Origin of the sequence: Streptomyces sp. BoleA5 (assembly GCF_000373665.1) — a bacterium.
Taxonomy (GTDB): Bacteria; Actinomycetota; Actinomycetes; order Streptomycetales; family Streptomycetaceae; genus Actinacidiphila.
In genome coordinates this window covers 56,461-102,310 of record NZ_KB892111.1, presented here as the reverse complement: position 1 = coordinate 102,310, position 45,850 = coordinate 56,461, and the positions used below count along the sequence as shown (strand labels likewise).

Annotated in this window: 33 protein-coding genes, 1 tRNA gene and 3 pseudogenes; 14 read left to right on the top strand and 23 right to left on the bottom strand. The window is 74.0% G+C overall.

The annotated features are described in order from the left end of the window. Positions 1 to 274 (top strand): annotated as a pseudogene (locus tag B085_RS0123795) (ABC transporter ATP-binding protein); the annotation flags it as partial. A gap of 13 nt (positions 275 to 287) precedes the next feature. On the opposite strand, the gene B085_RS49485 reads toward B085_RS0123795, so the two are convergent. Further along, positions 288 to 464: a hypothetical protein gene (locus tag B085_RS49485; RefSeq protein WP_018561104.1), complete on the bottom strand. Its 177-nt coding sequence runs from the start codon at positions 462 to 464 to the stop codon at positions 288 to 290. Between the two features lie 47 nt (positions 465 to 511). Here B085_RS49485 and B085_RS0123785 point away from each other — a divergent pair, with 47 nt between their 5' ends. After that, positions 512 to 1,498 (top strand): NAD-dependent epimerase/dehydratase family protein, encoded by a 987-nt coding sequence (locus B085_RS0123785; protein WP_018561103.1) that lies wholly within the window; start codon positions 512 to 514, stop codon positions 1,496 to 1,498. A gap of 145 nt (positions 1,499 to 1,643) precedes the next feature. Here B085_RS0123785 and B085_RS0123780 read toward each other — a convergent pair whose 3' ends face one another. Then, on the bottom strand, positions 1,644 to 2,429 hold the full coding sequence (locus B085_RS0123780) for a tyrosine-protein phosphatase (protein WP_018561102.1): 786 nt from the start codon (positions 2,427 to 2,429) through the stop codon (positions 1,644 to 1,646). 136 nt (positions 2,430 to 2,565) lie between these two features. Here B085_RS0123780 and B085_RS0123775 point away from each other — a divergent pair, with 136 nt between their 5' ends. From B085_RS0123775 to B085_RS47340, 3 genes are all read left to right on the top strand, one after another. Next, complete coding sequence (locus tag B085_RS0123775) at positions 2,566 to 3,342, top strand: enoyl-CoA hydratase-related protein (RefSeq protein ID WP_018561101.1); 777 nt, start codon at positions 2,566 to 2,568, stop codon at positions 3,340 to 3,342. 144 nt (positions 3,343 to 3,486) lie between these two features. Further along, positions 3,487 to 4,938: an MDR family MFS transporter gene (locus tag B085_RS0123770; protein WP_018561100.1), complete on the top strand. Its 1,452-nt coding sequence runs from the start codon at positions 3,487 to 3,489 to the stop codon at positions 4,936 to 4,938. An 87-nt stretch (positions 4,939 to 5,025) separates the two neighbouring features. Further along, the gene (locus B085_RS47340) at positions 5,026 to 5,535 is read left to right on the top strand and encodes a GNAT family N-acetyltransferase (RefSeq protein WP_078620031.1); all 510 of its coding nucleotides are present in this window, start codon (positions 5,026 to 5,028) and stop codon (positions 5,533 to 5,535) included. Positions 5,536 to 5,642: 107 nt separating this feature from the next. Here the strand turns inward: B085_RS47340 and B085_RS43600 are convergent. The 5 genes and pseudogenes from B085_RS43600 to B085_RS0123745 form a co-directional block, all read right to left on the bottom strand. Then, positions 5,643 to 6,410 (bottom strand): annotated as a pseudogene (locus B085_RS43600) (lysylphosphatidylglycerol synthase transmembrane domain-containing protein); the annotation flags it as partial. Positions 6,411 to 6,469: 59 nt separating this feature from the next. Continuing rightward, positions 6,470 to 7,318: a hypothetical protein gene (locus tag B085_RS0123760; RefSeq protein ID WP_018561098.1), complete on the bottom strand. Its 849-nt coding sequence runs from the start codon at positions 7,316 to 7,318 to the stop codon at positions 6,470 to 6,472. Beyond that, entirely contained in the window at positions 7,315 to 8,439 is a 1,125-nt protein-coding gene (locus B085_RS0123755; protein WP_018561097.1) for a glycosyltransferase family 4 protein, read from the bottom strand. The genes B085_RS0123760 and B085_RS0123755 overlap by 4 nt, the downstream gene beginning before the upstream one ends. Then, on the bottom strand, positions 8,436 to 8,834 hold the full coding sequence (locus B085_RS0123750; protein WP_018561096.1) for a 6-pyruvoyl trahydropterin synthase family protein: 399 nt from the start codon (positions 8,832 to 8,834) through the stop codon (positions 8,436 to 8,438). The genes B085_RS0123755 and B085_RS0123750 overlap by 4 nt, the downstream gene beginning before the upstream one ends. A 24-nt stretch (positions 8,835 to 8,858) precedes the next feature. Beyond that, on the bottom strand, positions 8,859 to 9,839 hold the full coding sequence (locus tag B085_RS0123745) for a zinc-dependent alcohol dehydrogenase (protein ID WP_018561095.1): 981 nt from the start codon (positions 9,837 to 9,839) through the stop codon (positions 8,859 to 8,861). Positions 9,840 to 9,954: 115 nt separating this feature from the next. Here B085_RS0123745 and B085_RS0123740 point away from each other — a divergent pair, with 115 nt between their 5' ends. Then, on the top strand, positions 9,955 to 10,755 hold the full coding sequence (locus B085_RS0123740; protein ID WP_037732353.1) for a CDP-alcohol phosphatidyltransferase family protein: 801 nt from the start codon (positions 9,955 to 9,957) through the stop codon (positions 10,753 to 10,755). A gap of 535 nt (positions 10,756 to 11,290) precedes the next feature. Here B085_RS0123740 and B085_RS0123735 read toward each other — a convergent pair. The 3 genes from B085_RS0123735 to B085_RS43595 form a co-directional block, all read right to left on the bottom strand. Then, positions 11,291 to 11,974, bottom strand: a complete 684-nt coding sequence (locus B085_RS0123735) for a RibD family protein (protein ID WP_026251360.1) — start codon at positions 11,972 to 11,974, stop codon at positions 11,291 to 11,293. Positions 11,975 to 12,099: 125 nt separating this feature from the next. Then, a complete protein-coding gene (locus B085_RS0123730; RefSeq protein ID WP_018561092.1) occupies positions 12,100 to 13,128 on the bottom strand; it encodes a TIGR03617 family F420-dependent LLM class oxidoreductase in 1,029 nt (342 codons plus the stop codon). After that, positions 13,125 to 13,481: an MmcQ/YjbR family DNA-binding protein gene (locus tag B085_RS43595; RefSeq protein WP_018561091.1), complete on the bottom strand. Its 357-nt coding sequence runs from the start codon at positions 13,479 to 13,481 to the stop codon at positions 13,125 to 13,127. Before B085_RS43595 ends, B085_RS0123730 begins: the two co-directional genes overlap by 4 nt. Positions 13,482 to 13,679: 198 nt before the next feature. Between B085_RS43595 and B085_RS0123720 the strand changes: the two genes are divergently transcribed. After that, positions 13,680 to 14,159, top strand: coding sequence for a winged helix-turn-helix transcriptional regulator (locus tag B085_RS0123720; protein ID WP_018561090.1), 480 nt, complete (start codon positions 13,680 to 13,682; stop codon positions 14,157 to 14,159). A 36-nt stretch (positions 14,160 to 14,195) separates the two neighbouring features. On the opposite strand, the gene B085_RS0123715 is transcribed toward B085_RS0123720, so the two are convergent. From B085_RS0123715 to B085_RS0123695, 5 genes are all read right to left on the bottom strand, one after another. Then, positions 14,196 to 16,010 (bottom strand): ABC transporter ATP-binding protein, encoded by a 1,815-nt coding sequence (locus tag B085_RS0123715; protein ID WP_078620033.1) that lies wholly within the window; start codon positions 16,008 to 16,010, stop codon positions 14,196 to 14,198. Positions 16,011 to 16,700: 690 nt separating this feature from the next. Further along, positions 16,701 to 18,404 carry an ABC transporter family substrate-binding protein gene (locus B085_RS0123710; RefSeq protein ID WP_234018644.1) on the bottom strand — a complete coding sequence of 568 codons (1,704 nt, stop codon included), beginning with the start codon at positions 18,402 to 18,404 and terminating at the stop codon, positions 16,701 to 16,703. Between the two features lie 14 nt (positions 18,405 to 18,418). Beyond that, positions 18,419 to 20,548 carry an ABC transporter ATP-binding protein gene (locus B085_RS0123705; protein WP_018561087.1) on the bottom strand — a complete coding sequence of 710 codons (2,130 nt, stop codon included), beginning with the start codon at positions 20,546 to 20,548 and terminating at the stop codon, positions 18,419 to 18,421. Continuing rightward, complete coding sequence (locus B085_RS0123700; RefSeq protein WP_018561086.1) at positions 20,545 to 21,489, bottom strand: ABC transporter permease; 945 nt, start codon at positions 21,487 to 21,489, stop codon at positions 20,545 to 20,547. The genes B085_RS0123705 and B085_RS0123700 overlap by 4 nt, the downstream gene beginning before the upstream one ends. A gap of 1 nt (position 21,490) precedes the next feature. After that, on the bottom strand, positions 21,491 to 22,474 hold the full coding sequence (locus B085_RS0123695) for an ABC transporter permease (RefSeq protein WP_018561085.1): 984 nt from the start codon (positions 22,472 to 22,474) through the stop codon (positions 21,491 to 21,493). 1,531 nt (positions 22,475 to 24,005) lie between these two features. Between B085_RS0123695 and B085_RS47335 the strand changes: the two are divergent. Next, positions 24,006 to 24,197, top strand: a pseudogene (locus tag B085_RS47335) (IS110 family transposase); the annotation flags it as partial. A 326-nt stretch (positions 24,198 to 24,523) separates the two neighbouring features. Here B085_RS47335 and B085_RS0123680 read toward each other — a convergent pair. Next, positions 24,524 to 24,597: transfer RNA gene (locus tag B085_RS0123680), tRNA-Pro, on the bottom strand. Positions 24,598 to 24,776: 179 nt separating this feature from the next. Between B085_RS0123680 and B085_RS0123675 the strand changes: the two genes are divergently transcribed. Next, positions 24,777 to 25,067: a YiaA/YiaB family inner membrane protein gene (locus B085_RS0123675; RefSeq protein ID WP_026251357.1), complete on the top strand. Its 291-nt coding sequence runs from the start codon at positions 24,777 to 24,779 to the stop codon at positions 25,065 to 25,067. Here the strand turns inward: B085_RS0123675 and soxR are convergent. Next, positions 25,048 to 25,527, bottom strand: coding sequence for a redox-sensitive transcriptional activator SoxR (gene soxR, locus B085_RS0123670; RefSeq protein WP_018561081.1), 480 nt, complete (start codon positions 25,525 to 25,527; stop codon positions 25,048 to 25,050). The two genes, B085_RS0123675 and soxR, sit on opposite strands and share 20 nt — an antisense overlap. A 54-nt stretch (positions 25,528 to 25,581) precedes the next feature. On the opposite strand from soxR, the gene B085_RS0123665 reads away from it, so the two are divergent. Beyond that, positions 25,582 to 26,283, top strand: coding sequence for a transketolase (locus B085_RS0123665; protein WP_018561080.1), 702 nt, complete (start codon positions 25,582 to 25,584; stop codon positions 26,281 to 26,283). Positions 26,284 to 26,312: 29 nt separating this feature from the next. Next, entirely contained in the window at positions 26,313 to 27,254 is a 942-nt protein-coding gene (locus B085_RS0123660) for a transketolase family protein (protein ID WP_018561079.1), read from the top strand. Here B085_RS0123660 and B085_RS0123655 read toward each other — a convergent pair. Further along, positions 27,251 to 28,216, bottom strand: coding sequence for an aldo/keto reductase (locus B085_RS0123655; protein WP_026251356.1), 966 nt, complete (start codon positions 28,214 to 28,216; stop codon positions 27,251 to 27,253). The two genes, B085_RS0123660 and B085_RS0123655, sit on opposite strands and share 4 nt — an antisense overlap. 119 nt (positions 28,217 to 28,335) lie before the next feature. Here B085_RS0123655 and B085_RS0123650 point away from each other — a divergent pair, with 119 nt between their 5' ends. Beyond that, complete coding sequence (locus B085_RS0123650) at positions 28,336 to 31,011, top strand: alpha/beta fold hydrolase (protein WP_018561077.1); 2,676 nt, start codon at positions 28,336 to 28,338, stop codon at positions 31,009 to 31,011. Next, positions 31,008 to 31,862, top strand: a complete 855-nt coding sequence (locus B085_RS0123645) for an ABC transporter permease (protein WP_018561076.1) — start codon at positions 31,008 to 31,010, stop codon at positions 31,860 to 31,862. Before B085_RS0123650 ends, B085_RS0123645 begins: the two co-directional genes overlap by 4 nt. Positions 31,863 to 32,240: 378 nt before the next feature. Here the strand turns inward: B085_RS0123645 and B085_RS0123640 are convergent, their stop codons facing one another. From B085_RS0123640 to B085_RS0123620, 5 genes are read right to left on the bottom strand one after another with little or no spacing between them, the layout of a single operon-like run. Continuing rightward, entirely contained in the window at positions 32,241 to 34,013 is a 1,773-nt protein-coding gene (locus B085_RS0123640) for a hypothetical protein (RefSeq protein ID WP_018561075.1), read from the bottom strand. Beyond that, entirely contained in the window at positions 34,010 to 37,672 is a 3,663-nt protein-coding gene (locus tag B085_RS0123635) for a vWA domain-containing protein (protein ID WP_018561074.1), read from the bottom strand. The genes B085_RS0123640 and B085_RS0123635 overlap by 4 nt, the downstream gene beginning before the upstream one ends. Before the next feature lie 4 nt (positions 37,673 to 37,676). Continuing rightward, on the bottom strand, positions 37,677 to 38,852 hold the full coding sequence (locus tag B085_RS0123630) for an ATP-binding protein (protein WP_018561073.1): 1,176 nt from the start codon (positions 38,850 to 38,852) through the stop codon (positions 37,677 to 37,679). Next, positions 38,849 to 43,834 (bottom strand): hypothetical protein, encoded by a 4,986-nt coding sequence (locus B085_RS0123625; protein ID WP_018561072.1) that lies wholly within the window; start codon positions 43,832 to 43,834, stop codon positions 38,849 to 38,851. Before B085_RS0123625 ends, B085_RS0123630 begins: the two co-directional genes overlap by 4 nt. Next, the gene (locus tag B085_RS0123620) at positions 43,831 to 44,685 is read right to left on the bottom strand and encodes a DUF4132 domain-containing protein (RefSeq protein WP_018561071.1); all 855 of its coding nucleotides are present in this window, start codon (positions 44,683 to 44,685) and stop codon (positions 43,831 to 43,833) included. The genes B085_RS0123625 and B085_RS0123620 overlap by 4 nt, the downstream gene beginning before the upstream one ends. A 183-nt stretch (positions 44,686 to 44,868) precedes the next feature. On the opposite strand from B085_RS0123620, the gene B085_RS0123615 reads away from it, so the two are divergent. Then, positions 44,869 to 45,591, top strand: coding sequence for a transporter substrate-binding domain-containing protein (locus B085_RS0123615; RefSeq protein WP_051102149.1), 723 nt, complete (start codon positions 44,869 to 44,871; stop codon positions 45,589 to 45,591). Positions 45,592 to 45,850 lie beyond the last annotated feature (259 nt).

Below are 45,850 nucleotides of genomic sequence, written 5' to 3'. Positions count from 1 at the left end.
CGTCGTCACCCACGACCAGGCCGTCGCCACCGCGGTCGACCGCACCGTCGCCATCCGCGACGGCCGCACCGCCTCCGAAGTCGTCCGCCGCACCAGCGTCGACGACGAGGGCCGCACCACCGTCCACGCCAGCGAATACGCCACCGTCGACCGCTCCGGCCGCCTCCAACTCCCCCGCGACTACACCCACGCCCTCGACATCCGCAACCGCGTCATGCTCGAACTCGAACCCGACCACATCACCATCCGCCCCGACCAACCCGAACAGGACTGACCGTCCACGGGCGTTACGCGTCCGGGGCGGCGTAGACCCGCACGCCGCCCACGAAGGTCTGCAGCACCCGGGTGGCCGCGATCCGCTCGGGCGGCCCCGCGAAGGGATCGCGGTCGGCGCGGGAGCCGGCGCGGCACGAACCGGACGGCGCCGTCCGCCGCCACCCGCCGTTCCCCGCGATTGCGCCCACAGCGTGACCGCTGCCGTCAGGCCGCGCCGCGAGGCACAGTGGCCGGTATGAAGCTGCTGACACTGGGTGGTACGGAGTTCGTGGGACGCGCCGTCGTCGAGGACGCGCTCGAGCGGGGCTGGGAGGTCACGGTGTTCCACCGCGGCCGGCACCAGGCGCCTCCCGGCGCCGGGGAACTGCTCGGGGAACGCGGAACCGAGGGCGGCCTCGCCGCCCTGGAGCACGGCGAGTGGGACGCCGTCGTGGACACCTGGTCCGGCGCACCCGCCGCCGTCAGGGAGACGGCCCGCCTCCTGGCCGGCCGCGCCCGGACCTACGCCTACGTGTCCAGCCGCTCCGTCTACACCTACCCCGCCAGGGCCGGCCTCGACGAGGACGGACCCGTGGTGGACGCCGCCCCGGACGACGGACCCGACGTCGACTACGCCCGCGCCAAGCGCGGCGGCGAACTGGCCGCGGCCGAGTCCTTCGGCGACCACGCCCTTCTGGTGCGCGCGGGCCTGATCCTCGGCCCCTACGAGAACATCGGCCGCCTCCCCTGGTGGCTCAACCGCATCGCCCGCGGCGGCCCCGTGCTCGCCCCCGGACCCCGCGACCTGCCCCTGCAGTACATCGACGTCCGCGACCTCGCCGCATGGATGCTGGACGCCGCCCACTCAGGCCTCGGCGGCGCCTACAACCTCGTCAGCCCGCCGGGACACACCACCACCGGCGAACTCCTCGGCGCCTGCGCCGCGGTGACGGGCTCCGGCGCCGAACTGCGCTGGACGGAACCCGAGAAGGTGCTGGCCGCGGGCATCGAGCCCTGGAGCGAACTGCCGGTCTGGCTCCCCCCGGGCGAGCTCTACGACACGCTCCACACCGGCGACGTCTCCCGCGCCCTGGCCACCGGCCTGCGCTGCCGCCCCGTCACCGAGACGGTCGCCGACACCTGGAAGTGGCTGCGCTCCCTGGGCGGCACGGCCCCCCAGCGCCCCGACCGCCCCACGGTCGGCCTCGACCCGGCGAAGGAGGCCGCGGCGCTCGGCGCCTGAGACCGACGCGCCCCGGCCACCGGGTCCGGGGCGGGTCCGGCCGGGGCATCTCGACCCTCGCATTACTCGTTCCCTGCTCGATGCGGGGCGGGCCCTGGCGCGCCTGTGCGCCAGGGCCTCCGTACGGGACGGGCAGTTCGGCCGGTCAGTCCGGGGCCGAAACGACCAGGACTTCTCTCAGGCGGGTGAGTTCCGCCGCCGTCAGTCCGCGGTCGCGCAGCCATGGACCCGCGCCTCCGTGGGCGGTGTGGAGGGTGGCCAGGAAACGGCGCATCACCCGCGGTTCGGAGGCCATGAAGGCGTGCTCCACGGCGGGAAGGTCGCGGTAGGAGGGGAAGCGGGTCAGCCGGGCGCGGATCCGGACGACGCGCTGGGCGGTGAGCGCGTAGTCGGCGGCGATGGCGGAGGCGGGCACGCCCACCGCGTCGAGCAGGAGCGCCGCGAGGACGCCGGTGCGGTCCTTGCCGACGGCGCAGTGGAAGACCACGGCGTGCTGGTCGGTGTCGGCCACGACGCGGGCGGCGGCGACCAGCGACTCGCCGCTGCCGTCGAGCAGCCCGAGGTAGAAGCCGGTGGCGTTCCCGTCGTCCGCGGTCGTCACCGGTACGGCGTCGGCGACCAGCGCCTCCACCCGGCTGACCGGCAGGTTCACCCTGCGTACGGCCGCGTCCGCCAGCAGGCCGTGCCCCTCGCGGGCGGCCTCGTCGGGGCCGCGCAGGTCGAGGACGGTGCGCAGCCCGTAGCGGCCGAGCAGGAGTCCGACGTCGTCCGCCGTGGCCTCCTGGAGGGTGCTGGCCCGGAACACGACGCCGCGCCGGGTCGTGCCGCCGCCGTGCACGGGCAGTCCGCCCAGGTCGCGGATGTTGTCGACCTCCGCCAGTTCGACCCAGCGCGGCGTCTCACCGGTGGATCCGTCCTGCGTCGTCTCCAAGGCGCCCTCCTCGTACGGCCCCTGGCCATCGTGCCGTGCGGCGCCGCCCCGGTCCACCGGCGACCGCGGCCCTGGGGATATCGTCGGCTGACCCCGGGACACGTCCCCGGACGACCACCGACCGGAGGTGCCCGCCATGGCCCAGCCCGAGCCGGCCGGCGAGCCGCTGGTGCGCACGGAGCGGCACGGCCGCGTGCTGGTGGTCCGGATGTGCCGTGCGCACAGGCGCAACGCCGTGGACCGGCGGCTGGCCGAGGCGCTCGACGCGGCGTTCAACACCCTGGAGGACGACCCGGAGCTGTGGGCCGGGGTGCTCACCGGCTCCGGAGGGGTGTTCAGCGCGGGCAGCGACCTGAACGCCATCGGCGACTACGTCACCGAGCGCGGCGGCGAGTACGGACTGATCCGCCGTCACCGGCGCAAGCCGCTGGTGGCCGCCGTCGAGGGCGCCGCGCTGGGGGGCGGGATGGAGCTGGTGCTCGCCTGCGACCTGGTGGTGGCCGCCTCGAACGCCCGCTTCGGGCTGCCGGAGGTCCGGCTGGGCCTGGTGCCCACCTGCGCGGGGCTGTTCCGCGGCCCGCGCGCCCTGCCGGTGAACCTGGCCAGGGAGATGGTGCTGACCGGCGATCCCGTCGACGCCGCGCGGGCGCACGCCGCGGGCCTGGTCAACCGGGTCACCGAGGAGGGCGAGGCGCTGGCGGGCGCGCTCGAACTCGCCGCGCGCGTCTGCGAGAACGCCCCGGTCGCGGTCCAGGCGAGCCTGGTGGCCATGGACGCCTGGCTCTCCGGCGCCGACGCGCTCGGCTGGCGGGCCACCGAGGAGGCGACCCGTACGGTGATGGCCTCCGAGGACCGGCACGAGGGCGTCGCGGCGTTCCTGGACAAGCGCCCGCCCCGCTGGACCGGCCGCTGACGAGGCCGGTGACCGGCGGGTACACGCACCCGGGTGACTCCGGCGTGCGCCACGCCGGAGTCCGGGCTTATCTGGAACCCGTGACCGGTGTCGTCCGGACCGCGGTCCGCCGCGCAGGAGGCGCCCCGAGCGAGGAGCTTCCATTTGGCACGCAGGATTCCGCCGACCACCGCGGTCGCCGTGGTGTTCGTCGCCGCGCTGTTCATGGCGATCATGGACACCACCATCGTCAACGTCGCCGTACCGGCCATCGGCGAGGACTTCGGCGTGCCGGCCTCCGGGCTGGGGGGCGTCAACATCGGATACCTCGTCAGCCTGGCGGTCTTCATCCCCGTCGCCGGCTGGCTCGCCGACCGGTTCGGCACCCGCCGGGTGTTCCTCGCCGCGCTGGTCGCCTTCACCCTGGCGTCGGCGCTGTGCGCCATGTCCACCAGCCTCGAACAACTCACCCTGTACCGGATCCTGCAGGGCGCGGGCGGCGGTCTGCTCGTGCCGGTCGGCCAGACCATGCTCTTCCGCGCTTACCCGCCGGCGGAACGGATCAAGGCGCAGCGCGCGCTGATGGTGCCGACCGCCATCGCGCCGGCCGTGGGCCCGGTGCTGGGCGGCTGGCTGTGCGACGCCGTGTCCTGGCACTGGGTCTTCCTGGTCAACCTGCCGGTCGGTGCCGCCGCCGTCGTCTTCGGCCTGCTGTTCCTCCCGGACTTCCGCCTGGAGCGCCCCGGGCGCTTCGACCTCGTCGGCTTCCTCCTGGCCGGCGGCGGGCTGGCGCTGGCGCTGTACGCGCTGACCAACGGGGCCAAGAACGGCTGGGGCACCGCGGGCATCCTCGTGCCGCTGCTCGTGGGGATCGCGGCGCTCGGCGCGATGGTGCTGGTGGAGCGGCGGATCTCGATGCCGATGCTGGACCTGGAGCTCTTCCGGGACCGGCTGTTCCGCGCCAACACCGTCGTGATGTTCCCGCTCAGCGCGGTCTTCCTCGGCACGGTGTGGCTCTACCCGATGTTCCTGCAGGAGGCACTCGGCTTCAACGCCTTCGAGAGCGGCCTGGCCACCTGGCCGGAGGCCGTGGGCGTGATGGCCGCCGCGCAGATCGCCCCGCGCCTGTACCGGCGGATCGGGCCGCGGTGGCTGATGGTGGGCGGTTCGGCGGGCATGGGCGTCTGCGTGGCGGTGATGACCGGGTTCACGACGGCCACCTCGCCGTGGGTGCTGCGCGGGGTGCTCTTCGTCCTCGGCTACTGCATCGGGCACGTGATGATGTCGGCGCAGAACGCCGCCTTCGCCACGATCCCCGCGCCCTCGACGGGGCGGGCCGCGACCGTGTTCAACATGCAGCGGCAACTCGGCGGCGCCTTCGGTACCGCGCTCATCGCCACACTCCTCACCGCCGTCGGCACGACGACCGTGACGGCGAGCGGCACCACCACGGCCAACCTGGGCGCGTACCACGCGGGCTTCGTGCTCTGCACGGGCCTGGCCCTGATCTCCGCGGTCGCGGCGCTCTTCGTCTCCGACAAGGACGCCCTGGGCGTCGAGACGTCCCGCCCCGGCCGCCACGCCCGCCCCGACGCGGCCGCGTCGCCCGCCTCCTGACCCGGCCGCGTTCCGGCTGACCGACCGCTCGGCCGGTCCGGCCGGGCGCCCCGGCCGGGCGCGGGCGGGCCCCACTACCATCGGGGCATGCCTCGCCTGGAACGTCTCCGTACCGACCACGCCGCCGCGCTCCTGGAGTTCGAGCGAACGAACCGCTCGTACTTCGCCGCGTCGATACCGGACCGCGGCGACGACTACTTCGCCCACTTCGACGCACGGCACCAGGCGCTGCTCGCCGAGCAGGACACCGGGTTCTGCCACTTCCATGTGCTGGTCGGCGCGGACGACGAGGTGCTGGGCCGGGTCAACCTGGTGGACGTGACCGACGGGTCGGCGGAGCTGGGGTACCGGATCGCCGAGAGCGCGGCCGGGCGAGGGCTCGCCACGGCCGCGGTTCACGAGGTGTGCGCCCGGGCGGCCGGTGAGTACGGGCTGGCGACGCTGCGGGCGGTCACCACGCTGGACAACGCGGGCTCGCGCACGGTGCTGTCCCGTACGGGGTTCGTGCCCGTCGGCACGGTCGAGCTGAGCGGCCGTCCCGGGCTCCGGTTCGTCCGCGACCTGGTGGACGGGACGGCGCCGTCCTCCGCGGGCTGAAAGCGGGCGGCGAGCGCGCGCAGGCCGGGGAGGGCGAGCACGGCGATCCCCGGGAGGCTCGAGACGAGGGTGAGCACCCCGTACACGACGGCGGTCGCCAGGCCCTGGGCGGCGCCCAGCCCGGCGGCGCCGAAGGCGAGCGTCGCGGCGGCCTCACGCGGGCCCCAGCCGCCGATGTTGACGGGCAGTCCCATCACGAGCAGGGCCAGGACGAGCGGCGGCACGAGCGTGGCGACCGGCGCCGACGAACCGGCGGCGCGGGCCGCGACCACGAACAGGGCGATGTGGCCGGCGAGTCCCGCCGCGGACAGCGCGACCACGCCCGGCCAGGTGCCGCGGGCGAGCAGTCCGCCGCGGAGGTCGGCCAGCCCGGTGGCCAGGGCCTTCCGCCCCTTGGCGCCGCGCCGCCACAGCAGCCATCCGCCGAGCGCCACGACGGCCAGGAGCACGCCGGCCGCGGCCTCCGCGGCGTCCCGGCCCGGCAGGAGGTCGCCGGCGATGGCCGTCACCAGGCCGGGCCGGGTCAGCAGGACGGCCGCGCCGAGCACGAGGACGACGACCTGGCCGCCGACCCGTTCCAGGACGACGGCGCGCACGCCGCGGCCGACGTCGCCGGAGTGCCTGCCGTGGCGCACGGCCCGGTCGACGTCGCCGAGGACCCCGGCCGGGAGCACCGCGTTGAGCAGCAGCGCCCGGTAGTAGTCGGACACGGCCCGGGTCAGCGGGAGCCGCAGGCCGAGCCGGCGGGCGACCAGGCACCAGCGCCAGGCGCTCGTCACGGTGGTGAACAGGCCGATCGCGAGGGCGGCGAGGACGGCGGGGCCGTCGACGACCCGCAGGCCGTCGACGAACGCCCCGGTGCCCAGCCGCCACACGAGGGCGGCCAGGATGCCCGCGCCGATCAGCAACCGCGCCCAGGCCCACAGTCGTTGCCTCACCGGGCCCCCCCTCCGGGCAGGGCGAGCAGGTCGCCGTGCCCGACGACGGCGGTGAGCCGCCCGGCGGCGCAGTCCGCCAGCCGGCGGCGCAGATAGGCCTGCGCGGGGGCGGCCAGGCCGGGATCCTGTTCGACGGCGGCGCCGACCCAGCCGCGCAGCCACTCGGCGGTGAGCGCGGAGTCGTCCGCGCCGAGCCGCCAGGGGCTGGGCCGGGTCGTGACGGTGGCACCGTGCCGGGTGAACGCCCGGGCGGCGACGTCGAGGGCGTCCGGCCCGAGCAGTGCGCGGCCGCCGGCGCTCCGGCGCTGGTGGGCGTTGAAGGCCGCGGTGATGTCCGCGTCGAGCGGGTCGGCGGGTCCGAGTTCGACCTCGCCGACCACCGAGAGGCCGAAGAGCACGGGGACCCCGGCGGCGGTGCAGGTGGCGGCGAGGGCGTCGGTCTCGTCGGCGGTGAGCAGGTCCAGCAGTGCGGACGCGGTGACGAGCGAGGTCCCGGCGAGGTCGGCGGCGGTGAGCCGGGTGAGGTCGCCCTCGCGGGTCTCGGCGGTGACGGGGCCGCCGCCCGCGGTGAGGGCGGTCAGGCTCGCCGCGGCGAGGGCGAGGAGGGCGGGGTCGTGGTCGTGGAGGATCCAGTGCTGCGGTCCGGGGAGGCTTCCGCTGAGCCAGCGGCCCATGGAACCGGTGCCGCAGCCGAGGTCGCGGACGACGAGCGGGCCGCCGCCGGAGGCACCCGCGAGGTGCTCGCGGAGCGGGCCGAGCAGGTCCGCGGCGCGGGCCGCGGCGTCGGCGTCCTCGCGCAGCGCGAGCCAGTGCGGTGTGAAGGGGGCGGTGTCGGACGTGGTCATCGGGTTCCCTCCCGCAGCAGTTCGAGCACCGCGTCCATGTCCCGCGCGGCGTGTTCCCAGCCGTGCAGCGTCCCGCGCCGCAGGCGGGCCGCCGCCCGCAACCGGTCGCGCAGGCCGGCGTCGTCGAGCCAGCGGCGGAGCGCCGCGGCGAGTTCGTCCGGGTCGTCCGGGGGGACGAGCAGGCCGGGCCGGGTGCCGTCCGGTGCCAGGCCGAGGGCGTCGGGCACTCCCCCGGCGGCGGTGGCCAGTACGGGGGTGCCGCGCATCAGGGCCTCGGTGACGACCATGCCGAAGGTCTCGGCGCGGGACGGCAGGACGAGCAGGTCGGCGGCGGCGTACTCCGCCGCGAGGGGTTCGCCGGTGAGCGGGCCGGTGAGTTCCACGCGGTCGCCGAGCCCGTGCCGGGCGATCAGTTCGCGTACCCGTGCGAGGTGTTCGCGGTCGCGGCCGAGGGGGCCCACACAGCGGCAGGTCCAGGGCAGGTCGGCGACGGCGGCCAGCGCCCCGGCCAGCAGGTCGTGGCCCTTGCGCGGGGTGAGCGAGGCCACGCAGAGCAGCCGTGCGCCGTCCTGCGTGCCGGGTGCGAGCGGCGCGGGATCGGTGCCGGGGACGACGACGTGGACCCGGCCCGCGGGCAGCGCGTGCCGCTCGGCGATGCGCCGGGCCGCCCAGGGGCTGGTGGCGACGACCGCGGAGACGGCTTGCAGGGTCTCGCGCTCCAGGGCGTCGTGTTCCCGGGCGGCCGCGGGGCCGAGGCCGGTCTCGTCGGCCAGCGGCAGGTGCACCAGGACCGCGGTGCGCAGCCGCCCCGTGTGCGGGACGACGATCTCGGGGACCGCGCAGGCCACGAGCCCGTCGAGCAGGACCACCGCGCCGTCCGGCACCGCAGCGAGCGCCCTGGCCAGAGCCTCGCGGGCTGCGCCGTCCGGGCGCGGCCACGCGCCCCGCACGGGGAGCTCCCGCAGCGGCCGGCCCGCGGCCGCCAGGGTCTGGCTCAGCCGTCGGTCGTAGACGTTGCCGCCGCTGGGCGCGGTGGCGTCGTCGACGTCGCCCGGGAGGACGACGTACGCGGGGGCCGCCCCCGCCGGAGCGGGGGCGGTCGAGCGCGCGGGCGTCCTCACAGAGAACGCTCGTAGCTCGCCCAGGCGACGTGCGACTCGTGCAGGGTGACGGAGATCCCGGTCAGGCCGTGCGCGCCCTCGCCGAGCTTGCCCGCGGCCACGCGGTCGGCGAGCCGGTCGGCGATGGTCTTCGCCAGGAACTCGGTGGAGGTGTTGATCCCGGAGAAGTCCGGATCGTCGTCGAGGTTGCGGTAGTTGAGCGCGGCGAGGACCGCGCCCAGCTCCTGGGTGGCCAGGCCGATGTCGACGACGATGTTGTCGGCGTCGAGCTCCGGGCGGCGGAACGTCGCATCCACCAGGAACGTGGCGCCGTGCAACCGCTGGGCGGGTCCGAAGACCTCGCCGCGGAAGCTGTGGGCGACCATGACGTGGTCGCGGACGGTGATACTGAACACGCGAGGACAACCTTCCCCAAAGGCCTAACCGGGACGGTAGGCAATACGGTGGCAGAGCACGGAACGTTCACCGCCTGCGATCTCTTTCATCAGCAGGGGCAATTCCTCGAAGTCGCTCTCGCCGGTGACGAGGGCGTCGTAGACCGGGTCGGCGAGCAGGCGCAGGGCCAGGGCCATCCGGTCCGCATAGGTGCGCCGGGTGCGGCGCGAGGGTGAGACGGTGCCGACCTGGCTGCTGCGCACGACCAGCCGGCGGGAGTGGAAGGCCTCGCCCAGCGGCAGGCTGACCCGCCGGTCGCCGTACCAGCTCAGCTCGACGACGGTGCCCTCCGGCTCCAGCAGTTCCAGGGAGCGGGCGAGCCCCGCCTCGGTGGCGCTGGCGTGGACGACCAGGTCACAGCCGCCCTCGGCCGCGTCGGGGTGGGCGAAGCCGACGCCGAGCGCCTCGGCGACGGCGGCGCGGGCGGGGTCGACGTCGACGAGCTGCACCCGTGCCCCAGGGACTCCCGCGAGGACGGCGGCCACACTGCAGCCGATCATGCCGGCGCCGACCACGGCGATCCGGTCGCCGATCTGCGGGCCCGCGTCCCAGACCGCGTTGACCGCGGTCTCGACGGTGCCCGCCAGCACCGCGCGCCCCGCGGGGACGTCGTCGGGCACCGGCGTCACGGCGGTGGCCGGGACGACGTACCGGGTCTGGTGCGGGTAGAGGCAGAAGACGGTGCGGCCGAGCAGCTCGGGCGGCCCCTGCTCGACGAGGCCCACGTTGAGGTAGCCGTACTTCACCGGCCCCGGGAACTGGCCCTCCTGGAACGGTGCCCGCATCGCCTGGTGCTGGCTCACCGGCACCCCGCCCCGGAAGACCAGGGTCTCGGTGCCGCGGCTCACCCCGGAGTACAGGGAGCGCACCAGCACCTCCCCCGGGCCGGGCTCCGCGAGGGCCGTCTGTCTGACCTCGCCCTCGCCGGGTTCGCGAAGCCAGAACGCACGCGCCGAACGCTCCACCGTTTTCCTCCGTACTCCATGGCGGGCAACAGACACCGGCCATCCAGGTGGTGCCGGGCCCGACCGTACGCGGCTGTGCCGCACAGGCGACAAGCGGGGACGTCTCATGACCGTGATGACCGTTGGATCCGAGTTCCGTGGGGGTACCGCGGGCCGCGAGCAGGCCGGGGCGGCAGCCGCCCAGTTGGCGCTGTTCGCCGCGCTGTGGGCCACCGTGGGCCTGGACACCGTGGGCTGGCTGGCCGGGACCGTCTACGCGGCGGGCACCTGGGCGCTGCTGGCGGCGGGCCTGCGGCGGGCGGGACGCCGCTCGCTGGGCCCGGCCGACCACGTCACCCTGGCCCGCGCGGTGCTCGTCGGCGGCGTGGCGGCCATGGTGGCGGGAGGTGTCGCTCACGGCGCACCGCTGCTCACCGGAGTGACCGCGGTGGCGCTGGCCCTCGACGCGGTGGACGGCAAGGTCGCGCGGCGCACGGGCACCTCGTCCGCCCTGGGCGCGCGCTTCGACATGGAGGTCGACGCCTTCCTGATCCTGCTGCTCAGCGCGCGGCTCGCGCTGACGCTGGGCCCGTGGGTGCTGGTGATCGGCGCCATGCGGTACGCCTTCGTGGCGGCGGCGTGGGTGCTGCCGTGGCTCAACGCCCCGCTCCCGCCGAGCTTCGCCCGCAAGACCGTGGCGGCACTGCAGGGCGTCGTCCTGCTCGCCGCGTGCTCGGGGCTCCTGCCCGCGGGGGCCTCGGCCGCGTTGACGGTGCTCGCGCTGGCCTCGCTGGTGTGGTCGTTCGGCCGCGACGTGCTCTGGCTGCGGCGCCACCGCCCGGCCCCGCGGTCCGCCACGGGCTTCCCTCCGCCGGCCGCGGCCGCGGAGGACTCCCGCGCGCTGGTCTCCGCGTCGTCGGGCGGCCCCACCTCCTGACCCGGCAGGCCCGAGGCCCCGGCGGCGCCTTCCGCTGCCGGGCCGGCCGTTCCGCTCCGGGGTAGCCGCCGGCGTCATGTCGGCCTGGGACCCGGGCCGCCCGAGCGCGGGCGGCACGGTCGGAGTTCATGAGGCCCTGGAGCGCCGCGCCGAAGGCCACCGCCCACGAGGCGGTCCCGGCCCTCACCAGGGATGTCCGAGCTCCGGCCGGAGGGGCGAAGGGCGAAGGGCGATGCCGCCGCTTCACCGCCCTGTCGCCGGGCCCTCAAGTGACGCCCGGCTCGACTCGCCACCGCCCGGCGGGCGGCCGCAGATCCTGGCGCGGCACTGCCGGCTCGGCTGTCGTAGCTCGACGCGTCGCCACGGGGAGGGCCGTCCCGCTCACGCCCCGTCGGGCACCCGCGATCGCCGACGGCCGGCCGTCTTCACGCGGCCCGGTCGGCGGCTGAGCCGGCGCCGGCCGCTGCCCGTACCTGCTCAAGGAGCACCGTGAGCGACGCGACGCGACGCTCGTCGCCGGCCCTCGCCGGTGCGGTCAGGCGTCCTGGCGCGGCAGGTAGCGCAGCAGCACCACGTCGCCGATCTGCCGGGTCTCCGCGAGCGTCATCCGCTGCTGGGGGCCCTGCGGGAAGACCGCGGGGTGCACCATGCGCGGGGCGTCGGCCTGGCCGACGAAGAACGGCGCGTACACGAGGTGGAGTTCGTCGACGAGCCCGGCGCTGAGGAACATGGTGTGGACGATTCCGCCGCCCTCGACCATGAGCCGTCCGACACCGCGCTCGGCGAGGTCGGCGAGCAGGACCCGCACGTCCAGCGGGTCCCCGGCGTCGACGACGGAGCAGACGTCGCCGATGCGTTCGCGGAGGCAGTCGCGCGCGCCGGACGTCGTGTAGACGACCTTCTCGCACTCCCCGGTGGTGAAGAACCGTGCGCCGGGGTCCAGTTTCCCGCTCTCGGTGACCGTGACCTTGATCGGCGTCGGCGACAGCCCCGCGCGGAGCCGGCGTTCGCGGCGCTCGGCGGAGCACACCAGCAGCCGCGGGTCGTCGGACCGTATGGTGTTGGCCCCCACGAGGATGGCGTCCACCCCGGAGCGGACGTCGTCGATCCGGTCGAAGTCCTCCTCGTTGGAGAGCAGCAGCCGGGTCGTGCTCGTGTCGTCCAGGCATCCGTCCAGCGAGGAGGCCACGGACATCAGTACGTACGGGCGCGATCTCATGGGGACACATTGCCGTACAAGGGCGTTCGCGGATGTGAAGGTTCCGTAAGTCGCGCGCGGGCCTCCGGATCGATGTAGGGTCCGCCGATCATCGTGCGGGCCTGGTCAGCCGCGGAGTCGGCCCGTCAGTCCCGTATCCCGGCGAGGACGTCGAGGGCGAGCGAGTCGTCGGCGTCGTGGGAGAGGGAGACGGTGACGCGGGTGCACAGGCCCGCGAAGCGGTCGCGCACGGCGCGGCCGGCCGTACGCGGTTCGCCGTGGACGGCGAAGGCGTCCAGGACGTCGTCGTCCACCAGCCCGCCCATCTCGGCCCACCGGCCGCGCACGGACAGCCGGTGCAGCTCGTCGTGGAGTTCGCCCCAGCCATGGAGGTCGAGCACCGCGCGGTAGGCGGGTGTGGAGGCGTAGAACGCGATCCGCTCGCGGGTGGCGGTCAGGGCCGCCGCGTACTCCTCCTCGGTACGGCCGGTGGCGACCAGGGCGTTGCCCGCCACCTCGAAGGGCCGGCCCGCGTGCTCGGAGGCCTCCCTGGCCTTGTGCACGGTGGGGAGGGTGACCTGCCGGAGGTAGTCCGCGGAGGTGAGGGCGTGGCAGATCAGCCCGTCGGCGGCCTCGCCCGCGACGGCGGTCATCATCGGGCCGACGCCTGCGAGCCAGATCCGGGGCGGCCCGGACGGCAGGGGGCCCGGGTCGAACATCGGCGTCATCAGGGTGTGGGTGTAGAACTCGCCGCGGAAGCGCAGCCGGTCGCCGGTCTGCCAGCTGTGCCAGATGGCCCGCAGGGCGGCGGCGAACTCCTTCATGCGGGCGGCGGGCCGCGACCACGGCATGCCGTAGCGATGGGTGATGTGCGGCTTGACCTGCGAGCCGAGGCCGACGGTCAGCCGCCCGCCGGACAGCCGCTGGACGTCGTAGGCGGCCGTGGCCACCGTCATCGGGTTGCGCGCGAAGGCGATCGCCACACCGCTGACCAGGTCGGCCCGGCGGGTGGCGCCCGCGGCGAGGGCAAGCTGGAGGAAGGCGTCGTGCCGCATCTCGTTGACCAGCATGCCGTCCGCGCCGTGCGCCTCGGCGTGGGCGGCGGCCGCGGCGGTCCGCTCGATCCGGCCGGTGAAGGTGAAGTCGGCCTTGAGGGGCGCGGGCGGGGTGGTCACGCGCCGGCTCCCGCGGCCGGGCCGTCGGCCTCGGTGAGCCGCGGCGGCGCGGCCTGCCGCCAGGAGTCGGCGACGATGTCCCGGAGCTCGTCCATGTCGTCCAGGGCGGCGAGCCGGACCCGCACCCAGTTCGACCCGGCCTCGTGCGGCGGCACCCAGAACTTCCCCGGCTCGGCCGCGATCAGCTCGCCCCGCTCGTGCATGGGGCAGCGCACCGCGAAGGACGTCTCGTCGTCGGGCAGTGTGAGGTACATCCTCCCGGCGACCCGGAACGTGGGCATGCTCCAGGCCTCCTTCTCGACCGACTCGGGCAGCGAGAGGGCGATGCGGCGGACGTCTTCGGAATCGGGCATGCGACCACGGTAGCCATCGCCTCCGACAACGGCCGTGACGCGTCCCCCGCGCGTGACGCCCCTCTCCGGCTCCGCGCCCCCGCTCCTCCGGGCGGACCTGAGTAGCAAGGGGAAACCTAGGTGTACACTGAGCTTCTCCCCGGCGCGGTCGCGAGGACGCGGCGGGCGGGAATCGCATCGTCCAGGAGGTGAGCGGCAGTGGCGACCGGACGGCACGTGTCGGGCCCGGAGGAGGACCAGCCGGCCTGCTCCATCGAGCGGAGCCTGCAGATCCTCGGTGAGCGCTGGTCCCTGCTGGTGCTGCGCGAGATCTTCGCCGGGCGGCACCGCTTCGCCGAGATCCAGACCTCGCTCGGGATCGCCCCCAACCTCCTCAGTACCCGCCTCAAGCTGCTCGTCGACGCCGGGGTCCTGTGCACGCGCACGTACCAGGAGCCGGGCAGCCGGCAGCGGCAGAGCTACCACCTGACCGACGCCGGGCGGGAGCTCGACCTCGTCATGGCCTCCCTCCAGCAGTGGGGGGACCGCCACCGGCCGCGCCCCTCCGGCCCCTCCGCGCGCCGCCGGACGCGCTCGACCGGCCGCGCCGTCCACGTCGGCTTCCTCACCGACGACGGCAGCGAGGTACCGGGCAGCGACGTGTCCATCGCCGTGGCCCGGCCCACCGGGGCGGCCTGACCGGCGGGGCGCCCCGGCGGCCGTGGGCGGCCCGGTTCAGTGCAGGTCGGCCCGTTCGGCGGTGTCGTCCAGGAAGCCGCCCGACTGGTGCTGCCACAGCTTGGCGTAGGCGCCGTCCTCCGCGAGCAGCTCCTGGTGGGTGCCCTGCTCGATGATGCGTCCGCGGTCCAGGACGATCAGCCGGTCCATGCCGGCGACCGTACTGAGCCTGTGCGCCACCACGAGCGCCGTCCGCCCCTCCATGAGGCGCCACAGGGCCTCCTGGACGAGCATCTCGCTCTCGGAGTCCAGCGCGCTGGTCGCCTCGTCGAGCAGCAGGATCGGGGCGTCGCGCAGGATCGCCCTGGCGAGCGCGACCCGCTGCCGCTGTCCGCCGGAGAGCTTGAGCCCTCGTTCGCCGACCATGGTCTCGAAGCCGGCGGGCAGCGCGTCCGCGAACTCGGTGACGTGGGCCGCCTTGGCCGCGCGGCGGATCTCGTCCTCGGTGGCGTCGGGGCGGGCGAAGGCGATGTTGTCCCGCAGGGTGCGGTGGAACATCGCCGGGTCCTGGGGCACGTAGGAGATCAGGCCGCGCAGGTCGGCCTGGCGCAGCCGGCTGATGTCCTGCCCGCCGATCAGGATCCGGCCGCCGTCGATGTCGTTCATCCGCAGCAGCAACCGGGTGAGGGTGGTCTTGCCGCCCCCGGAGCGGCCGACCAGCCCGACCCTGGCACCGCTGGGCACGGCGAGGTCGAGCCCCTCGAAGAGCGGCTCCGCGCCCCCGTGGGCGAAGGTCACGTGCTCGAAGCGGACATCGGCGCCCGTGGACCGCAGCGGTTCCGGCGCGGGCGGGTCGAGCACGGTGGGCGGCTTCAGCAGCAGTTCGGTGAACTGCGCGGCCTCCGTCATCGAGCTTTCCAGACGGCGGTAGATCTGGTTGAACTCGAACATGATCCGCGTCGCGTTGGAGTAGTAGGTGAAGGCCACCACGACCGCCTCCACACCGTGCGTGCCCGCGCCGAGCGTGACCGCGAGCAGCAGGCCGAGCGCGTTGGTGAGCACGGACAGCGGTGCGACCAGGGTGTCGATGCGCAGGTTTCCGTAGTCCCACGACTTGAGTGTGAGCCTGCGCGACTCGGCGACGCGGGAGCGGTGCTCGGCGGCCTCGCGCTCCTCGGCGGCGAACGCCCGGACGGTGTCCATGTTCATCAGGCTGTCGGCGACGTGCCCGGACACCCTGGCGATCGCCTCCTCGCGCCGGCGGACGAGCGCCTGGCGCCGGCGGATGAGGGGCGCCACGCACAGCGCGGTCACCGCGATCATCGCCAAGAGGCCGACCACCAGCAGCGGTTCGTAGGCCCACAGCACCACCGACCCGAACAGCAGCGGTACGAAGCTGCCCAGGACGTTGAAGGTCAGCGTGTCGACGAACTCCTCGAAGCGCGAGGCGAAGCTCAGCACCCGCTTGGTCAGCGACCCGGCGAAGTTGTCGTGGAAGAACGACGCGTCCTTGGCGAACAGCTCGTCCATGCCGACCACGTAGAGGTGCTCGATGCCGAGGGCGTCGAGGCGGTTGAGGCAGTGCAGGCCGATCCGCCACAGCGTCTCCGCGAGCAGCAGCACGCCGGCGAAGACCAGGACGTAGGGCAGGGTCGCCCCGAGGCCGGGGGCGGTACCGTCGACGAAGCCGCCGACGAGCTTCGCGACGACCAGCGGGGCCACGTAGTTGATGCCGATGTTGCCGAGGGCCGGCGACAGCATCGCCGGAAGCGTCAGCCACCGGAGCCGGGCCAGCTCCCTTCCGTAGTGACGAAGGGCCAGGAGCACCGGGCCCCTGGCCGGCCGGAACCTGTCTGTTTCAGGCGATCCCATCTTCACCCTGCGGTGTCGTGCGGCGACTGCCGCGTTCTTCTCCGGGACGTGCTCCGGGAGGTGCCGCGCCGTGGCGGCGCGGCACTCTGGTTCGGATCAATCCCCGCCGCTCGGGTCGTCCTGCGGGGGACGCGCATGGTCACGGGGCCTGCCCGTGCGGCGACGCCGAGGAGCGACTGGTGGGCGGTCCGAACTGGCAGTGTCCCGCAGGGACCGGTGCGCAGTCCAAGCGTTTTCCGGCGGGCGGCACGGCGCACGGGTGCGCCCGGGGGCACCCGTGCGGGCGGAGACGGCTCGGGGTCGCACGGATCGGCTCGCCGGGGCGCCCATCATCGCCATACGGCCGATGCCCCCGCCACCGCGGAAGCCGCCGCCGGGTCCGGCCTCGTGTCGCCACGCGCTCTGCACGATGCGCCCGGCGTACCGGCCGCAGAACGGGGCGTTGACGCTGCCGGAGCGGATGTCGCGGAGTCGGCCGTACATGGTGCAATGCGCTTCTCGCTGGTCGCAACGGCCGCGGGGCTGCCCGGTCAACTGCTGGAGCACGCAGGGTGCCGTGCGGCCGCAGAGCGGGTGGATCAGCGTCGGTCAAGGGCGGCAGTCGGGGCAGATCGCACAGAGCACTTCGCCGTCGTCCGCCATGCGGGGGCTCCGCCGCGTTGACGCTGCGGCGGAGCCCGGCACGGCGACTTACTTCTTCTCCCAGCCGATCAGCTCAGGCGCGCCGATGACGCCGTAGTTGCCGTAGAACTGGGCCGCCCCGTAGTTGGCGAGACCCTTCTTGACGGCCCAGATGGTGGGGCCGTTGTGGATCGGCATGATGCCGTAGGTCTCCATGGCCTTCAGCTCGACCTTGTTGCCGGCGGCGATCTGCTCGTCCAGGGTCGGCAGGTTGGTGACGGCCTTGACCTCCTCGTCCATGCTCTTCGGCACCGAGCGGGAGACGTTGAGGGTCGAGTCGGAGCAGTACATCTGGCAGATGTAGAGCATTCCGTTCGGGTCGCTCGAGATGAAGCCCATCCCGAAGATGTCGAAGGCGCGCTTGGTGAACACCTTGTTGAAGTCGGCGGAGGGCCGGGCCTCGATGTTCAGCTTGACGCCGATGTTCTTCATCATCTGGGCGATGGCAGTGGCCCGGGCCTTGACCGTGGCACTGTCACCGATGGTGGGGAAGGTCAGTTCCAGCTTCTCGCCGCCCTTGGCCCGCACACCGTCCGCGCCGGCCTTCCAGCCCGCGGCATCCAGCTCCTTCTTCGCCGCCTCGGTGTCGAACTTCACGAGCTTGCCGAAGTTGTCCTGGTACCCCTTCTGGAAGGGGAAGAGGCTGAAGGACCCGGGCAGGGGCTCGGTGTAGCCGAGTCCCTGGAACGTGATCTTCGCGAGCTGGGAACGGTCGATGCCCTCCATCAGGGCCTTGCGCACCACCGGGTCCTTCAACTGCGGCGAGGTGCTGTTGAAGACCAGGAGGTTGTTGGAGGTGGTCGTGCCGCGCCGAAGCTCGGTGCCCGCCACCGACTTCACCTGGTTGAGTTCCTCGGCGTTGGCAGCCTGCACCGCGTCGATCTGGCCGTTCTTGAAGGCGTTGAGACTGGCGCTGACCTCCATCTGCACGAAGGTGAACTCGTCCAGATGCGGCTTCGCGCCCCACCACTTGGGGTTGGGCTTGTAGGTGACCGTGCCGCCCTTGGCGTCGAACTTGGAGATGGTGTAAGGGCCGGCACCCCACTCCGCGTGGGGGGTGCTCACGTAGGCCTTGTTGAAGGCGTCGGCCTTGGCGATGTGTGGGTTGACCAGCGTGCTGAAGAGGGACTTCCAGTACACGAAGGGGCCGCTGAAGGTGACGATCGCCTGCTTGGCGTCCTTGCCCTTCGCGACCGAGGTGATGCTGGAGTAGCCGTCGGTGGAGCCGACGACGTAGTCCTTGTTCTTCCCGTTGAGCGCGTTCCAGGTGTCCCGGAACGCCGTCCAGTCGATGTCCTGGCCGTCGTTCCACTTGGCCTGCGGGTTGATGTCGTACGTAATCTGGGTCTTGCCGTCCACCGTCGCCTGCTTGACGTCGGCGAGGTAGTCCGGGTTGTACGTGATGTTGCCCTTGGGGTCGTTGAAGGACAGCTGCGGCTGGTAGAACCAGGCGATCTTCGACGTGTACAGCGACCCGTCACCGTGCAGCGGGTTGAGCTGATCGGGAATCTCCACGATGGGCAGCGTCATCTTGCCGCCCTGCTGCAGGTTGCTCGCAGGCTGGGGGTTGTACGCGGTCAGCACCTCGCTCTCCGAGGTGGCGCCCTTGGTCTTCTCCTTCGGGGCGCTTTCGGTGCCCCCGCTGGTGCACCCGGAGAGGACGAGGGAAGCGGTGGCGGCAAGCGCCAACCCGCCCAGAACGATGCGTCTCATGACGGCCTTTCGGTTCAGTTGGATACAGACATGGTCGTGTCCGCGAAATGGCATGCGTCGCGGTGGTCCTGGTCGCCCCTGTCAGTGAGCTGCGGAGTGACTCCGCGGCACTGCTCCTTCTGCGGCTCCGACAGCAATTGGTGCAGCGGACACCTGGTGACGAACCGGCAACCAGGCTGATCGTCGGTCGGACTCGGAAGGTCGCCCTTGAGCAGGACTCGTTCCCGGGTGCGTTCCGCGGCCGGATCGGGCAGGGGAATCGCGGAGAGGAGTGCCTTGGTGTAGGGGTGCCTGGGGTTGTCGAAGACGGCGTCGGTGGCACCGGTCTCGACGATCCGCCCCAGGTACATCACCGCCACGCGGTCGGAGATGTGGCTCACCACCGACAGGTCGTGGGCGACGAAGAGGTAGGACAGCCCCAGCTCGGCCTTGAGGTCGTTGAGCAGGTTGATGACGCCGGCCTGCACCGAGACGTCGAGAGCCGAGACCGGCTCGTCGAGAACGAGCAGCTTCGGCTTTGTGGCGAGCGCCCGGGCGATGCCGATGCGCTGCCGCTGCCCTCCGGAGAAGGCCGCGGGGAAGCGGTCGAGGTGCTCGGCGTCGAGCCCCACGAGTTCCATGAGCTCCGCCACCTGAGTGGCAAGCGCCTTGTTGTCGCGGTCACCGACCGCGCGGAGGGGTTCCGCGAGGATGTCGAAGACCGTCATGCGGGGGTCCAGTGCCCCCATGGGGTCCTGGAACACCATCTGCATGTCGCGACGGACGGAGCTGATGTCCTGCTTCCGCTTCAGGTCCGCCGTGTTCTGGCCGCAGACGGCGATGCTGCCCTGCTCGGGCGGCTTCAGTCCCATGATCTCCAGCAGTGTGGTGGTCTTGCCGCACCCCGACTCGCCGACGAGTCCGAGCGTCTCTCCCTGGCGGATGTCCAGGTCGATGCCGTTGACGGCGAAGACGGAGCCCACCCTGCGCTTGAGCAGGCCGCCCTTGGTGAGCGGGAAGGTCTTGGTGACACCCGAGAGTTCCAGGACCTTCGGTCGGTCCTCACGGGGGACGGCCGCGGCCCGGTTCTCCCTGAGGGCCGGGACGGGGTAGATCGGCTCGCCGCCGATGGCGCCATCGTCGATCTCCGCGGCGCGCCGGCAGGCAGCCACGTGCTGCTTCTCGCCGCTGTCGCCCTCGGAGACCGCCAGCAGGGGGGGTTCGGCCGCCCGGCAGGCGTCCTGTACGACCGGACAACGCGCCGCGAAAGGGCAGGCGTCGGGAAGGTCCACCAGGAGCGGCGGAGTCCCCGGGACCGGGGTCAGGGCGCCCCTCTCGCGGTCGTCCAGGCGGGGAATCGCACCCATCAGGCCGATGGTGTACGGCATGCGCGGCCGCGCGAAGAGGTCGTCCACCCCGGCACGTTCGACCGGCCGGCCGGCGTACATCACCATGACGTCGTCGGCCGAGCCGGCCACCACCCCGAGGTCGTGGGTGATCATGATGACCGCGGCCCCGGTCTCGCGCTGGGCGGTCTTGAGGACATCGAGGATCTGCGCCTGCACGGTGACGTCGAGAGCGGTCGTCGGCTCGTCGGCGATGATCAGGTCGGGGTCGTTCGCGATCGCCATGGCGATGACGGCCCGTTGCCGCATCCCGCCCGAGAACTCGTGCGGGAACCCCTTGGCGCGGCGGTCGGGGTTGGGAATACCGACCAGGTCCAGCAGTTCGACGGCCCGTTTCCAGGCGGCAGCGGACGAGATGTCCTGGTGGATCTGGAGGGCCTCGACGATCTGGGCTCCGATGCTGAAGATCGGAGTGAGCGACGAGAGCGGGTCCTGGAAGATCATGCCGATGTGCTGACCGCGCACCTTCGACATCTGCCGGTCGTCGAGATCGAGGAGGTTCTTCCCGCCGAGCGTGATCTCGCCGGTGACCGCGGCGTAGTCGGGCAGAAGTCCCATGACGGCCATGGACGTGACGGACTTGCCCGACCCCGATTCGCCCACGATGCCCAGGGTCCTGCCGCGGTGCAGGTCGAAGGAGACGCCGCGGACGGCTTCCACCCGGCCTGCTTCCGACGGGAAGGCCACCTGCAGGTCGCGCACGGACAGCAGAGGCTGCCGGGTGTCGGGCGTGGTCGTGACAGCGCGCTGCTCGATCATGCGCGGCCTCCAGACTGCGAGGTGGGGTCGAGGGCGTCGCGCAGGCCGTCGCCGATCAGCGCCATCGCCACGGTGAGCAGCACCACCATGCTTGCGGGCAAGTAGAACAGCCAGGGAGCGGTGGACAGTGTGTTCTGCCCGTCGGCGAGCATGGAACCCAGCGACACGTCGGGCTGCTTGACGCCGAAGCCGATGAAGGAGAGCGCCGTCTCGGACTGCACGGTCGAGGCGACACCGAGGGTGAACGTCACGACGAGCAAGGACCCGATGTTCGGTACCAGGTGGCGGACGATGGTGCGCATCGCGCTGACGCCCATGAAGCGGGCCGCCAGCACGTACTCGCGCTCCCGCAGGGAGGTGGCCAGGGACCAGATCACCCGAGCGGTGAGCATCCAGCCGAAGAGCGTGAGGACCACGACCAGAACCTGCCACTCACCGCGGTAATGCGTACCGACGAGGGCGATGATGAGGAACGAGGGCAAGATGAGCAGGAAGTGCACAAAACCGAGCATCGCCCGCTCGACCTTGCCGCCGAAGTAGGCGGCGGTGGTACCGAAGAGTCCGGCTATCGCGGTGGTCAACAGAGACACCGTCACGGCGATGATCAGCGACCTGCCGAGGCCGTGCACGAGTTGGGCGTAGACGTCGTTGCCCGCGCCGTTGGTGCCCAGCAGGTGACCGCCAACGCCGGGGGGGACGGAGAGTGCGGTGAAGTCCGCCTCCACATGGTCCCAATGAGTCAGGTACGGGCCGAGAAGCGAGAAGAACACAAGGAGGGCGAAGAGGACCAGACCGCCGAGCGCCGGCTTGTTGCGCGCGAAGCGCCGCATGTAGAGCTTGGACGGGGAGAGGCGCTTACCGCCGGCCTTTCCTGGTCCCTGCGTCTCGCCGGGGCGCACCCGTTCGGCGTCGGGTCCGACACCGGGCATGTTGATGGCCACGTCAGCTCACCCTGATCCTGGGGTCAAGAGCCACGACGACGAGGTCGGCGAGAATCGCACCGATGGCCGTCATGAGGGCGCCGAAGGCTGCGACGGCGACGACGCCGTGCACGTCGTTCGTGCTGATGGTCTTGGTGAAGTACTCACCCATTCCGTGCCAGGCGAAAACCGTTTCCGTGATCACCGCGCCGGTGAACAGCGCCGGCATGGCGAACGCGACCTGAGTGGCGACGGGAATGATCGAGGTCCGCAGCCCGTGCCGGTAGATGGCCTGCTTCCGCGTCAACCCCTTGGCCCGTGCCGTTCGGATGTAGTCGGAGTTGATGTGATCCAGCAGCAGCGATCGCTGCAACAGGTGGTATCCGGCGTAGGAGATGAACGTGAGCGAGATCGTGGGCAGGATCGCGTGCATCGCTCTGGACCCGAAGACCGCCCAGAACCCACTGACGTCGGGGCTCTGCGCTCCGGCGACAGGCAACAGCGTGCTGCCCAGGGACTGGTTCAGCGCGATGGCCGCGAGCACGACCGCGAGGGAGGCCACCGCGGAGGGCGTGTTGAAGGAGAGCACGGAGATCCCCTGCAGCACCCGGTCGGCGGCCTTGTACTGGCGCGACGCGGTGTAGACGCCCAGCCCGACTCCGACCACGATGGACAGGATCGTCGCACCCAGGACCAACTGGCCGCTGACAAAAATCCGGTAGGCGACCTGCTCGTTGACACTCCCCCCGGTCGGCGACTGGCCCCAATCGAAGTGAGTCACGATCTGGGTTATCCAGTGCCACCACCGATCCGTGACCGGCTTGTCCGGATTGAGATTGTAGAGCGACAAGGCATGGTTGATCTGGGCTGGAGTTCGAGGCGGTCGCAACGCGGTGTAGTTCGACGCAGGTTTGAGGAATGCGTTAGCGAGGAAGTACGTGAGGTTGGTCGCGATGGCGATCATCAAAAACCAGCCGACTATTTTGCGGGCGATGTAACGCAGCACTGTTAGTCGGTCTTTCGTGATATGAGGCGTATCGGCCCGCAAGTCCGATGAGTGACTGGAGACTTAGTCGCGCCGACCGGGGACGAGCGGATCCTCGGGGGTCAAAAAATGACTGGCGCGAAGCCGTTCCGGTGCACGAGCCTGAGGTGTGCCCACAGAGCTGAACGAGCAGGCGAAGCATGAGTGAGCACTACACAGGACATAGCGGACAACCTTGCATGGAATAAGCGGGTTTACAGCAGCCACATGATCAGCAGCGCCGCCGACAACGATTCCAACTGCCCGCGTGGCACGTCAAGGCTGATCAGGTCGCGATCCGGTTAAGCAAAGCCGCATACCGGTCATTTTTTGCGCGTTTCACCGTCACGGCAGGTACGGCGACCTGCGAAGCGCGGGCGACTCCAAGAGGCACAAAACAAACCTTCGTGCATATTCGTCTCTTCGTACTCCCTTTCCAACGCCTTTGGGGCAGGGCCGTGGAGTTCAGGGCTTCGGAGGCGTCGGCGAGTACGTGCTGATCTGCGGTGACTCGGGACGTGAGCAGCGGAGTTCCGGTAGGACTGGCAGTCGACCAGGACGGCCGTGCAGAGCACCAGAGGATCCGGTGTCCGGTCAGTGATTCCCAACGGGGTTTGTCAAGGGCGTCGGTGACGCTTGGTGATCACGTCACATCGCTGTGAGTCCGCGTTGTGGTGGCTCGGTGGGTGAAGGTGCGTTGGTCTCGGATGAGGGCCCGGAGCACGTACAGGCGGCGCCGGGCGAGCGCGGGAATAGCCTGCTTGTGGGTTTTCCCCTCGCCTCGTTTGCGCTGGTAGAAGCTCTGTGAGGTGGGGCAGCAGCGGGCAGCGAACTGGGCGGAGAGGTAGAACACGCGCAGCAGGTGCCGCTGATGCGTCCCGAGTCCTGGGGCACGGGTGCCAGTCGGGCGACGCCGGCGAGTCGGCCAGGTCCAGCACGTCGCTCATCAATTCCAGCAGCTCGTGCTCGTCGTTCGGCACCCGCCGCGACAGGACCTTCGCGCCCCGTCCGCATCGATCACCGTGCAGTGATGCTCGGCCCTTCCAGCGTTCACCCCGCCCACAGTTCGGGCACCGGTGTCTCCCTCGTCGATTCGTGCACTGGTCCCTGCGGACGACACCCCCGACGCGTCCCTACGAAGCGACTGTTCGCGCATCCCCATCAGTGGCCGTGTCATCGCGGGGTCCCGGGCGGCCAATCACTGAAAGCCACACCAGCGGCATGAGCTTTTTCAGCCACACCCGAAATCCCTGGGCTTCCCGATCCTACGAATGACCGGGACGAAGCCCACGAACAAGGTAGGGAGCTCTTACAGAGTGGCCGACGATCGGGTGACGCTTCGGACGACGACTTGGACGTGCTCGATGCGTCTCGCGCTGTTCCCAGCCGTGTCGGCGTCCCGGACAACTTCAGCCTCGTGAGCCGCAGCTGAAAGAGCTCAATGCGTCATCACGCGTGAAATCACGCCAGCCAGGGGCCTGTCCGCCCCCAGGCCGGGGAACTCACCCAGCCGTCCCGTGACGCGGGCTGCCAGGTCGCCTACCTGTCCGGGCCGGCGATGCGCCGGATAGGCGACCTCTACCCCTGCGAGGCCAAGACCGACGCGAAGGACGCCACGGTGATCGCCGAAACCGCCCGCACGAGGCCCCGCACCCTGCGCTCGGCGAAACCGACCGACCCAATCACCGCCGAGCTCACCGCCCTCGGCACACGATGATCGAGTCCGCGAACAGCACGACCACCGTCACGCGCCTGCGGCAGGCTCGCGGTCCCCCGGCGCCCGGGAGGTGTCCCCCTGCTCGGTGCGCACCACCTGGGCGAACGACGAGCAGATACAGGGCAGGCCCGCCGACCTGAAGGCGGGGCGATCCAACTCCGAGCGACAGCCGGCCGACACAGAGTGACATCGGCGAGGAAGGGCAGGAACGATGGGAGCACAGCGAGCGAAGAAAGCCCCCGAACCAGTCCTGGACATACGTAAGGGACCCCCTATAGAGGGCCCCTTACGCTGTGAAATCTCCGACGTCACCGTCGGGACGACAGGATTTGAACCTGCGACCCCTTGACCCCCAGTCAAGTGCGCTACCAAGCTGCGCCACGTCCCGGTGCCTGATCGTCCGGGGCATCCCGCCCGGCCGACCGCGCACGAGAACAATACCGCACGTCGGCGGGTGCTCGCTCGCACCATTCCCGCGGCACGCCGGGCGCCGCCGCGGCGGGGTACCCGACCCGGATGAGTAGCCGTACTCATGTGGCGCGGGCCCAGGCGGCCGATGCTTACGGCATGGCGAATCCGATCCAGCAGCAGAACACGGCGGCCTACTCCGCGCAGGCCGCGATCTCGTTCGCCGTCGCCCTCGGGGCGATGGTCGTGGGCATCGCCTACCTGCCGGTCGGCCCGTGGGTGCGGGCCTTCCTGGCGGTGGGGCTGCTCTACGTGGTGACCTCGGCGTTCACGCTCGCCAAGGTCGTCCGCGACCGGCAGGAGGCCGGCCAGGTGACGAGCCGGGTGGATCAGGCGCGGCTGGACAAGCTGCTGTCCGAGCACGACCCGTTCAAGGTCGACGGGGTGTAGCCGACTCGTCGCCCAGCAGGTACCGAGCGCCGGGCCCCCTGGCGGCGGCGGTGTCGTCCGGGTTGTACAGGGCGCACTTGCGCAGGGAGAGGCAGCCGCAGCCGATGCAGCCGGTGAGGTTGCCCTTGAGCCGTTCCAGCTCCGCGATCTGCTGGTCGATGCGACGGGTCCAGGTGCGGGCGACGGCGTTCCACTCGGCGGCGCTGGGGGCGCGGTCCTCGGGGAGCCGGGCGAGGGCGGCACCGGCCTCCTCCAGCGACAGGCCGACCCGCTGGGCGGCCCGGATGAACGCGACGCGGCGCAGCGTCACACGGGGGTAGCGGCGCTGCCCGCCGGCGGTGCGCTCGGAGCGGATGAGGCCGAGGTCCTCGTAGTAGCGCAGGGCCGAGGTGGCGAGGCCGCTACGGGCGGCGAGCTCGCCGATGGCCAGGAGGTCGCGGCGCGGTGCGGAGTCGCTCATGGGGCCGAGCGTACCGCTTGACCTCAAGCCGACTTGAAGTTGCACCCTCGACCCATGACTCCGACCAGCGCGGACACCGCGTACGGATACGACGACCTCAGGCGGCTGATGTCGCTGATGACCGGCGACGAGAAGCACGGGCCCGCCGCCACATCCACTCTCGACGTGCTGTGGGTGCTCTACGAGCGTGTGCTGCGGGTGACCCCGGCGACGGCGCAGGACGCCGGCCGGGACCGCTTCCTGCTCTCCAAGGGCCACGGCCCGATGGCGTACTACGCGGTGCTCGCCGCCAAGGGCTTCCTCCCGGAGGAGTGGCTGCCGGGCTTCGGCTCCTTCGGCTCGCCGCTCGGCCACCACCCGGACCGGGTGCTCGTGCCGGGCGCCGAGATCGGCTCCGGCTCGCTCGGCCACGGGCTGCCGATCGCGGTGGGCAGCGCCCTGGGACTGCGGGCGCAGGGCCTGACCGACGCCGCGGTGTGGGTGCTGGTCGGCGACGCCGAACTGGACGAGGGCAGCAACCACGAGGCCGTCGCCTTCGCCGGCGCCACGGGACTGGAGGGCCTGCACGTCGTCGCCGTCGACAACACCTCCGCCACCTACCGGCGCCCTGGAGGTCCCGCCTCGCTGTTCGCGGGCGAGGGCTGGTCCGTGACGGGCGTCGACGGCAGTGACCACGAGGCGCTGTACGAGGCGTTCACCGCACCGCACCCCGGACGGCCGCACGCCGTCGTCGCCCGAGTCGAGCCCAAGCGGTGACCACCGCCCCGAGCCGAGGAGACCTTCCGATGGACACCATGCGTGACCGCTTCACCTCCGTCGCCTCCCGCCTGCTGGACGAGGACCCCCGGCTGGCCGTCGTGCTGGCGGTCATCTCCGGGGACCGTTTCACGGAGGCCGCCCGCCGCCACCCCGACCGGGTGATCGACGTGGGCATCCGCGAGCAGCTGCTGGTCAGCGTCGCGGGCGGGCTGGCGCTGACCGGGTTGCGGCCGATCGTCCACACCTTCGGCAGCTTCCTGGTGGAACGCCCCTTCGAGCAGGTCAAGCTGGACCTGGGGCACCAGGGCGCGGGCGCGGTGCTGGTCAGCTCGGGCGGCTCGTACGACATCGCCGCGGGGGGCCGCACCCACCAGGCCCCGGGCGACGTCGCGCTGCTGGACACCCTGGACGGCTGGACCGTGCACGTGCCCGGCCACCCGGACGAGGCCGAGGCGCTGCTCCGGCACGCGGCGGCCGACGACGACCACCGGGTCTACGTACGGCTCAGCGAGCAGTCCAACCGCGACGCGCGGCCCGTCTCGCCGGGCCGGTTCCGGGTGCTGCGCGAGGGCCGGGCGGGCGTGGTGGTCGCCGTGGGCCCGCTCCTGGACGCCGCGCTGGAGGCGGTCGCGGACCTGGACGTCACGGTGCTGTACGCCTCCACGGTGCGCCCCTTCGACGCGTCAGGACTGCGGGCCGCCGTGGCGGGCGCGGACGCGGCGGACGTGGTGCTCGTCGAGCCGTACCTGGCGGGCACGTCGGCTTCGTTCGCGGCCGAGGCGCTGCTGGACCTGCCGCACCGTGTCCTCGCGCTGGGCACCGCCAGGGAGGAACTGCGCCGGTACGGCACCTGGCAGGAGCACGTGGCCGCGCACGGCCTGGACGCCGCCGGGCTGCGGGCGCGGATCGGGGACTTCCTGGCGGGCTCCCGCCGCCATGCGGGCCTCGCGGGGCAAGGCGTCCGCTAGCTCCAGGGAAGCTCCGCGCGGTGCCGCCAGTACGCCGGCGCCGGTTCGGCCAGGGCCGCCAGCCGGGCCAGTTGCCCCGCGTCGAGCCCGACGGAGGCGGCCCGGGCGTTGGCGGTGACCTGGGCGGTGGTGGCGGCGCCGGAGAGCACGACGCCGGCCCAGGGGCGGCGCAGGACCGCGGCGAGCGCCACCGCGTCGGGCGTCGCGCCGGTCTGGGCGGCCACCTCGGCGAGGGGGGAGTCGGGATCGGCCGTCGCCAGGCGGCCGTTGGCCATGGCCTCCTTGACGATCACGGTCAGACCTGCGTCGTGGGCCTCGGCCAGGGCGGGCCCCGCGGAGGGCTCCATCAGGTTGTAGGTGGCCTGCACGACGCTGAACAGGCGCCGTCCGTCCACCGTCACCTTGAGCGCCGCGCGGATCGCCTCGGCCTGCAGCGGGCCGCTGGTGGACAGCCCGACGGCCACCCCGTCGGCCGACAGCCGGGCGAGGCGTGCGTGGAGGTCGCGGTCGGCGAGGGCCGGGCTGTCCGGGGTGACGGAGTGGATCTGGTAGAGGTCGAGCCGGTCGCCGAGCAGGGCGCGGGTCTCGGCGATCTGCCGGTCGTAGGTGGCGGCGGCGTGGTCCTTGACCTCGTGCACCTCGGCGTCGGCCCGCCAGCCGGCCGTGTAGGTGTAGCCCCACTTGCTGCCGATGAGCACGTCGGCGGCCTCGGGGTGGGCGTCCAGCCAGCCCGCGAGGAACTCCTCGGCCAGGCCGTAGGAGCGGGCCGCGTCGAAGTAGCGGATGCCGAGCGCGTAGGCGGTGTCGAGGACGGCGTGGGCGCGGTCGCGCATCGCCTCGACGGTGCGGTCGGCGGGCAGGTCGGCGGCGCGGCCCAGGTCGATGTAGGCGGGACGGCCGACGGCGGCGAGGCCGAGACCCAGCCGGGGCAGGGGGGCGGTGACGAGTCGTTCGAAGGGCACGGTCGCCACCGTACTCCCGGTGGAGTACGCCGATCCGGTGCCTGAGGCGGACGTCGCGGGTGATCACCGGAATGCATAGTGGGAGCGTCACACCCGTCGTCCCCGTCCGAGGATCACGCATGCGATTCGCCCTGCCCAGGACCTGGCGCACACGGCGCCGGCTGGCGGCCGGCGCCGCCGCCCTCGCCCTGCTCGCCGGTGGCGGCGCCGTCACCCTCGCGACGGCCGACTCCCCCGCGCCCGTGCGCCGCCAGGACCGCGTCCTCTCCCTGCCCGAGGCACCGGGCAGCGCCGCCGAGGTGCGGATCGACACCTCCTACTTCACCTCCGGCGGGTCGGCGCCGCGCCCGGCGGTGCTGCTCGCGCACGGATTCGGCGGCAGCAAGGACGACGTGAGGGCCCAGGCCGAGTCCCTCGCCCGCGGCGGCTACGCCGTGCTGACCTGGTCCGCGCGCGGCTTCGGTGCCTCCGGTGGGCGGATCGGGCTCAACTCCCCCGACGCGGAGGTCGCCGACGTCTCGCGGCTCGTCGACTGGCTGGGCCGGCGCCCCGAGGTGCTGCGCGACGGCCGGGACGACCCACGGGTGGGCGTCACGGGGGCCTCGTACGGCGGGGCCGTCTCGCTGCTGGCCGCGGGGTACGACCGGCGGGTGGACGCCATCGTGCCCGCGATCACCTGGTGGGACCTGGGTGAAGCGCTCTTCCCGCAGGGCGTGTTCAAGAAGCTGTGGGCGGGGATCTTCTTCTCCACGGGCTCGCGCGGCGCCACGTGCGGCTTCACCCCCGAGCTGTGCGCGATGTACGACCGGTCGGCCGTCGCCGGACGCCCGGACGACGCGACGCTGCGGCTGCTGACGCGCTCCAGCCCCTCCTCGGTGGCCGGGCGCATCAAGGTGCCGACCCTGGTGGTGCAGGGCCAGAACGACTCCCTCTTCCCCCTGGACCAGGGCGACGCCATCGCGCGTGCCGTCGCCGCGAACGGCGCGCCCGTGGCCGTCGACTGGTTCTCCGGCGGGCACGACGGCGGCGACCAGGAGACGTCCCGGATCGAGGCGCGCACCGCGGCCTGGTTCGACCGCTGGCTGAAGCGGGACAAGGCGGCCGACACCGGTCCGGCGTTCCGCGTCACCCGGACCGGAGGCGTCGACACCACCGACGGCAGGGCGGTGCGCCGCGGCGCGGACGCGGACGCGTACCCGGGCCTGGAGGGCACGCGGACCCGGACGGTCCCGCTCGGCGGGCGCGCGCAGACGGTGGCCAACCCCGCGGGCGGCAGCCCGCCCGCGATCTCGGCGGTGCCCGGCGTGGGCGCGCTCTCCCAGCTCTCCGACCTCGGCCAGGGGCTGTCGCTGTCCCTGGACTTCCCCGGTCAGCGCGCCGCCTTCGACTCGGCGCCGCTGAGCTCGGCGCTGCGGCTGACCGGCGCCGCGACGACACGCGTCACCGTCGGCACGGACGCGCCCGCGGGCGCGGTGCTCTTCGCGAAGCTCTACGACGTGGCCCCCGGCGGCAACGAGACGCTGCCGCACCAGCTGGTCGCACCGCTGCGGGTCGCGGAGGACGGCACGGTGCCGGTGCGGCTGCCCGCCGTGGACCACGAGTTCGCCGCCGGGCACCGGCTGCGGCTGGTCCTGTCCACCACCGACCTGGGCTACGCCTCCCCCGTCGCGGCCGCCACGTACCGGGTGTCCCTGCCCGAAGACGCCGCGCTGACCGTGCCGACCGACCCGGGGCTGACCACCGGTCAGGGCGCGCTGCCCGCCTGGGTGTGGCTGCTGCCGGTCGGCGCGCTCGCGCTGGCGGCGGCCCTGCTGCTGACCGGCCGCCGCCGGGCCGGCGCCGTGCGGCAGGCGCCGGACCCGGCCCTCGCCGACGTGCCCCTGGAGATCTCCGGGCTGTCCAAGCGGTACCACGGCGCGGCGGACCGCTACGCCGTGCGGGAGTTGTCGTTCCGGGTCGAGCGGGGCCAGGTGCTGGGTCTCCTCGGCCCCAACGGCGCGGGCAAGACGACCACGATGCGCATGATGATGGGCCTCATCCGGCCCGACGCGGGCGGCATCCGCGTGTTCGGCCACGCGATCCGGCCGGGTGCGCCCGTGCTGTCCCGGGTGGGGGCCTTCGTGGAGGGCGCGGGCTTCCTGCCGCACCTGACGGGGCGGGCCAACCTGGAGCTGTACTGGCGGGCGACGGGCCGGCCGGCGGCCGACGCCCACGTCGAGGAGGCCCTGGAGATCGCGGGCCTCGGCGAGGCCCTGGAACGCGCGGTGCGTACGTACTCGCAGGGCATGCGGCAGCGGCTCGCCATCGCTCAGGCCATGCTCGGCCTGCCCGACCTGCTCATCCTCGACGAACCGACCAACGGGCTCGACCCGCCGCAGATCCGCGAGATGCGCGACGTGGTGCGCCGCTACGCGGCCGCCGGCCGTACCGTCCTCGTCTCCAGCCACCTGCTGTCGGAGGTCGAGCAGAGCTGCACGCACCTGGTCGTCATGGACAAGGGGCGGCTCGTCGCCGCCGGTCCGGTCGGCGAGATCGCCGGGAGCGGGCAGGCGCTCTTCGTCGGCGCGCCGGGCATGGCCGGCGAGCAGCGGGAGGCGGTCGCCTCGAAGCTGTCGGCGCTGCCCGGTGTCGAGGCGGCCGAGCCCGCGGACGGCGGGCTGCTCGTCCGGCCGGGGGCGATGACCGTGCCGGAGCTGCTGTCCGAGCTCCTGCGGCTCGACGTGCCGGTGGAGCGGGTCGGCCCGCACCGCCGCCTGGAGGACGCGTTCCTGACCCTGATCGGAGGTCCCGCGTGACCGAGACCCTGGAACTGGCCGAGGGGTACCGTCCGGGCCGCACGCTCCCGCTGCGGGTCGAGGCGGTACGGCAGTTGCTGCGGCGGCGCACGCTCGTCGCCTTCGGCGTCGTGCTCGGCCTGCCCGTGATCGTGTGGGCGGCCTTCGCCATCGGCGGCACCCCGCGGGGTCGCGACTCCGGCCCGACGATGATGGACGTGGCCACCGCCTCCGGCGTCAACTTCTCGCTGGCGGTGCTCTTCGTCTCCTCCGGCTTCCTGCTGACGATCCCGGTCGCGCTGTTCTTCGGCGACACGATCGCCTCGGAGGCCAACTGGTCGTCCCTGCGCTACCTGCTGGCCGCCCCGGTGCCCCGCGCGCGGCTGCTCGCCTCCAAGGCGCTGGTGTCCCTGGTCTTCAGCGCGGCCGCCGTGCTGGCGCTGCCCGCGGTGGCGCTCGGCGTCGGCACGCTCGCCTACGGCTGGGGCGACCTGGAGCTCACCACGGCCGGCGCGCTGCCCCCGGGCACCGCGACGGGCCGGCTCGCGATCGCCGCCCTGTACGTCTTCGTCGGCCAACTGGCCGTCGCGGGCTTCGCCCTCTGGCTCTCCACGCTCACCGACGCGCCGCTGGGCGCGGTCGGCGGGGCCGTGGGCGTCGCGATCCTCTCCAACATCCTGGACGCGATCACGGCCCTGGGCTCCCTGCGGGACATCCTGCCGACGCACTGGCAGTACGCCTGGATCGACGCGCTCCAGCCCCGGCTCGAGTGGTCGGGCATGCTCAAGGGCACTTCGGTGTCGCTGTCCTTCGCGGTGGTGTTCGTCGCACTGGCCTTCCGCGGCTTCCGGGGGAAGGACATCGTGTCCTGAGGGCGGGGCGGAGCCCTGAGGCGGGCGGAGGGCGGAGGAGCCGGCGTACAGCGTGCTGCCGACCGGGCCGGGGGACGCCGACCGGAAGCTCGACGTCGTACGGGCGCCTCGGTCCGTCAGAGGGCCGAGCACCTGGCGGAGCAGGCGACTGCTGGAGTCCGTACCGCTCGTGGTTCTGGAGGATGTCTCGCTGCGGGTCGCCGAAGAGGCCGCGCGGCGGCTCGAGGCGGCCGGGGCCGGCGCCAGGGGTGCGCCGCACAGGGAGCGGATGCGTCTTCGCCCCTGGCTCCGGCCCTGGTGGCGAGCCGCCGTGCACACCGCCCGACTGGTCGGCGCAGGGCTGCCCGCCGGCGCGCCGCTCCCTCCGCCGCTGAGCCGTCAGGCCGGGCCGCCCACCGCCCCGGCGGACGGCACCGGGGCGTCGGCGGACGGGTCGGCGCCCCAGGCCGCGGCGCACAGGGCGCGGGAGAGTTCGTCGGAGTAGACGGCGGCGGCCAGCCAGGCGAGGGCGAAGCGTTCGGTGTCGGCGGGCAGCAGGCGGCCGAAGGCGTCGCGGCCGCGGTCGGCGGCGGCGCGGTGGAGGTCGTCGATCAGGTCCGCGGCGGTCGGCAGGGCGGCGCGGCGCAGACGCCGGGAGTCGGGGGCCGAACTCGTGGGCAGGGCGAGGACCCGGCGCCCGCCGGAGGCGGCCTGCTGGACGCGGCGGAGCAGAAGATGGACCGGGGCCTCGTCGGGCGCGTCGGGCGCCGGCAGGGGGACCGCCGGTGCGGCGGTGGGAAGGTCGGCGCGCTGCAGGCGGTCGAGTCCGGTGTCGACGCGGACCTCGGGGTCGGCCGGGTGGCTGGTGGCCAGCAGCAGCGCGCGCGGGTGCGGGACGGGGTCGAGCCGGGCGATGACGCGCAGCCGGGTGCCCGGCGCGTCCGCGAGCAGCCGCAGGTTGTCGCGGTGGGGCAGCGCGGGGTGGTCGTGGGCGGCGGCGAGCCGGATCGTCAGGTCGCCGCACCGGGCGAGCAGGCAGTCGCCGCCGGCCTCGCGGACGGTGCCGGCCAGGGTGACGTCGAGGAACAGCAGGCCGTCGCCCGCGCCGAGGGCGCGCACGGCCTGCTCGGCGACGGGCACCCGCCACAGTCGGTCCAGGGGCTCGGCGGTCCAGGCGGCGCCGGATGCCCGTACGGCGCGGACGGCGGCGCCCGCGCCGAGCCGGCCGGTGGGCGAGACCGTCGCGCCGGACACCGCCAGGCCGGCGCGGGAGAGTTCGCGGTGGGTGAGGGCTGTGTCGCCGATGCGCACGGCCCGGTCGGCGGCGCCCGTCGCGCGGCCGGGGCCGCCGGGGGCGACGTCGGACACGGTGCAGAGGCGGCCGTCGGTGTCCGTCGTCCAGGTGACGGCGCCCGCGTAGCCGCTCGCGGTGAGGACGGGCTCGGAGAACAGCCCGTACAGCCGCAGCGAGCCGTCGGGGGTGTACGGCTGCCGGGCGGTGCCGCGCACGGCGGCCAGTTCGGTGCCGGTGGCGTGGGGCACGCGGTGGGCGGTGCCGAGGAGTTCGCGGAGCACGGCGACCAGGTCGGCGAGGCGGTGCCCGGGGTCGTCGGCGCGGGCGGCGCGCAGCCGGGTGACGACGGAGACCGCCGCGGCCGCGGCGCGGGGCAGTCCGGCCAGCCGCGCGGAGTGCGCCGCCCTGAGCAGTTCGGCCTGGACGACGGCTCCGGAGCCGTCGACGCCCGCGTCGAGTGCGGCGGCGCCCGCCGTGCGCAGGGCCCCGGCGGCGGCCCGCTGCTGCGGGGTGGCGGTCTCGGGCTCGGCTGCGGGCGCCTGTTCCCCGCCGGGTTCCGGCAGGGCTGACCCGGCTGCCGGCCCGGGAGCCTCGGCGACGGGTGCGGCCGAGGCGGCCGCGGCGCGGTGCAGGCAGTCCGGGGCGAGCAGGCAGCCGCAGTGGACGTCCTCGGCCCGGGTCACCGTGCCGCCGGGGGCCCGGAGTTCGAGGTCGGTGTCGTCGTCGACGGCGATCCGCACGGTGTCGCCGTCGACGGCGGCCGGGCGGGCCGCGAGCTTGGCCACCGCGGAGTCGAGGCGCTTGCGCAGCCGCGGCGAGAGGGCCTCGACGAGTTCCGCGGTCACGGCGGGCGCGACCGGGGGGAGTTGCTGGTTCATGTGATCTTCTCCCCTACCCAGCGGGCGAGTTCGAGGGGGCTGAGGGCGGCGACCGGCATGCCCGCGGCGACGAGCTGCCCGGCGACGCCGGTGGAGTAGCGGGGGCGCCCGGCGTCGTCGAGGCTGGCGCAGCCCAGGACGTGGCAGCCGGCTCCGACCAGGGCGCGGACCTCGGCCAGGAGGCCGCCGAGCGGATACCCCTCCTCGAAGTCGCTGACGACCACGACGAGGGTGCGGGAGGGCACGGTCACCAGTTCGCGGGCGTGCCGCAGCCCGGCGGCGATGTGGGTGCCGCCGCCGACGCTCACCTCCAGGAGGAGGGAGAGCGGGTCCGCCACGTGGTCGGTGAGGTCGATGACCTCGGTGGAGAACGCCAGGAAGTGCGTGGACAGGGTGGGCACCCCGGCCAGGACGGAGGCGGTGAGCGCGGCCCAGATCGTGGAGGCCTCCATGGACCCCGACACGTCCGTCACCAGGATCAGCCGCCAGTCCGCGGCCCGCTGCGCCCGGGCGCGGAACACCGGCCGCTCCGGGATCACCTGGACGGTGCCGTCGGGAGCGCGGCGCGCGGTGGCCAGGTTCGCGCGCAGCGTACGGGCCAGGTCGAGGCCGCCGCCTGGGCGCCTGCTGGGCCTCGGCAGGGCGGTGCCGTGCAGCGCCGGGCGCAGCCGGGTGGCGAGTTGGCGGGTAAATGCCTCGACCAGACGCCGTACGAGCGGGCGCAGCGCGGCCAGCCGGGCCTCCGGCAGCCCGCCCGCGTGGCGCAGGACGGTCCGCAGCAGGTCGACGGAGGGGCGCACGCTGTCGGGGTCGAGTTCGGCGACCGCGTCCTTGCGGCCGGACGCGGCGGCGGTCGCCAGCACCTCCTCGCGGATGCCGGGCCCGAACAGCGCCGCCAGTTCCTCGGACCATTCGCGCACCCCGGGGTAGGGCGCCTCGCGGCCACCGCGGTCGCCGGCCGCGCCGTGGCCGCCGAGGTCACCGCGGCTGCCCTCGCCCCGGCCGTGGCCGTACAGCTCGTCGAGCGCGGTGGCCAGGGCCGCGGCGGAGGGCGGCAGCCGGTCGGCCCGGCGGCCCAGAACGAGGCGCCACCGGTCGGCGGGCGCGAGGGTGCGGGCCGCCGAGGCGTGCGCCGCGCCCGGGTCACCGGGAGCGGCGGCCGGCTGCCGCGTGCCGGACGACCGCGCGCCGGGGGCCCGTACCGTCGTGGTACCCGTGGCACCGCCGGGCGGCTCGCGCGTGGGGTCCGGCTCCGCGGGAACCACCGCCGCCGCGGCGGCCGTCGGCGCCGCCTCGGGCCGCTCGCGCGGGAGCAGGGCGAGCCGGTCCAGGGCCGCGCGGGCGGCGAGGTCGGCGCGGGTCCAGGTGGCGAGGGCGACGGGGTCGACGCCCGCGGTGTCGGCGATGCCCTCCGCGTCCAGGCGTTCCTCGACGGCGGCCAGGAGGCGGTCGCGGGCGGCGGGGCTGAGGGTGTCGAAGCCGCCGCGCAGGGCGGGGAGCCGGGAGAGGAACGCCCGGTCGGGCAGGTCGCGGACGCGGTCGAGCAGCGGTTCCAGCGCGGGGGCGGCGGCCTCCAGCAGCGGGCCGGCCGCCGTCAGCAGTCCGGTCAGCCGCGCGGTGAGGGCGGCGCGGGAGTCGGGGTCGCCCGCCGCGTCGACCCAGGAGGCGGCACGGGCGCCGAGGGTCTCGGCCGCCTCGTGTCCGAGGAGGACCCGGACGGCGCCCGCCGCGCCGCGCATGAGGGGGGAGCCGTCCGCGGCGAGCCGTGCGAGCGCGCCGGTCAGGCGGACGCCGCCCAGGAGGTCGGCGCGGTGGGCGAGTTCGAGCAGCGCGTGCGCGTCGGCGGGGTCCTCGGAGCCGGTGAGGCCGTCGACCTGGCGGACGGCCGCAGCGGTCAGCAGCTCGGCGACGGCGGTGACGCGGGCGGCGCGGGCCTCGTCGGCGCCGAGCCCGGCGATGTGCCCGGCGCGGACGCGGTCCAGCAGGGCGAGTCCCGCGAGGAGTTCGGGGAGGGTGCCGGAGGCGGGGAGCACCTCGCCGGTCTCGGCGAGGCGTTCCCCGGCGAGCGCGGGCAGCCCGCACTCCGCGGCCTGGGCGAGTCCGGCGAGGGTCTGCGCCGCGGTGGGGCCGCCCTCGTCCGTCTCCTGGCGGCGGCGTTCGCGCAGTACGCCCTCGGCGGCCTGGTGGGCGGTGACGCCGCGGACCCCGGCGGCGGTGAGCATGGCCGCGGTGGCGGGTGTCCAGCGGACCTCCCATCGGGTGGTGAGGCCCTCGGCGCCGGCCGCTCCCCTGACGTCCTTCGCTTCGGCGTAGGGCACGCCGCACACGGCGAGCCTGCGCAGCAGGAGTTCGCGGCGGCGGTCGAGATCGGAGCGGAGCGGGTCCAGGCGCAGGTCCCGGGCGTCGGCCGGGGCCGCGGCGTCCGGGCCGGGGGCGGGCAGGCCCAGTGCGGCCAGTTCCGCCTCGACGGCGGGGGCGAGGCCGCTGCGCGGCGCGCCGGGCGCGGGGCGGCCGCCGCGGGTGCCGACCAGCACCCGTTCCATGGCCCGCGCCACGGCCCGGCCGCGGCCGTACGGCTCCCCCTGGGCCAGCACGGTCTGCACCGCCTCGACGAGTTCGCCCCGGCCTGCCGCGGGCAGCCCGCGGAGCCGGGCGAGGTCACCGGCGAGCCGGCTGATCTCGCGCGCGTCGGCGGGGCCCGAGGGGTGTCCCTGGGAGCGCAGTTCGGCGCAGATGCGGACGGCGGCCCGGGTGAGCGCCTCGTCGAGGGCGCCGGGGTCGCCGGCCGCCTCCAGCACCATGTGCTGCCACTCGGGGTCGCGGATGCCCGCCGGATAGCCGGAGCGTTCGTCCAGCAGCGGGTACGCGTAGGGGATCAGGGACGTCGTCCAGGCCGCGCCGCCTCCGGGTACGGGCGGTGCCTCCGGGCCTTCCGCCGTGGCACTGCCCTGCGGCCACAGGCCGGCCGGGACCAGGGCCGGGGCGTGGAAGGCGCCGACGACCACGGCGGCGCGGCGGCCGTCCGCGGCTGCCTCGGCGATGCGGGCCCGCATCCACCGCTCGCGGCGCAGGTCGAGGGCCGGCACGCCGGCCCCCTCGGCGGCGTCCCGGCGCAGCGCCCATCCCGTCAGGAGCGCGGCGCGGCGCAGCGCTTCGGGCGGTGAGCCCGGGGCACCGGCCTCGACGAGGCGGTCCCACAGGTCGTCGCCGGGGCGTCCGGTGAGCCGGGCGCTCAGCGCGGCGTGGAGTCCGGGCCGGGGGTCGCCCGTCGGGGCCGTCGTGCGTCCGGCGTCCCAGGCGCGGTCCGCGAGCGGCAGGTCGCAGGCGACGACGGGGACGCCGCACCGGGCCGCCCAGCGGACGGCGGCGAGTTCGGGCGAGAAGTCGGCGAAGGGGTAGAAGGCCGGGCCGCCGCCCCCGTCGCCGGGAGCGGCCGCGAGGGCGACGGGGGCCCGGGTGTCCTCGTGGGCGAGCCAGGGCAGCCACTCCTGCATCTCGCCGGGGAGTTCGACGAGCAGCACGTCGGGCTCGGCCCCGTCGAGCAGTGCGGGCAGCGCGGCCGCCAGGGACGGTGCGTGGTGCCGTACGCCGACGAGGTAGGGCGCCGACGGGTCGGTGAGGACCGCGACGGCCTCGTCCGGGGTGAGGGGCAGGGGCACGTGCTCAGCCTTCCAGGACGGCGCGCAGCTCCCACAGGGTGCGCCAGGTCGGGGAGCCCTGCTCGGCGCGGCGCCGCACGGGGCCGTCCCAGTAGCCGAGCAGCCGGGCGGCGTCGGCCGGGTCGTCCTTGCGCACGACGCCGAGGAGGTGGCCGGGCAGCAGCCCGAGCACGTCGCGGTCTCCGGGGAAGTACGCGGCGGCCAGGGCGAGCGCGCCGGCGACCGCGACGGCCTCCGCGGTGCTCATCACCGTGGAGGGCCGCTCGACTTCCCAGCCCTCGGCGGAGCGGCCCTCGCGCAGGTCGCGGAAGGCGGTGACGAGGGCCTCCAGGACGGCGTCGTCGACCTCGTACGGGGCGCCGGCCCGTTCGACGGCGGCGCGGGACTGGCTGCGCACGAGAGCCGTCTCGGCGTCGAGGTCGCCGATGGGGCCGACGGTCTCGAAGTTGAAGCGCCGCTTGAGGGCGGCGGACATCTCGGAGACGCCCTTGTCGCGGAGGTTGGCGGTGGCGATCAGGGTGAAGCCGGGGGCGGCGTGCGCCAGGGCGTCGTCGCCGCCCGCGAGTTCGGGGACGGCGATGCGCCGTTCGGAGAGCAGGGAGACCAGGGAGTCCTGCACCTCGGGCAGGCAGCGGGTCACCTCCTCGACGCGGGCGACGGCGCCGCGGGTCATGGCGGTGAGCACGGGTGAGGGGACGAGCGCCTGCCGGCTGGGGCCCTGGGCGAGCAGCAGGGCGTAGTTCCAGCCGTACTTGAGCTGGTCCTCGGTGGTGCCCGCGGTGCCCTGGACGACGAGGCCGCTGGTGCCGCAGATCGCGGCCGACAGCAGTTCGGAGAGCATCGACTTGGCGGTGCCGGGCTCACCGACGAGGAGCAGGCCGCGCTCCCCCGCGAGGGTGACGACGCACCGCTCCACCAGGGCGCGGTCGCCGACGAACTTGCCCTCGACGACGAGGCGGCGCGGCACGCCCTCGGCGGCCTCGGCGTCGTCGGGCAGGCGCAGGGCCCGGCCGTCGCTGCCCATCACGAAGGTGACGACGGCGCGCGGGGTGAGCAGCCAGGCGGGAGGGCGCGGTCCGCCGTCGTGGGCGGCGAGGAAGGCGAGTTCGGTGGCGTACCGGTCCTCGGGCGGGATGACCTGCCGCGCGGCGGGGGCGGGGGCGGGTGCTGTGGTGGTCATCGGCGGCGGCCCTTCCGGGTGGCACGGGTGGTGAGTTCTTCGAACGCGGGGGCGTCGCCGGCGCGGACGCGTTCCCAGGCGCGGGCGAACAGCTCGGGCACGGGCAGCAGGGGCACGACGCGGGTGTGGTCGCGGACGGGGTAGAGCCCTTCCTTCCAGGTCTCCACAGGAACGGCCGGGGCCTTGAGGTCGCGCCAACCGCAGGGCAGGAACAGGGTGCGGCCGGCCCGGGACCGCTTGGCCTCGACGACCAGGGCGGTCGCGGCCAGTTCCGCGCGGGCTTTCTTCATACGGGCCGGCTTCCAGCCCGTCCAGCGGGCGCAGTTGCGGTCCGTGGGGTCGGGCAGGGCGAGCAGTTGCAGGTAGAGCGCGGCGGCGTCCTCGCTCAGGCCGTGGAACGCGGCGACCTCTGTGACCAGGGCGGGCACGGAGAACGTGGGGTCCTGGGCATGGCCGGCGGGTGCGCCGGCCTCGCCGTCCGCCGCGACGGCGCGGGCCAGTTCGTCGCCGAGCACGGCGCGCAGCGCCTGGATCCCGCCCGCGCGCTGCGTGCCGACGAGCCCCTCGACGAGGCCGAAGACGGAGTCCTCGGGCCCGGTCAGCCCGGCGGGGCGGACCAGCACCGTCTCGGTGTCGCCGTACCAGGGGCGGAGCACCAGCGCGTCGCCCACGTGGGTCAGGCCGTGGGCGTCGGCGCCGCCGGTGGCGGGCAGCCCGTGGGCCTGACGGATCTGGACGGCGGTGGGGCCGCCCTTCTCCGTCCACGCGACGTCGAGGTCGAGGAGGAGACCGGGGTCGGCGACGCGCCGCCGGAGGGCCGCCAGGCCCTCGGGGAGGGCCGCGCGCAGCGGGTGCCCGTACGGCAGCCCGTAGGCGAGACCGGCGAGCACGGCCACGGAGCGGGTGATGTCGTAGCGTCCGGGCAGCGCCGAGGGGTCGGCGGGGACGAGGTCGCCGTCCTTGTCCGGTCGCTGCACCGTGGTACGGCTCAGCCAGGGGGTACGGGTGGGGTTGAGCACGGCCTCGGCGGACGCGGCCGGCACGCCGGCGAGTTCCGCGGCGACGTCCTCCGGCAGGCGGACGACGGAGCCGAGGCGTTCCTCCCAGACGCGGCCGGCGGCGGCCGTGTCGGGGCCGCTGCTCCACAGGGCGGCGGGATCGTCGGGGAGCAGGGCCCCGACGAGGGCGGCGTGGTCCTGCTGCGAGAGCGGGCTCAACAGGCCGTTGCCGAGGTTCCGCTGAGCGGGCTTCAGGTTGATGAGGGCCAGCGCTTCGGCATCCGCTTCCTGAGGCCGCCCGGCGAGCAGCAGGGTCGCCTGGACGGGGCCGAGGCCGCCGCCGGTCGCCGCGGCGAGGACGCCGGGGGTGTCGGGGCGCCACGGCGCGGCGCCCTTGTCGCGGATGAGGCGGGCGACGGCGGCGAGCCGTTCGGCGGGGAAGACCGGCGCGCGGTCGGTCTCGTCCTCCAGGGTGAAGTGGGCGACGGCGCCGAAGGCCCCGGTGGGGTCGTGGTCGAGGGCCAGCCAGTTCACACGGTTGCGGTCGCCGTCGACGTTTTTGCAGCCGAGGATCACGACGGTGCGCCCGTCCTTGCGCAGGACCTGGCCCGCGCGCTGCTGCCGGTCGTGCTTCTCGCCGAGGACGATCTCGCGGAGCCCGGCCCCGGGCACGGCCAGCGGGCCCTCGGTGATCGCGTCGAAGAGCAGCAGGAGCCCTTCTCGTGCCGTGTCACCGGTGACGGGGGCTGCGGCGCGGTAGGCCAGGGGGCGCAGCACGGCGAGGACGGACAACCACACCATGCCGATGCCGGGGACGGTGTGCTCCTCGCTGCGCCAGCCGCCGCCGGGCGCGCCGAGCTTGGCGCGATCCGGCAGCGGTTTGCCGTCGGCCTCCTTGCCGGACAGGACGTGGTTGACCGCGCGGATCTGGCGCAGCACGCTCCACCGCGGGCCTCCGCCCCACCACGAATGGCTGCGCTGGTCGGCGATGCCCTCCGTCGCGGAGCGCAGGGTGGTGTCGTCGCCGTGCTGCGGCTTGTAGTCGGCGAACATGCCCTCGCTGCGCCGCAGCGCCCGCTTGGATCCCTCGTCCGGGGGCGCGATGAACGAGGCGGCGGACTCGGCGTGCCGCAGCGTGCCCCGGACGAGGGCGGTGACGCCGATGAGCAGCCGTTCGTCGGTGAGCCCCGGGAGCACGGCCGTGACGGCGGCCCGTGCGACCTCATCCGAGGTCGGGCCCGTGTACTTCTTGGTCCTGCTCGCCTCGGCCTGACGTTCGGCCAGGGCGGTCGCGGTGACGCGCAGCAGCTCGGCGGCCTGCTCGTCGGTCAGCGCGCGCAGCACCGCCGAGGCCCGCTCGTCGCGGGGGCGCAGGGCGTGCCAGTAGGCGAGCGTCGGCACGTAGCGCATACCGGCGGCGAACTCGCCGCCCTGCTCGGTGAGCGTCACGCTTCCCAGCTCGTCGTCACCCGTGACGTCGCCCGCCGCGTACAGCGACACCTTCTGGTGGGTGAGCGCGACGAGGGGCTCGGCCCCGCCGGGGAGCCGCAGCGCGCCGAGCGGAACGCAGCGGTTCCACTTCCGCTTCCTGGTGGGGAACGCGACGGTACGGCCGTCGGGCGTGCCGGCGACGGTACGGGCCTCCTCGCCCTCGCCCTCGACGCGGACCCAGCGGCCGAGGACGGTGCCGTCGGTGCCGAAGGGGCTCTGTTCGAGGCCGGGTTGCAGCGGCAGGACCTCGCAGTCCTCCTGGCTGAGCCGCGCGCCGTCGAGGATGCCGGAGCGGAGGAAGGCGGGCAGTGAGGCACGGCCGTGGGTGCCGGTGGCCGGGTCGTACTCCATCCACACCTGGTGGCGGCCCTGCTTGCCCTGGCGCCAGAGCGTGGTGCCGTCACCGAGAACGGGGCGGCTGGGCGGCAGCACCGTGTCACCGGCGTGCAGGGTGCGGCCGCCGGTGGCGCGGCCGCCGCCGGGCAGCGGGATCGACGGGGCGGCGACATGGTCGTGCCACCCGTGCGGGAGCTGTTCGCCGCCGAGGGTGAACACCTCGGAGGGGCGGGCGGACCAGTAGCCGGACTGCTTGCCGTCCTTCCACCACATGACGAGCAGTTCGTCGTCGGCCCAGCGGAAGCGGGGGCGGTTCCAGCAGTCGAGTTCGACGGGGATGCGCAGGTCGTGGTCGAGGAGCACCTTGTCGGGACCGACGACGACGGCCTTGTCCCCGCGGGCGAGGATCAGCGCGGGCCAGGCCTCGGCGACGATCAGGGTGTTGTCCTTGTTCTGGGCGACCGCGGCGTCGAGCAGGCGCAGGCCCTCGTCCAGGGCGGGCCAGCCCAGCTCGTCGAGGATGCCCTCGCGGAGCGTGCGGGCGAGCAGCGGCGCGATCTCGTGTCCGGCGACGCGGGCCACGGCCGCCGGGTTGACCCGGGCCGCGACGGAGCGGAAGGGGCGCAGCCGGCCGATGGCGGTACGGGCGGCCGGCAGCCCCGCGGCACGGGTGAACTGGCCGGCGGCCTCGTCGAGCCACTCGCGCAGGACGTCACCGAGCACCGGGTGGCCGGCCAGGGCCTCCAGCACGCCGGGGAGTCCGCGGTCCTCTCCGAGGTTGCCGACGGCCTTGTGCAGCAGGCGGCGCAGGCGCGGGTCGGCGCCGGTGGCGGCGAGGTCGCTCCGGGCGGGGTCGGCGGTGTCCAGCCAGCGGTGGAGCGGCAGGTGCACGGCGACGTCCTCGGCGGGGACGGTCAGCGGCACGCGCTCGGCGGCGCACAGGTCGAGCAGGTCGAGTTCCGCGCCGGCGTGCCAGCGGCCTTCGAAGAGGTCGACGGGCCGGCCGTCGGCCCGCAGCCGGGGCGCCATGCGGGCGACGAGGGCGAGGGTGGCCGGGGAGCGGTCCGCGCTCGCGGAGCCGTGCTTGCGGTGGCTCGCCCAGCGGCTGAGCCAGTCGGCCGCGTCGACGGCCCGCGCGGCCTCTCCCGCCTCGCCGGTGAGCAGGGTGTCGGCGCCGGTCTCGGCGAGCAGGGCGAGCCAGAACTCGTCGGCCTCGGCGTCGCGGCCGATTCCGGCCGGCATGATCTCCAGCAGCCGCGCGCGGACGGCCGGTTCGCGCTCGGCGAGGAGGGCGAGGGTGGCGCGGTAGGCGGTCCAGAAGGAGCCGGGGGCGCGGACGACGGCGGGCGAGGCGACGAGGTCGGCGACGAGGGCGCACTCCTCGGTGACCCGGTCGAGCCCTGCGGCCTTGATCAGGCTCCTGGCGTCCTGCGGCAGGGACGCGTAAGGGGGCATCCCCGCGGCGCAGCGCTCCACGGTCAGCTGCCGGAACTGCCGCCAGGCCTCGGCCGGGTCCAGTCGCCGCGCCAGGTCCTTGACGTGTTCCTTCAGGGCCTTGACGGTGAGGGCACCGGCGAAGGCGAACTCCAGGAAGACGGCGCGCTGCCGGTCCTCGTCGACGGCGAGGCCGTGGACGCGCTCGGCGGCGCGGGCCTTGCCGAAGAAGGCGGCGGCGTAGGTGGTGTTCTCGTGCTGGAGGAAGACGCGGGCCGCCTGCTCGTGGAAGGTGGGCAGGAAGTGCGGTACGGCGCGGCCCAGGCGCTCGGCGAGCGCGTCGAAGCCGTCCTTGGCGGCGCCGGCGCGGGACTTGGCCATCCGGGCGAGCCGCTCGACGTCCTTGACGAGGGCGAGCGCGTGGTGCCCGTTGGCCGGGTCGTTGACCAGGGCCCAGGCGGGGAACCCGAGGGTCTCCCGGCGGACCTGGCCGACCTCGGGGGCCTCGTCCTGGCGGGTCAGGCCGAGAAAGTCCAGGGCGAGGTCCTCGGCCTCCCCGAGGGTGCCGGGCACGAGGCGGACGACGCGCCGGTCGTCCAGCACGGGGTGCGTGTAGGTGCGGACGGTGAGCGTGTCGGCGTCCTCACGGGTGGTGGTGCCGGGGGGCAGCACCGCGCCGGCGTCGAGCAGCGCGGCCGTGGTGGTGGGGTCGTACGTGGTCATGCCGCCTGCTCCTCGTCCTCGATGTCGCGTCCCGCGTAGAGCGCGGCCGCCATGCGCATGCCCTCCGACCAGCCGACCGGTCCGACCTGACGGAACGTCAGGGCCTTGCCGGCGGTGTCGGTCCAGGACAGGGAGCCCGTCTCGGTCTCGCTCCAGCCGTCGTAGTCGCCGATCCAGATGCGGGCCTCGACGGAGCGGCCGTCCTCCAGCACGGGGCAGACGGAGTGCCCGCCGCGCACGCGGTAGCCGAGGGAGGTGGCACGCCCGTGCAGGAAGCGCAGCTCCTTGAAGGTGCCGCCCGCGTACTCGTCGACGAGCGTGCCCTCCGGGTCGAGTCCGGCGGGCCGCTGCCACACCTCGCGGAAGAGCTGGTGCGCCTTCTGCTCCACGCCCAGCTCGACGGCGAACTCCCGCAGCTCCGCCAGGTCCTCGAGGAGGACGGGGTGCGGGATGCGGACAATGTCGGGGGCGATGCGCACGGTGTCGCCGTCGAGGTCGACCAGGCCGAGGCCGCGCTCGGTGCCGGCGTCCCGCAGGAAGCCGGCGACCTGTCCGTCCTCCCCGGTGACGACGAGGTCCCGCAGGGCCGCCCGCCACGCGGGGTCGGGCCACACGCGGCCGATCACGGAGAGGGGCACGGGCAGCGAACGCACCATCCAGCGCTCGACGTCGGCCAGACACCGGCGTTCGTGACGCTCCAGCCACTCCGTGAGCTGCCGCAGCCCCGTGATCACCGGGTCGTCCGCGAGCTTGGCGGGCACCGACTTCAGCCGGCGGCCCGCCGCGTTGCGGCACACGACCTTCCCCTCGTCGAGGGCGACTTCGTAGTCGCCCACCGATACCCACCCCATGCGTGCCTCCCTGCAACGCCGTGATCAAGTGACCGGAACACTAGGCGAGGCCACTGACAACGCCCCCGCCACCGTGTTGACAAGGCGCCCGGCCGCAACCGGAAGGGCTCGCGACGGGCGCGGGGAGCCGCGGGCGGGGGGCCCTGACGGGCGGCCGGCGAGGGCGGGCCTACACTCCGCACCGTGAGGACCGTGACTGCTGCCGTCGTGAGGGACCTGGCGCCGACGGGCGTCCTGCGGGCGTCGATCAACCTGGGCAACCCGGTGCTGGCGCACGGCACCGCGCGCTCCCCCGGCGGTGTCACCGTCGACATCGCGCGCGAGGTGGGCGCCCGGCTGCAGGTGCCGGTGGAGCTCGTCTGCTTCGACGCGGCGCGCGCGTCGTACGAGGCGATGGCGACGGGCCGGGCCGACGTCTGCTTCCTGGCGATCGAGCCCGCCCGCGAGGCCGAGGTCGCGTTCACCGCTCCGTACGTGCTGATCGAGGGCGTGTTCGCGGTGCCCGTCACCTCGGGGTTCACCACGGCGGACGAGGTGGACCGTGCGGGTGTCAGGATCGGGGTGAAGCGCGGTTCCGCCTACGACCTCTTCCTGACGCGCACGCTGCGCCACGCGACCGTCGTCCGAGGGGACGAGGGCGTGGACGTCTTCCGCGCCGAGGGCCTGGAGGTCGCGGCCGGGATCGGGCAGCCGATGGCCGAGTACGTCGCGCGGCATCCCGGCGTCCGTCTCGTCGAGGGCGCGTTCATGCAGATCCGGCAGGCCGTGGGCACGACGGTGAACCGGCTGCCGGAGTCGGTGGCCTTCCTCCGGGAGGTCGTCGAGGAACTGAAGGCGGACGGCTTCGTCGCCCGCGCCCTGAGCCGGGCCGGGCAGGCACCGACGCTGGTCGCACCGCCGGCCTGACGGCCCGTGCGGCGCGATCCGTACCGTAGGCCGCGCAACGCCCCTGACGGCAGGGCAGCAGGCGATTCGCCGCCCTCGCACGGGCTTGGTGATCTCCGGTTGCGGGGATCACCAAGGAGTACACGAGGGGGATGTGACGGGGGGATGTGCCGTGGGGACGGTCTTCGCCGCGCCCGCGGCCGCCGGGGACGGCGGCCCGTGGCCCGAGGGGTTCTGGCAGCAGTCCGGGGGCACCGCCGTGTGGGTGCTCGGCATCTTC

Excerpts from the sequence above, each read along its gene's own strand:
- B085_RS0123785 (WP_018561103.1), top strand. The coding sequence starts at position 512 with ATGAAGCTGCTGACACTGGGTGGTACGGAGTTCGTGGGACGCGCCGTC.
- B085_RS0123775 (WP_018561101.1), top strand. The coding sequence starts at position 2,566 with ATGGCCCAGCCCGAGCCGGCCGGCGAGCCGCTGGTGCGCACGGAGCGG.
- B085_RS47340 (WP_078620031.1), top strand. The coding sequence starts at position 5,026 with ATGCCTCGCCTGGAACGTCTCCGTACCGACCACGCCGCCGCGCTCCTG.
- B085_RS0123760 (WP_018561098.1), bottom strand. The coding sequence starts at position 7,318 with ATGACCACGTCCGACACCGCCCCCTTCACACCGCACTGGCTCGCGCTG.
- B085_RS0123740 (WP_037732353.1), top strand. The coding sequence starts at position 9,955 with ATGACCGTTGGATCCGAGTTCCGTGGGGGTACCGCGGGCCGCGAGCAG.
- B085_RS0123735 (WP_026251360.1), bottom strand. The coding sequence starts at position 11,974 with ATGAGATCGCGCCCGTACGTACTGATGTCCGTGGCCTCCTCGCTGGAC.
- B085_RS43595 (WP_018561091.1), bottom strand. The coding sequence starts at position 13,481 with ATGCCCGATTCCGAAGACGTCCGCCGCATCGCCCTCTCGCTGCCCGAG.
- B085_RS0123715 (WP_078620033.1), bottom strand. The coding sequence starts at position 16,010 with ATGGGATCGCCTGAAACAGACAGGTTCCGGCCGGCCAGGGGCCCGGTG.
- B085_RS0123710 (WP_234018644.1), bottom strand. The coding sequence starts at position 18,404 with ATGAGACGCATCGTTCTGGGCGGGTTGGCGCTTGCCGCCACCGCTTCC.
- B085_RS0123705 (WP_018561087.1), bottom strand. The coding sequence starts at position 20,548 with ATGATCGAGCAGCGCGCTGTCACGACCACGCCCGACACCCGGCAGCCT.
- B085_RS0123675 (WP_026251357.1), top strand. The coding sequence starts at position 24,777 with ATGGCGAATCCGATCCAGCAGCAGAACACGGCGGCCTACTCCGCGCAG.
- soxR (WP_018561081.1), bottom strand. The coding sequence starts at position 25,527 with ATGAGCGACTCCGCACCGCGCCGCGACCTCCTGGCCATCGGCGAGCTC.
- B085_RS0123665 (WP_018561080.1), top strand. The coding sequence starts at position 25,582 with ATGACTCCGACCAGCGCGGACACCGCGTACGGATACGACGACCTCAGG.
- B085_RS0123660 (WP_018561079.1), top strand. The coding sequence starts at position 26,313 with ATGGACACCATGCGTGACCGCTTCACCTCCGTCGCCTCCCGCCTGCTG.
- B085_RS0123650 (WP_018561077.1), top strand. The coding sequence starts at position 28,336 with ATGCGATTCGCCCTGCCCAGGACCTGGCGCACACGGCGCCGGCTGGCG.
- B085_RS0123640 (WP_018561075.1), bottom strand. The coding sequence starts at position 34,013 with ATGAACCAGCAACTCCCCCCGGTCGCGCCCGCCGTGACCGCGGAACTC.
- B085_RS0123630 (WP_018561073.1), bottom strand. The coding sequence starts at position 38,852 with ATGACCACCACAGCACCCGCCCCCGCCCCCGCCGCGCGGCAGGTCATC.
- B085_RS0123625 (WP_018561072.1), bottom strand. The coding sequence starts at position 43,834 with ATGACCACGTACGACCCCACCACCACGGCCGCGCTGCTCGACGCCGGC.
- B085_RS0123620 (WP_018561071.1), bottom strand. The coding sequence starts at position 44,685 with ATGGGGTGGGTATCGGTGGGCGACTACGAAGTCGCCCTCGACGAGGGG.